The following is a 54697-nucleotide window of genomic DNA, read 5'->3' as shown; positions in this document are numbered from 1 at the left end:
CCGATACAGGATGAAGAGTGAGTAGTCGATGCCGACGGCCAGCCCCAGCATCACGCCCAGGATCGGCGTGACGGATGCCATCTGCACCAGACCCGAGAACGACAACGTGGCCATCGCGCCGATCGCGACCCCGACCAGTGCGGTGATGATCGGGAACGAAGCCGCCAGGAGGGATCCGAGCACGACGATCAGAACGATCGCGGCGATCGCGACGCCGATCGCCTCGCCCACGCCGAGGATCTCCGGGACCCCCTGCGAGATCTCGGTGTTGAAGGCGACCTCGACCCCGTCGACGGGTGCGGCGGTGAAGTGCTCGACCACGGCGTCCTTGGACGCCTGCGAGAGCTCGAGACGGGGTTCGCTGAACGAGACGTTCACGATGGCCGTGGATCCGTCCGCCGCGACCAGGCGGATGGCATTCGCGAAGCCGAGCAGCTCCGACCCGTCATCGAGTTGCGTCTGTTGGGCGTCGATCTGGGCGAGGCCGTCGCTGAGCTGAGTCTGCTGCTGCTCGAGGCCGGACCGCTGCTGGTCGATCTGCTGCTGCTGCGCCTCGAGGGCCGTCAGCTGGGCCTGCTTCTGCGCGGCCGGAAGCGGCGCGGATTCGATCTGCGCCTTCGCCTCGTCGAGCTTCTGCTGTCCCGCCTCGAGCTGAGCCCTTCCGGCGTCGAGCTGTTGCTGACCGGACTCCGCCTGCGCTCGGGCCTGGTCGATCTGCTGCCTGCCGTCGACGACCTGTTGCCGCTGCGCGTCGAGCTGCTGCTGGGCGGTGAAGGGGTCGGTGACACGGGCCACGTCGGGGAGGTCGCCCGCCGAGGTCACCAGCGCCGAGATCGCAGTCTTCTGCTCGTCGGTGAGGGGCGAGCCGTCATCGGTACGGAAGACCACGGCGCCCGAGGCGCCCGCGAAATCGGGAAGCTCCCCCTGCAGTTCGGAGATCACCTCTCCGGATGCCGTTCCCGGAATGTCGAAGCTCGAGCTGAGGCCTCTGAATCCGACGAGGAAGCCGCCCACGACGATCCCCAGGATGACCAGCCACGCGACGATCACCGTCCACGCGCGACGAGCCGCGAATGTTCCGAGGCGGTGCAGCAGTTCAGCCATGCGGGGTGTTCCTCTCGTGCGGTGCGCGCGAGGGAGCACCGTCGGCTCCGACAAGTCCGGGCAAAGATAACACGCACCGTCTCGTCTCGCTTTGCCCCGCGATCGTCCAGAATGTGTGACATGACTCTTCCGCGCAGTGGACCCGTGCGCAGCGAGGCGGCGCGTCTGGCGATCCTCGACGCCGCGGTGGCGCTCTTCCTCGAACGCGGATACGACCACCTCACGGTCGAGGGGATCGCCCGACGCGCGGGCGTCGGCAAGCAGACGATCTACCGCTGGTGGGCGAGCAAGGGCGACGTCATCGCGGAGGCGATTCTCGAGGGCCGCCTGCTCGGCGGCCGGCGCGAGCTCCCCGACACCGGCGACCCGCGAACCGATCTCGCTGCGTGGCTCACCGACCTGTTCACTCTGCGGGCGAGCGCGGACGGCGAGGGAATGCTTCGTTCTCTCGTCGCTGCGGCCGCCGGCAGCGCCGAAACCGGCCGGCGGCTCCGCGCGGAGATCCTCGCTGCCCCTCTCGTCGAGAGCCTCTCGCAGGCCATGGGTGGCGTCTCGGGCCCGCGGCTCGACGCCGCCGCCGACGCCCTGGTGGGGGCGGTCATCCTGCGCGCCCTCAGCCGCGAGCAGTTCGACGCCGCCGACATGCTGGCCCTCGTCGACGCCGTCGTGGGCGGCGCTCCCCTGCGCTGAGGCGCACCGCCGTCGAACGCCGAGGTCTGGCATCCACCCCCGGATAGCACAGCGGGCGGATCGTCGTCCAGTCCCGGACCGCGGAGCCGGATGCCGTAGAATCGAGCTCAGCAAGGGGAGTACTCCCACCGCGACGTTCTCGTCAATACGGATCACGCCATCGTGAGCCCGGGACGTCGGCCCATCTCGCCGGGTGGAGGAGACCTTGGTGTCTTGTCGTACACCTATTTCCCTTGGAGGCCGCCATGGGCGTCACCCCTCTGATCTGGATCATCACGATCGCGATCACCATCGCCTTCTTCGTGTTCGAGTTCTTCGCGCACGTCCGAAAGCCCCACGAGCCCTCGATCGCCGAATCCGCCCGCTGGTCGGCGTTCTACATCGGCCTCGCGCTCCTGTTCGGCGTCGGCATCGGAGTGTTCTCCGGTTGGACGTTCGGTGGGGAGTACTTCGCCGGTTATCTGACCGAGAAGGCGCTGTCGATCGACAACCTCTTCGTGTTCCTGATCATCATGACCGGGTTCGCCGTGCCGAAGATCTACCAGCAGAAGGTGCTGATGATCGGCATCGTGATCGCTCTGATCATGCGCGGTGCCTTCATCGCCGTGGGCGCCGCCCTCATCGAGAACTTCTCCTGGATCTTCTACATCTTCGGCGCACTGCTGCTGTTCCTCGCCTATCGTCAGGCGTTCGCGCACGGTGAGAGCGACCCCGCGAACGGCAGATTCATGACCTTCGTCCGCCGCGTCCTGCCGGTAAGCGAGGAGTACAACGACGACAAGCTGACCGTGCGCAAGAACGGCAAGCGATTCGTCACCCCGATGCTGCTCGTGATCATCGCCATCGGCTTCATCGACCTCGTCTTCGCCGTCGACTCGATCCCCGCGATCTACGGCCTGACGAACGAGGCGTACATCGTCTTCACCGCCAACGCGTTCGCGCTGATGGGTCTGCGCCAGCTCTACTTCCTCATCGGCGGCCTGCTGGAGCGACTGGTCTACCTCGCGCAGGGCCTCGCGGTCATTCTGGCGTTCATCGGCGTCAAGCTCGTCTTCCACGCTCTGCACGTGAACGAGCTGCCGTTCATCAACGGCGGCGAACCGCTGCTGTGGGTGCCCGAAATCCCCATCTGGTTCTCGTTGCTGTTCATCGCGGCGACGGTGGCAGTGGCGACCTTCCTCAGCCTGCGCAAGACCCGCAACGACGACAAGAAGAAGGAGCGCGAGACCTTCGAGGGCGAGAAGGTCATCCACGCTCCCGAAGACTGACCTCGTCACGGAGGGCCCGCGGCGGGCACCGCGGGCCCTTCGTCGTGTCTGCCGCATCTGCGTGGCGAACGCAACCCCGGCGAGCGCGCGATTCCCCCGCCCTACCGTGGCCGACATGACGCGATTCGGCTACACCCTCATGACCGAGCAGAGCGGCCCCAAGGCCCTCGTCGACTACGCCGTCGGTGCCGAGCGCGCCGGCTACGACTTCCTCGTCTCGAGCGACCACTACTCCCCGTGGCTCACCAGCCAGGGCCACGCGCCCTACGCCTGGACGGTGCTCGGAGCGGTCGCACAGGCCACCACCGACGTCGAGCTGATGACGTACGTGACCTGCCCGACCGTTCGCTATCACCCCGCCGTGGTGGCCCAGAAGGCGGCGACCCTTCAGCTCTTGTCCGACGGTCGTTTCACTCTGGGCCTGGGATCCGGCGAGAACTTGAACGAGCACGTCGTGGGTGAGGGGTGGCCCGCCGTCCACGCGCGTCAGGACATGCTCGTCGAGGCGATCGAGATCATCCGCGCGCTGCACACGGGCGACCTCGTCACCTACGACGGCGAGTATTTCCGCGTCGACTCCGCACGCGTGTGGGATGCCCCCGACGGTGGCGTCCCCATCGGTGTGGCCGTGTCGGGCGAGCACTCGATCGAACGCTTCGCCCCGCTCGGCGACCACCTGATCACCACGGAACCCGACGGCGATCTGATCGACGGATGGGATGCGCACCACGAGGGCCCGTCGCGGAAGATCGGCCAGATCCCCATCAGCTGGGATCCGGACAAGGATGCCGCGGTCGCCCGCGCCCACGATCAGTTCCGGTGGTTCGCCGGGGGCTGGGCGGTGAACGCCGACCTGCCCACTCCGGCCGGCTTCGCGGGCGCGTCGCAGTTCGTGCGACCCGAGGATGTCGCGGAGTCGATCGCCTGCGGCCCGGACCTCGACGAGCTCGCCGAGAGCGTCCGCCCCTTCATCGACGCGGGGTTCACCGACATCGCGATCGTCCAGGTGGGCGACGAGCAGCAGCAGCGCTTCGTCGACGAGATCGCGGCCCCGCTTCTCGAAAAGCTCCGCGCGCTGTGACGGGTCGGGGTGCGCACTGCGCGCACCCCGGCATCACGCGCGTCCGACGTATCCCGCCTCGGCGACCCAACGCTCGAGCTTCCAGACGGGGAAGCGGAAGATCCGGGCGACCGTGACCACGTCGTAGTCCGCCTCGGCGACGGCCGCGACCGCGAATTCCCGGAGGGAGCGGAACTCCCGACCTGCGAGAACCCCCTCGCGCAGATCGGAGAAGGTCCGCGGTTCGCGGGCGACACCGGCATCCTGAGCGACGAGGACGTAGCGCGAAGTGGGCGGGGGCGCGTCGCTCTCGGCCACGAGAGGAGCCGAAGGCGCCACGCCGATCTCCGTTCGGACGATGGTGGCGGTGGACGCGGGCGAGACGACGGTCTTCGCAGCCGGGGCGCTCCCCCTCCACGGCGCCGGAGGAAGAGCGCCTCCCCACGACTTCTCCGTCGGTTCGATCGGGGGCGACGCGGGCGCTGGGTCGACTCGCGGCGGCGTGACGGCGGTCGTCTGCGGCGCCGGGATGCCTCTCACCCACGGGGCGGCGGGGAGCTCCCCTCCCCAGATCACCTCACTGGGCACGACATGGGGGCTCGACGCGGGCGCGGGCGCGGCCGACGTCATCCACGGCGCCGGAGGGAGGTCCCCGCCCCAGGTCACCTCGCTCGGCACGACGTACGGGCTCTCGGGTTCTCGATCCCTCCGGTCCCGAGCCGTCTCGCCGAACAGCTCCGACAGATCGATCTCGAAGGCTTCCGCGAGAGCGACGAGGGTCGCCAGCGAGGCCGTCGTACGTCCAGATTCGATCGCGCGAACACGCGACTCCGAGATCCCGGCTTCATACGACAGAGCCGTGACGGACAGGTCGCGCTCGCGCCGCAGACGACGGACTCGGTCAGCGAGGGTGTTCAAGACGGCGTCGAGGCGGTCGTCGACGGACATCGAGGTCACCTTCCGACCTCAGTGCACTGCACCGGTACCGCGCCCCGCGCGGGAGATGGCCCTGAAGGACGCCGGTCTCGAGTCGGAGAACCCGCCTCGACCGCGCCGTGTGATCGTGCCGACACCGTTCTCCCCCTCAGGCACCAAGCCGTCGACTCATGTCCGGGGGAGACACTGAACACTATCGCGTCCGACGAGCGCCGTGTGAACGCCGCGCGCACCCCCTCGTGTGCGCCCGCGCGGCGCCCGTTCCGCCGGCGCCGACCCACCGGACTGACCGCCGACGAGTCGTCGGTCATCAGCCCGGTTCGTCTTCACGCGCCGTCGCGTAGGTCGCGGAAGAACGTGTCGACGTGGGCGCGCAGCGCCTCGACCCGTCGATCGCGAGCGGCCGCGGCGTCATGCCCGAGGTAGGCGGGCGGATCGAGCCGCCGAACATTCCGCGAGCACTCGAACCGCGCGCACACGAGGGTTCCGACGGTGTTGCCCGCGCGCCCGGCCTTCCCGGCGCGGCGGGCGGCGAAGAACACGACGTCGTTCGGCAACGTCACATCGGAGCACCACGAGCATTGCGGGCGCGTGCGCGTCGGTTGCTCTGCTTGTCGCAATTGAAGACCGACGGGGCTCCCATCGATGTCGGCGACCACGAATCCGAGGAGCGGGGTCTTGGCGTCACGCCAGCCGAAGTAGTCGAGGCGGTCCCACGGAGCCGCGTCGAGGTCGGTGGGGATGACGATGGAGCTGCGCTCACGCGTGGAGACGTTGACGAAGCTGAAGCGGAGATCGGAGGCAGAGAAGGCGTGCATGGAGAGACCCGTCGGTGAACCGCCTCGCGCGGAGCGAAGCGGCGACGAACGCGCGGGAAATCGCGCGGCGATGGGCCCGCCTCGAGAGGACGGGCGAGGTGGGCGCGTGCGGCGAAGCCGAGCGCCCGCGCCGGTCACCCGGCGAGGAAGGCGGCGTGCACGGCGCCTGTGCCGTCGGCGCTCCGTGCGCCGACGACCCCCTCACGCCCGGAGGGCATCGACGAGATGACGGGGGACATGGACCCCACGATACGCCTCTCAGCCTCGGAAGGCGGCCGAGCCGAGGGTGCGCTCGACGGTCATCTCCAGGACGACCCGATCGGGGTTGACCCGCGGCTGCCGGTAGCGGGCGGCGTACAACTCGACCGCGTGGCTCACGGCATCCGGATCATCGCTCACCCGCGCCGCACCCTCGAAACTGATCCACTTCGCCCCGTCGACCGAGCAGATGGAAGCCCGACCACTGCGCTCCGCGTTGACGAACTTCTGCGTACCCCGCGATCCGATGACGCGGACGACACCGTCCTCGTAGGTGAACCCGACCGGGACGGAATGCACCCGCCCCGACCGCCCGATGGTCGACAGGGTGGCCAGGTGGTATTCGCGGAGGAACTCGAAGGCGTCGTCGGTCAGCACGATTCCAGGGTGCCACGTCCGACGAGATCCGTGACCGTCTTCGTCGCAGCGTCCCACCGGCGGATGCCGACCGCTCGCGCTGCGAGATCCTCGCCGCCCCGTTCCTCGAGGACGCCGAGCGCGTCGCCCAGGCGCTCCAGGGGCACCCGCCGGGCGAGTGTCACGTGCGCCGTCCACGCGCCGGGAACCGAGTGGTCGACGTCGGCCCCCGGCCCGGCGAGCTCGTGGACTCGCGCGTGCAGCGAGAGGAGCTCCTCCGTCGGGACCACGGAGCGCGCGATGACCCGGTTGCGTCCCCTTCCGAACAGGACGGGGGCCCCGAGGCGGAGCGCGAGCGGAAGAGCCGCCTCCAGGGGCGCGGCATCGAACGGCGCCAGGTCCGGTCGGACGAGGAGGGTCACGTGGGGGCGGTTGCTCTCGCCACGGTGACGGGCCTGACTGGGCAGGTCGGCGCTGACGAGGGCGTCCCACTCTGCGCGGACGGCGGAGTCGGTCTCGTCGTCGAAGACCAGCTCCAGGCTGACCACATCCGTCATCGTCGCGTCACCGGGTGGACCACCACGCGGCCGCCACCAGGACGGGCTGGAAGAACAACCGCCCGAAACGCTTCTGGTCGGTGTCCAGCCCGAACGCCGAACGACCCTTGCGCCACTGGTCGATGTTGCCGGGGAAGATCGCCACGAAGAAGGCGGCGAGCGCGGCTCCGATCCGACGCCGCTCCTTCGGGAGGACGAGGAGTGACAGCCCGAAGGCCGCCTCCACCACGCCGGATGCCACGACCACCGCGTCGCGATCGAGCGGACCGTTCTCGACCAGCACGTCGGGCACCTGGGCCTGGAAGTCGCGGCGGGCGAAGGTCAGGTGCGAGACACCGGCGAAGAGCATTGCCAGGGCGAGAGCCCAGCGCACGACAGATTTCATGGAGACACCGTACGACGGTCCTCGGTTGCCGCGGGCAGGCTTGACGCCATGTTCCGGCGCTCCCGCGCCCCCTCCCCGATCGCTACGGCACACGTCCCGATTGCGCAACCCCAGGCCGCCGACGGCGCGCGGCGGTTGACTGGCATCACGGACAAAGGAGGTGCACCGTGACCATGACCGATACCGCGACCCGCGACAGTCGAGAACAGGATCTCGACGCCCTCCTCGTGCGCGCAGCCTCGGGCGACTGCGACGCCTTCGTCGAGTTCTACGACGCCACCTCACCCCGCATCTATGCGGTGCTGCTCTCCCTCACGGGGGTCGCGGCGCGCGCCGACGCGCTCCTCGAGGGCATCTACGTCGAGGCGTGGGAACGCATGCGCGGGCGTTCGGCTCCCCCGTGTCCCGGCATGGAGTGGATGTCGGCTATCGCTCACCGCCACGCCACGGCGCCGCGGTGAGCCTCAGCGGGCGTCCGCGACGAGTGCAGCGGTGCTGTCGCCGAGATCGAGCGTGAGACCGCTCGATGAATTCGCCGCGTTCGCCAGGCTCTGCAGCAGGGCGGGGTCGAGCACCTCGGGCTCCGCAGACCCGAACACGAACCGCAGGGGAATCGACGGCTGAATCCAGAGGGTGCTCCGCCCGGCGGGTTCATCCGATGGATGCCGCCATGAGACGGTGAAACTCTCGCCGCGACGCAACTTGGTCGCGATGACGACCTTGACGTGCGCGAGGACGCGATCGGGGATGCGGATCGGGCTCGGAGAGGATCCGTAGAACAGTGAGCCCATCGGCGTCTCCTTCCGGGTGATTCCGGTCCCCTGATCATACGAGATCCGCCCGGCTGAGCACATGAACCGAAAGGGAAGTCTCAGCGTGATCTCCCTTGTCGGACTCGAGCCGGAATGCATCGGTCGGCTGGAATCTCGGCGACCTAACTACAATGCCTACACGGGGGCTCTACCCCGAGGAGACTCATGACGCTCGAGACGCAGGACGATCACGCGATGACGGCGGCGCGCGCGGTCGAAAGGCTCCGCCTCGCGGAAGCCCGGCTCGCTCGGCGGCGGCAGACGGATTGCGGTCCCAGCGAGAACGCCCGCGCGGCAATGCGTCTGATCCTGGAACGCGCCGACGCCCGAGTCACCGTCACCCCGACGGAGATCGCCCAGGCGCTCGGAATCTCCACCGCCTCGGTCACGGGGATGCTGGACCGCCTGCGCGCGGGCGGGTTGATCGATTTCGTCGCAAACCCCTCGGACCGCCGGAGCAAGTTCGTCGTCCCCTTCGATCGCGGCGCCGATCCGGATGCCATCGACCCGGTGACCGCGCGCATCCGCGAATTCGCCCTGGGCCTTCCGGACGACACCGCGGATCAACTCGCCGTGTTCCTGGACCGTGTGCGCGAGGTCGTCGACGCCGAGTGCGCCTGAGGGAGCTCAGCCCACCGAGGCGGAAACCGCGTCGGGGTCGGGCTCGGCCGTGATGCTCAGTCCCTGCGGGGAACTCGCCTCGTCCATGAGAGCTTCAACCCACCGACGATTGAGCTGCGGCGCCCGACTGCCGTAGAAGTGGAAGACCAGCGGGATCGACGGTGAGATCCAGAGCGTGCGGGTCCCGCTGCCGTCCCCCATCGGGAACTGGAACATGAAGGGTTCGCCGCGGCGCAGCTTGTTCATGAAGACCACTCGGAGGTGGGACAGGGTTCGGTCCTCGATGTCGAAAGAATGCCCGAGGGTGTTGTAAACCAGTTTGCCCACGGCTTCAGTCTATAACGCTTCACCCCCTTAACTACCTCGGCCCTGGCCCCGCTCACCTCGACTAGAGTCCTGAACGTGGCGAGATCACCCCGGCCGAGGCGGCCCCGACGGCGGGTCCCGCGCGCGCTCATCGTCGCCGGCGCGATCGTCGCCGTCGTCGCTCTCATCGTCGGAATCGGCGTCGTCGGGAGCCTGGTCACGAACCTCTTCCAGACGCTGTGGGCGAAGCCGCCGGCGGTCGGCACCCGGATCGTCGCGCCGGACGAGTCGAAGGCCGCGCAGGCCGCACGCTCGGGAGAGGGCGACACCGACCAGGTCGCGGCCGCGCAGTGGCTCTCCACGCAGCCCACCACGTACTGGCTGACGCCCGAGCTCGATCCCATCGATGAGGTGTGGGACCGAATCGCTCACCTCGCGGCAGAGGCGCGAGACCAGAAGGCATCCATCTCGGTCGCGGTGTACGGACTCCCGGACCGCGATTGCGGCAATCATTCCGCGGGGGGCCTCGACCCCACGTCGTACGCGCAGTGGACCAAGCGCATCGGCGACGCCCTCCGCAACGCCTCCGACATCCAGAAGATCGTCGTGCTCGAGCCGGACTCCATCGCCCTGTCCTCCTCGTGCGGGTCGGTGAGCGATCGCGCGGGCTACCTACAGCAGGCGGTTCAGAACATCCGTGGAACGAACACCTGGATCTACGTCGACGGCGGCCACTCCGCGTGGCATCCCGCCGCCGAGATGGCGAGCCTGATCCAGGCGATGGGAGTCCTCCCCGACGTCCGAGGCGTGGCCCTGAACGTCTCGAACTACCAGGACACCGCCGCGGAGTTCGCCTACGCCCACGAGCTGTCCGACCTTCTCGGCGGAACTCACGCGGTCGTCGACACCTCGCGCAACGGCGCGGGCCCCGCCGGGTCGGAGTGGTGCAACCCCTCGGGCCGCCTGGTCGGCAGCCCCGGCGGCTCCTACGGCGATGGAGTGGTCGACACCAACCTGTGGATCAAGCCGGCCGGTGAGAGCGACGGCGAGTGCAACGGGGGTCCCGTCGCCGGCGCATGGTGGCCGGCCGCAGCGGCGGAATTGACCCGCGAACAGCGCTGACCCAGGGGTCGACCGCGACCGTGCCGGGAAGTGTGTCAAAATTGCGCTCGTCGCGCTGCGACACCGCGACTCGGGGGAGAACGCGGGCACGGTCCCGTGCGAAGCCGGAAGAGTGGGTGACATGAGCGACAGCACCGAGATGCTGAAGACAGCCGTAATCGTGGAAGACGATCCCGATATCCGCCACCTGCTGGTCGAGGTGCTCGAATCAGCGGGCTTCTCCACCGTGTCCGTCGGCAACGGGATCGACGGGGTGCGCGCGGTCATCGCCTATCAACCGCTCATCACCACGCTGGACGTGAACATGCCCGGCATCGACGGTTTCGAAGCCGCGCGCCGGATCCGCCAGCAGAGTGACACCTACATCATCATGCTCACCGGTCTCGAAGAAGAGGCCGACGTGGTCCTCGGTCTCGGCGCCGGCGCCGACGAATACGTCGTCAAGCCCTTCCGCCCGCGCGAGCTGCGCGCGCGCATCGAGGCGCTGCTGCGTCGTCCCCGGGGCGGAGAGTCCTCCGTCTCGTCGGCACCGCGCCAGGACAGCGTCGGCCCGTCCTTCCCGGCAGGCCGCTCCGAGGCCCCCAGCGTGCAGCCCGCCGCCACCGGTCCCACGGCGGCCGTCATCGTCCCGTCGTCGCAGGGACCGGAGCCTCGACAGGCCGCTCCGGGCGGAGAGGTCGTCCCGCGGTCGGCACCGGGAGAGCTCACTCCGACCGGCGGCGCCTGGGTCGCGCACCGCGACCTGCTCCTCGACCCCGACAGCCGGCTCGTCCGGGTCGGTGGGGAAGAGCTGGAGCTCACGCGGACCGAGTTCGACCTTCTCGCGACCCTCATGGAATCGAAGCGACGCGTCCGCAGCAAGGCCGATCTCACCCTCGTTCTCCGCGGGGAGTCCTACGTCACGAGCTACTTCGTCGGCGAGGCGGACAAACGCGCCATCGAGGCGCACATGACGAACCTGCGTCGCAAGCTCGGCGACAACCCCGCGAACCCGCGCTACATCGAGACCGTTCGCGGAGTGGGCTACCGGCTCACCTCGGAGCTGCTCGCGACGCCCTGACGCTCCGCGCATACAACGGATGCCTCGACCCTCCCCAGGGCCGAGGCATCCGTTTTCTCTGATGCGTTCGGGCGTATCAGACCGGGTGTCCGTCAGACCTTGAACCCGTGGTGGCGACGGACGAGCTTGGAGAACATGAGGAGCGTCTGAAGGACGGTCACGACGCCGACGATCGGCCAGCCGATCCACAGGATCGACGACTGCACCATCGGACCGACCATCACCCAGATCACGGCGAGCGCGATCGCGACGGCGACCAGCACGACCATCGGGGTCCAGTGGCCGAGACCGCCACCGCGTTCGGCCTTGGCCTGCATGGCCCAGTTGTCGACCTTCTTGCGCGAGAGGAATCGGGTCCAGGAGCGCACGAAGTGGCTGATGCGGATCCACATGAAGATCTCGGCGGGGAAGAACAGGACGGCGAAGAGCACGTCCGTGCGATCGACGTTCTTCATCGTGCGGGCGATGCGCAGGTTCAGCAGCATCGCGATCACCGGCGGGATGAGCCACAGCGGCGAGAACACGAAGGCACCGATCGAGAGCGAACCCGCCAGCAACGTGAGGAAGGCCACGCGGACGAACAGGTTCGTGAGCATGCCGAAGTTCTCGAACCAGCGCAGGCGCAGGTTGGGGTGGAAGGGCTGGCCCTTCGTATCGCCGCGCTGGCCCGGCCACATCAGCTCGATGGCACCGTAGGTCCACTTCACCTGCTGGGCGTCGTAGCCGGAGAGGGTGGTCATGCCGCCCACGTCGGCGCGGGCGTACGGGCTGATCTTGGTGAGGTAGCCTGCGCTCTTGATCTGCAGGGACAGCAGCGAGTCCTCGACCTCGGAGTCCTTCACCCAGGGGGTGGACTGGTGGTTCTGCTTCATCGCGTCGCGCAGGGCGTTCGTGGAGAAGATCGAGAATTGCCCACCGAGCACGGCCATGTTGCGGCCGCGGAGCATGTTCTGCAGGTTGAACGCCGCGAACTGCGTGCGCTGACCCGCGGTGAGGAACCGCGCGACGAGACCCTTGATGGGCTTGTCGTCGATCGTGTAGATCGCCGAGATGCCACCGATGCGCGAGTCCGAGATCGCCTCGGTCTCGAGGTACTCGACGGCCTTGGAGTCGGCGATGGTGTCACCGTCGACGCCGAGGAGGTAGTCGTACCCCTCGACGAGCGAGTAGCCGTAGTTGAGCGCGCCGACCTTCTTGTCGGGGTTCTTCCCGATGTCGTGCACGAAGACCTCGGTGAACTGCTCGCCGAGTTCGGTGTGCAGCTCGTGCGGTCCGCTGAACTCCGACGCGATCTTCACCGTGGCATCCGAGGTGTTGTTCACGACAACGTGGATGACGTCGGGCACACGGGTCTGAGCGAGGAGGGCCTCGATCACGTCCGCGATCGACTCCTCCTCGTTGTAGGCCGGGATGACGCAGCCGATGGTGGACCGGTGCACGGAGGTGTTCTCCAGCACGGCCGCGAAGTCGTCGGCGAAACCGTGCTCACCCGCGGCCTCGAGCGCACCCTGGTGCATGTCGAAGTCCCTCGTGTGGGGGGTGAAGCTGCGCGCATCAGTCATGGCGGTGTCTTCCTGTCGGTTCTCGCGGCGTATCGGCCGAGTCCTACTCTGATAGGTTCGCCGCAAGACGACCGCTGTACACGACCACCGTCGCCGCAAGATTTGCTCAAGATTGCGGCGGCACCCGAAGGAGACGTCCGTCCGTGATCGTCCTCGCCCTGCTGGCATCCATCGCCGCCGCGGGAGTCGCCCTCACGATGCTCTTCCTGGCCCACGGTCGACCCGACGACGATCGGGGCGGAGAACGCGCCGACATGGTCCGGTACTTCGGTATGTCTGCGATCGCCGCCCTCGTGTGCGGGGCGATGAACGTCATGGAGACCGCGTGGGACTCGGTCGCCGCCGCAGCCGCCGGGAACGCGACCAACATCGTGGCGGTCGGACTGCTGTGGGCCGGCGCACGTCGATTGAACGGTCGACGTGCGATCGGCGCCGTGAGCACGGGTGCCGGCGGCATCCTCCTCTTCGGCCTGACCTTCCTCGTCCCCCTGGACGACGCGACTCTCCTCAAGACGGCCGGTCTCGTCGTGTTCTCAGCGCTGTGCGCGCTGGAATGCGCGCGCCCACCGGTCGGGCAGCTGGGCGGGGCCCGGCTCCTGTCCTGGACGTTGAGCCTCTACGCCGCCTACAACCTCGCCCGCCTCACCGTCGCCGCCGCCTTCGGCATGGGGCCGCTGCTCCGGCCCGGCCCGGTATCGGCTGAGACCACGGCGGCCGTGAGCGCGGTCGCGATCGCCCTGGTCTCCGTGGGCGCCGTCTGGGTCGGTCGCCAGCTCGACGACGACCCCGCGCCCGGAACGCGGGCCTTCGCGCGGGGAGCCCTCCGCCGTGAGACCGGTCGCCTGCTCTCGGAGCACGCCATCATCCGCGCGACCCTCGTCCGCGTCCCCGAGATCGACCTGATCCGCGCCGCCCACAGCGGCGAGCGGGGAGAGACGATGCTGCGCACCGTGGCCGACGCCGCGCTGGATGCGGTGCCCGGTGCCGTCACCGGGATGCCGGCGCGCGACACGGTGTTCGTCGTCGCCCCCGCAGCGACGGACGCAGCCGGGGTCGAGGAGTCGCTGCGCAACGCCTTCGCGCGCCGGATGCCGTCGATCGATTACGACGACGTCCCCGATCTCGCCTTCGAGCACCATCTGCTCAGAGACGTCGACGACCTCTCGTGGCTCATGGAGAGCCGGCGGTCGCGACCGCGTCGGACGCAGTCCGGAAGCGACTGAGTCCGACGCGCAGGGTCAGCCCTGGTTCGTCGTCTGTCCCCAGCCGGGCGCGCGTCCGTTCGTGCTCGATGTGCCCGTGCTCTGCCCGTTCGTGGACTGTCCCTCGTCGGCGAAGATCGCGATCGGGAGGTACTGGTAGACGGTCTGCTGGCTGAACGAGGTGTCGGTGTTGGCCGTTCCCTCGACGGCGACGTTCAGCGCGAACTCCAAGGTGATGCCGTAGGTGTCCGTCGGCAGCTGCCGGATCGAGGTGGTCGGCACGAGAAGACCACCCTGGAAGCTGTTCAGAAGCAGTCCCCGGTCGGAGCGCAGGGTGTCGGAGGGAACCAGGGTCCGCGGGTCGGCGCTGAACTGGAAGGGACTCGACACCTGGCCGCTGGTCTGCGCGGTCTGCGAAGTGATCGAGATGGACGAGACGTAGACACGACGCTTCTGGGCGAGGACGGCCTTCTCGTCCACGCGGTTGTCGACGATGTTGACCGCGAACCCGAGCTGCTTCTCGTTGGTCGCGGTCCACTCCATCGTCCGCTTGGGGTCGACCGCCCAGACGTCGAGGCGCAGCTCGAGGCCGTCCGCGACTTCCGACGTCAGACGCACGGACCCGTCGTAGGTGAACTGCGAGTCGAAGGGCTTCGTGCCCGCCGACGACTGCGGCACGGGCGTGGGGACGACCACGGACGCGTTGCTTCCGACCTGCCCGGGGAATTGTCCGATGGCGTCGGCGATCTGGCTGCAGCCGGACAGCATCGTCGGGGCGACGAGGGCGAGGGCGACGGCGGTTGCGGCTACGCGTGCACGACGGCGAGAGGGCATGCTCACAGGTATCTCCTGAGGAACGAGCGCGAAACGCGCGAGAGGTCGATGATCGACCATCACGCTGCAGGATGCAGGCCTCAGGGGGAGTCTGACCGGGCGACGCGATCGGGATCACGCGCGGCGAGCAGAGACAGGATGGCGCGCAGAAGACTACACCACTCTCTATACACTCGGAGAATGGCATCCTTGAGGAGCGTCCCCCCGGCGGTTCCTCCGGAGGGCATTCCCGACGACGACACGACGAATCCGGGTAGTCGCACGCGTTCAGTGTGGCTCCTGCAGTTGGTGCTGGGCGCGAGTGTGGTCATCACGGTGCTGCTGGTCCAGGCTCTCGAGCCCTCCCTCTTCTCGCTGTGGCCGTTCTCGTCCGGTGTGGGCGTCATCATCGCGCTCACGGCGATCGCCATCGTGGTGCCCTGGCAGAAGCTGCCTCGGTCGGCGGTCGCCGCGATCCCGTTCGGCGACATCATCGGCATCGGTCTGCTGAGCTTCGGAACCGACCTCCGCTTCGGTTACTTCTGGGTCTTCCCCATCATCTGGATCGCCACCCACTTCACCCTGGTCTACCTGATCTCGGCGATCAGCGCGGTCGGCGTCATCATCGTCGTGGATGCCACGGTGAATGCGTCCGGCCCGGTGACGGCGCTCCGACTGATCGTCGTCCTCCTGTCGCTCGCCTTCATCGCCATCACGTCGTTCCTCTCGGCCCGGCAGACGAGGGCGTTCAAGCAGCTGCTGCGACGGCAGGCCAGCCGTCTGCAGGGAACTCTCCAGCGCGTGTCCGGTCAGGAACGGCGCGTCTCGCAGATGCTGAACGGGCTCGACACCGGCATCGCGCGCCTGTCAGTGGACGGCGAGGTGCTCGCCCTGAACGACACCTACGTCGCCCTCTACGGGGTCGAGCGCGACGAACCGCAGCGCCCCGGGTCGGCTGTCGAATACGCGACGCTGAGGGGCGAGCCCCTGCCCGAGGCGGAGCGACCCTTCGCGCGCGCGTCGCGGGGCGAGCAGTTCGACGACGAGCGTGTGTGGCTGTTCGATCCGCACGGGGAGTGGCACGCCCTGTCCGCCTCGACCCGACGACTCATCTCCTCAGACGAGCCCGAGAGCACGCTGCTCATCGTCCACGACATCACCGCACTGATCGAGTCGGAGCGCGCCCGTGAACGCCTCGCCGCCACGGTGTCCCACGAGCTGCGCAACCCGCTGACGGCGATCATCGGACACGCGGATCTCGCCCTCGACGATCCGAACCTGTCTCCCAAGGTCAGGGAGCAGCTCGAGGTGATCGCTGGCGCCGGCGAGCGGATGCAGAAGCTCATCTCCGAGATCCTCGCGACGTCTCGAGGCGTGTTCCGCGAGACCTCCTCCCCCGTCGCCGCCGACGCGAGTCGGATCATCGCGTCGTCGCTGGCGTCGTTCCGCCCCGCGGCCGCAGCGCGTCGGGTGAGCGTCGTGGACGACCTGCCGGAATCGGCCGAGGTCGGAGGAGACGCCTTCCGTCTCCGCCAGGCGTTCGACAACATCCTGAGCAATGCCATCAAGTACACCCCGGCGGGGGGAACGATCCGCATCTCGGGCGAGGTCTCGGAGGAGGACGTGATCCTGCACTTCGCGGACACGGGAATCGGCATCCACCCCGATGACCTCGAGCGCGTCTTCGATCCGTATTTCCGCGCGCAGTCCGTCCGCGAGAGCCCCACACCCGGGACCGGGCTCGGAATGGGCATCATCCGCAGCATCGTCGAGGATGAGGGCGGTTCGCTCTTCCTCGAGAGCGAGCTGGGCGCAGGCACGACGGTCACGGTGATCCTGCCCGCCCGCGCCGAAGCCGGGGCCGCCTGATGCCGTCGGACGTCCTGTCCAATCTCGGTTTGGCGCAGGCGACGGTCGCGACCCTCGGGACCGTGATGATCATCGGGTTGGGCTTCTTGCACCGCCCCTCCCGATCCGCGCTGCTGTGGTCGCTGGCGTTCGTGTTGGCGATGTCGAGCACCTGGGTCTCGGTCACCGGGGCGATCCTCGAGGACGAGACCGTCCGTCGCGCCGGCCTCGGTGTCATGCTGGGGGCCCCCGCCCTCATCTGGTCGGGCTTTCGTGCGCGTCGCGGGGCGCGCGCCCTTCCCTGGGTCGGGGCCGCCCAGGCCGTGGCGACGGCGCTCGTGTTCGTCCTCGTCACCGATGTCAGCGCCTACGGTCTGGTGTTCCGCTCGGCGTTCGTCGGCTCCTCGGTCTTCGCGGGTCTCACCGTGTGGGAGTTGCGTCTCGCCGCCGACCGCCTCGAACGCTTGGCGCTCCCCCTGACGATCGTCTCGGCCGCCTTCGTGGCGCTGGGGGTCGGGACGCTCATCTCGGGGCTCGCCGCGCCCACGACGCTGGGCGATCTCGAGCTGCCGCGAGTCCTCAACGGGCTGGGGATGCTGATCTTCCTCGTGTGCGCCACGGTCTCACTGCTGTATTTCACCTCGGTCTCCCCGAGTGGCCGACGCGCGGCATCGAGCTGGCCGCACTTCGTCGTCACCGCCACCGACCGCCTGTCTCGCGCGGAGCGCGCGCACGAGGAATCGTGGGCCGTCTTGAGCGTCCGTCTCGACGACCCCGCCCAGCTGCGCAGTGCTGCGGGCGAGAGCGGTTGGCTCAGCCTGGTCGCGCAGTTCGAGGCGATCGTGGCCGATACCTTTCCCGCCGAGGCGGACTTGGGCCGAGAGATCCGCGGCCGCGTGGTGGTCGTCGTCTCCCGTCCGGACTCGGTACTCCGCGAGCACGTGCGCTCCGTCCTGCGCCGGGTCACCGAACTCGACGTCTCCGCCTTCATCGACATCCAGCTCTCCGCGAGCGTCGGATGGGTTCCGGCGGCGACCGGCGGTTACGATCTGACCTCCCTCATCGCCGCAGCGGACGCGGCGGCCGAGGAGGCGACGCGCCACGGCGGCGACCGGTGGGAGCGCGTCAGAGCCTGATCAGCCGCCGGTGCCGGCGTCTCCGCCACCCGCGATCGCCACGGTCAGCGAATCGCTGGCCGTCTGCTTCGCGAACTCGTTCGACGTGGGGGTGGTCTGAACCAAGAACTCGAAGGTGAACTGAAGGGTGACAAATGTCACCTCCGCCGGAACCTCTCCGACGTTGAACGTCTGCGAGTAGCTGTACGGCGAGAGGACCAGGTAACCCGGAGCATCCGTCTGGTCGCTCTGGGGCGAGAGCGCCGCGAACGACTGCGACGCGTTGCCCGGTACCGCCGTCATCGTTGCCCGCTGCAGGTACACCTTCTGCCCGTCGTTGGGCGTCACCGTCGTCTCCATCGAGAGGTTGACGGGCTTGAGAGCGGTCGCCGTCCAGCGGTCCATCGAGAGCGTGGACCAGTAGTTCACCGTGGCGGCGACAGATCCTGCCGTGAGCGAACGTTGCGTGGACCCGCTCGACAGGTCGTTGCGGACGGGCTGCGGGGCCGTCGTCATCGTGGCCGTGGGCGACGCGGACGCGGGCGCTTGACCGCCACCCTGAGCCCACGGAGGAGCTCCGCACCCGGTGAGACCGAGGACGGCCGTCACCGCCACGGCCGTGCCGAAAACCGCTCTGCGGCGACGCGCTGCGAGACGCATGAATCCTCCCCCGGACCTTTCCCCCCAGTGTAGGTGGCGTGGAGGCGGGTACCGCCGACCACAGGTGCTGGCCTCGGTGGCGCCGGGGGCGCGGGATTCATCGCCGTACCGGTTCACGACGCCGCGAAGCTGTGGCCCTGCGTCACCTCTGCGGTGATGAGGATGGGCAGGTGGTCGCTGAGTCCCTGGGGCAGCGTCTTGATGTGCGCGATGTCGAACCCGATCGACGTTGCGAAGTCGTAGTGGCCCCGGAAGAAGCGGTAGCGGGTGTAGGTGCGGGCATCGCTGAGGGTGAGTTCGTACCCCTGGTCTCGTACTTTCTGGCCCAGGTTCTCTTTGAACACCGGGTAGTTGTAGTCGCCCACCATCAGCGCGGGCAGACCGGGGCCGAGGTTCTGCAACTCGGCCAGGGCGGTGCGGATCTGGTGGCGGCGTAGGGAGTTGAGCGCGGTCAGCGGCGCCGCGTGGAACGATGCGACGATGACGTCGCGCCCGCCGTCGATGTCGCGCAACCGGACGCCCAGCATGCGCTCCTCCGCGGGCTTGAGGACGTAGTCGTGCAGGGACTTCTTCAGCCCGATGGCACGGACCTCTTCGGCGCGGAAGGTGTTCTCGCGGTAGTAGACGGCGAGACCCAGGCGGTTGCGCTGAGTCGCCTCCGCGAGCCGGAGACCGCCGATGTGCTCGGGGATGTCGGTGGAGTCGCACTCCTGCAGGCAGAGCACGTCGACCTCGTGCGTGTCGACGAGGGCGACGAGCTCACCGGCGGCGCGGTGCTTGTTGAGGTTGTACGAGATGACCTTCATGGCCCACACAGCATACGACCGGCGTCGAAGAGCGGGGCGAGGGTTGCGCTCACCCCGTCCGAGGCGGATTCAGGATGCCGCGTCGTCGGCGTCTCGACGGTTGCGCGTCTGCTCGGCCCGCGCGGCAAGCAGGTCATCGGCGGGGTAGCCGACCTCGGCAAGCACGAGACCGCGGGCTGCCAGCACCTTGGTCTCCGGAATGCGCAGGCGCGCGTCCCGGATGGCGACGACATCGTCGACTCCGATCCGCCCCTCCCCCACGGCGACGCACGCGCCGACGAGGGCGCGCACCATGCTGTGGCAGAAGGCGTCCGCGCGCACGTTGGCGACCAGCACACCGTCGTCACCGCGCCGCCAGTCGTACTCGAGCAGGGTCCGGATCGTCGTGGCCTCCTCGCGCGCTTTGCAGTACGCGGCGAAGTCGTGAAGTCCGATCAAGCGCCCCGCAGCGGCATCCATCGCCTCGACGTCGAGCGTGCTTCGCAGTGTGGTCGTCCGCAGCCGGTCGAGGGGGTCGTAGCCGGTCGTCGCGTCGGCCAGACGGTAGCTGTAGCGGCGCCAGACGGCCGAGAATCGTGCGTCGAACCCTTCGGGGGCGATCGAGGTGCGACGCACCGTCACGTCGGGATACGCACCGAGGACTCCCCGCACGCGGCCGGCGAGGGCGGCGACGGCATCCCCCTCGTCGTTGTCACGCCTGCGGCGGGGCAGACGGGCCGCCTGCTCCTCGTCGAGGTCGAGATGCGCGACCTGTCCGCTCGCGTGCACACCTGCATCGGTTCGCCCGGCCACGATCAGTCGCGGTGAGCCCCCGACGATGCGCTCGAGCGCGGTCTCGAGATCGCCCTGCACCGTGCGCAGCCCGGGCTGGCGGGCCCAGCCGCGGAAATGCGAGCCGTCGTAGGCGATGTCGAGACGGATGCGCACGCCTCCAGCCTACGAGCGCCGAGGGGCGCTCGCGAACGCGAGCGGGCGACAACCGTGCGCGAACGACGAAGCCCCCACCCTGATCGGGTGGGGGCTTCGTACGAGCGGGAAGGCTCAGGCCTTGGCGTCGTCCTGGACGGCGTCGTCGGCGGCGGCCTCGGCGGCAGCGCCCTCCTCGGGCGACTCGGCGCCGGCCTCGGCGGCCTCGTCGTTCGAGGTCTCCTCAGCAGAGGTCTCGTCGGCGGTGGGCTCCTCGGCGGCGGCCGGGGCGGCAGCGGCGGCGGGGGCCGCAGCGGCCTTGTTCGACGCCTTCTTCGCGACGGGCTCGAGCACGAGCTCGATCACGGCCATGGGGGCGTTGTCGCCCTTGCGGTTGCCGACCTTGGTGATGCGGGTGTAGCCGCCGTCACGCTCGGCCACCAGGGGCGCGATCTCGGTGAAGAGGGTGTGCACGACCTCTTTGTCGCCGATGACGCTCAGCACGCGACGACGCGCGTGGAGGTCGCCACGCTTGGCGAAGGTGATGAGGCGCTCAGCGAGCGGGCGGAGGCGCTTGGCCTTCGTCTCGGTCGTCTTGATCGACTTGTGCGTGTAGAGGGCTGCCGCGAGGTTCGCGAGAAGCAGACGCTCGTGGGCCGGGCCGCCTCCGAGGCGGGGACCCTTCGTGGGCTTGGGCATGTCTTATTACTCCAGGAGAAGGTTCGGTCGGGTCCGACGGGGTCAGACGGTTTCTTCGTCGTAGCCGCTGTAGAACTGAGCGCCGTCGAAACCGGGCACCGAGTCCTTGAGCGACAGGCCGAGGGAGGTGAGCTTGTCGCGCACCTCGTCGACCGACTTCTGACCGAAGTTGCGGATGTTCATCAGCTGCGTCTCGGAAAGGGCGACCAGCTCCGAAACGGTGTTGATTCCCTCGCGCTTGAGGCAGTTGTACGAGCGGACCGACAGATCGAGGTCTTCGATCGGCATCGACAGCTCGTTCGAGAGGACGGTCTCGACCGGCGCGGGGCCGATCTCGATTCCCTCGGCCTCGACGTTCAGCTCGCGGGCGAGGCCGAAGAGCTCGACGAGGGTACGACCGGCGGAGGCCACGGCATCGCGCGGGGCGATGGAGGCCTTCGACTCGACGTCCAGCACCAGCTTGTCGAAGTCGGTGCGCTCACCCGCACGGGTGGCGTCGACGCGGTAGCTGACCTTGAGCACGGGCGAGTAGATCGAGTCGATCGGGATCTGACCGGCCTCGGCGTACTCGTTGCGGTTCTGGGTCGCCGAGACGTAGCCGCGGCCACGCTCGATGGTCAGTTCGAGCTCGAACTTGGCGGTGTCGTTGAGCGTCGCGATGACCAACTCGGGGTTGTGCACCTCGACACCCGCGGGAGCGGAGATGTCGGCGGCGGTGACCTCACCGGCGCCGGTCTTGCGCAGGTACGCCGTGATGGGCTCGTCGCGCTCGCTCGAGACGACCAGCTGCTTGATGTTCAGGATGATCTCGGTGACGTCTTCCTTCACGCCCGGGATGGTGCTGAACTCGTGCAGGACGCCGTCGATGCGGATGCTCGTGACGGCCGCGCCGGGGATCGACGACAGGAGGCTGCGACGCAGCGCGTTGCCGATCGTGTAACCGAAGCCGGGCTCCAGCGGCTCGATGACGAAACGGCTGCGGAACTCCCCGATCTTCTCCTCGGTCAGAGTGGGACGCTGTGCGATGAGCACTATGTGTTCCTTTCGATCACGTGCCCGCTATATGACACGTGTAATGGGGTGAGGTGTTGAGTTGTACTCGCGGGATGCCGCGTGACCTCGACGGTCGCTCGGGGCATCCAGAAGTCTGAATCGCGCGGGAGCGCGGCGTTCCCGGGGAGTGACGAGCACTCCCCGGGAACGAAACGCATCAGACGCGGCGACGCTTGGGCGGACGGCAGCCGTTGTGGGCCTGCGGCGTCACGTCCTGGATCGAACCGACCTCGAGGCCGGCCGCGGTGAGCGAACGGATCGCGGTCTCACGACCCGAACCCGGACCCTTCACGAAGACGTCGACCTTCTTGACGCCGTGCTCCTGCGCCTGGCGAGCGGCCGACTCCGCGGCCATGCCGGCGGCGTAGGGCGTCGACTTGCGCGAGCCCTTGAACCCGACACCGCCGGACGAAGCCCAGCTGATGACGGCACCCGAGGGGTCGGTGATCGAAACGATGGTGTTGTTGAACGTCGACTTGATGTGGGCCTGACCCACGGCGATGTTCTTCTTTTCCTTGCGGCGCGGCTTGCGCGCGGCGGACTTGGCCTGTGCCATGTGCGTTCTCCTGAATCCTGACGCTCAGCCCGCGGCTTAGCGCGCCTTCTTCTTGCCGGCGACGGTGCGCTTGGGACCCTTGCGGGTACGCGCGTTCGTCTTCGTGCGCTGACCGCGCACCGGGAGGCCGCGGCGGTGGCGCAGGCCCTCGTAGGAACCGATCTCGACCTTGCGGCGGATGTCGGCGGCGACCTCGCGACGGAGGTCACCCTCCACCTTGTAGGTGCCTTCGATGTGGTCGCGCAGAGCGACCAGCTGGTCGTCGGTGAGGTCCTTGACGCGGATGTCCTGGCTGATGTCCGTTGCGTTCAGGATCTCGACGGAGCGGGTGCGACCCACGCCGTAGATGTAAGTAAGTGCGATCACCACGCGCTTGTCGCGCGGGATGTCGACGCCGGCGAGACGTGCCATGCGGCTCTCCTCAGAGTGTCGTGGAGGTGTGGAGCAGGATCGGTGCTCGGGCCTCCGACCCGAGGTGTCCCCCATCCGCCTTCGCGGACGAGATCTGATCCTGCCGTTGTGTATTCAGTTGGAAAAGGTGTCGAGCTGGAAGCTCAGCCCTGGCGCTGCTTGTGGCGCGGGTTGCTCTTGCAGATCACCATCACGCGCCCGTGACGACGGATCACCTTGCAGTGGTCGCAGATGGGCTTGACGGAGGGGTTGACCTTCATGATGTTCCTGATTTCGCTGTCTTCGAGACCGCGGAAGCGGCTCGTTACTTCTCGGCCGGACTCAGCGGTAGCGGTAGACGATACGACCACGGGTGAGGTCGTAGGGGCTCAGTTCGACGACGACGCGGTCCTCCGGGATGATGCGTATGTAGTTCTGCCGCATCTTGCCCGAGATGGTCGCGAGCACTTTGTGCCCGTTCGTCAGCTCGACACGGAACATCGCGTTGGGCAGTGCTTCGGACACCGTGCCCTCGATCTCGATGACACCGTCTTTCTTCGCCATAAACTCGCTCACGCTCAGTTGCAGACCGGCCGGTCTGCGGTGGATGGGGATTCGGTGCTTCGACACGCCAATGAAGGCGCAACGCACCAAAGATCAAGCATACGTGGTATCGCCTGACCCGGCAACTCGCCGGGAGTGTCGTCAGCCGTTGAGGCGGGCGACGATGTCCTTCTGCGGGTCGCCCGACAGGTCGGTCTGGTTCTGCAGGACGGTGCCGTTGACGGCGATCGTCGGCGTGGCCACACTCGTGGCGTTCGGCTGCAACGGGGTCTTCTGCGTCATCGCCGTCACGAACTTGGTGTACGTGCCCGACGTGATGCAAGAGGACACGGCATCCGATGCTCCCGCTGACGTCGCGATCGAGGCGAGGGTCGCGTCATCGAGGCCCGCGGTGTTCTCCTTGGGTTGCTGCGCGTAGAGCGCCTTCACGAACGCCGGGATGTTCGCGGAGTTGTCCACCGCGACGCAGTACGCGGCGTTGGCCGCACGCGTCGAGTACTGGGTACCCTGCGAGAGACGGTCGAGGATGGCGATCGGGTGGATCTTGAGCGTGATCGTGCTGTCGTCGACGAGCTGTTGCAGGGTCGGGCCGTACGCCTGCTCGAACGAGTTGCACACGGGGCACATGAAGTCGATGTAGGTGTCGACGGTCTTCTCACCTGATCCGACGGAGATCGCACCGGTCTCGGTGTCGACCGCGGAGGCCTGCGGCAGCGTGCCGGGCGAGGTGGCCTGGCTGTTGGCGAACCACACCACTCCCCCGACGATCAGGACCACGACCAGAGCGGCGGCGGTCACCCCGATCGCGAACCAGTTGGTGGTCTTCCGCGCGGCGGCCATCATCATCAGTCGATCTCCTTCGGCACCACACCGAACGGCGCCAGTTTCTCGGCACCGCCGTCATGCGCGGTGAGGACCCAGATGCCTCCATCATGCACGGCGACACTATGTTCCCAATGGGAGCCGGCCGTGCCGTCGACGGTAGAGACGGTCCACCCGTCGTCCTCGGTGAACGTCTCCTGGTCGCCGACGACGACCATGGGCTCGATCGCGACGGCCAGGCCGGGGCGCACCTCGGGTCCGCGGTCCGGAACCGCGTAGTTGAAGATGCTCGGCGACTCGTGCATCTTGCGGCCGATGCCGTGACCCACGTAATCCCGCAGGATGCCGTAGCCCCCCGCGGGCGCGTGCTCCTGGATGTACTGCTCGATGGCCGCGCCGACCTCGGAGAGGTGGCTGGCGCGGCTGAGCGCCGCGATCCCCGCCCACAGCGACCCCTCGGTCACCTCGGACAGTCGCCGACGCGGTGCCACGAGTTCTTCGGGCGCCTCTCCCGGCACGATCATCGTGAAGGCGGAATCGCCGTTCCATCCGCGGAACTCCGCCCCCGCGTCGATCGAGAGGATGTCACCCGCCTGCAGAGGACGATCGTTCGGGATGCCGTGGACCACCTCTTCGTTCACGGAGGCGCAGATGGTGTGCCGATAGCCGCGCACCATCTGGAAGTTGGACACCGCTCCGCGCGCCGTGATCAGCGCGGACGCCGCCGCATCGAGCTCGAGCGTCGTGACGCCCGGCGCGATCAGTGCGCGGACGGCATCCAGTGCATCGGCGGTGATGAGTCCGGGTTCGACCATCGACCGCAGCTGCGCGGGCTTCTTGTAGATCGAGGAGCGCAACCCCACGTCAGGCGGCCGGGGTCGCGGCGATGCCGCGCGCTTCGAGAGCAGCGAAGATCCGGGCCGTGACCTCGTCGAGGCTGCCCACCCCGTCGATCTCGTCGACGATGCCGCGCGTGCCGTAGACATCGAGAATGGGAGCCGTCTCGCGCTCGTAGATCCCCAGACGGGTGGCGATCGCCTCTTCGGTGTCGTCGGCGCGGCCCTGCTCGGCGGCGCGGGCGGTGAGACGCGACAGCGACTCCTCTCGGGGCACCACGAGCGCGATCACGGCATCGAGGGACTCGCCGCGGCCCTCGAGGAACTCGTCGAGGTGCATGACCTGCGCGAGGTTGCGGGGGTACCCGTCGAGCAGGAATCCCCCGGCGGCGTCGTCCTGCGCGAGACGGTCGCGCACGACGGCGCTGGTCAGCTCGTCGGGAACGAGGTCGCCCCCATCGATGATGGACTTCACCTGTAGGCCGAGCTCCGTGCCGTCCTTGACGTTGGCGCGGAATACGTCACCCGTGGAGACGACCGGGATGCCGAGGGCGTCGCCGACGCGGACGCCCTGGGTTCCCTTGCCCGAACCCTGCGGCCCGACGATCAGAAGGCGAGCGGTCATCGCAGCAGCCCTTCGTAGTGGCGCTGCTGAAGCTGCGCGTCGATCTGCTTCACCGTCTCGAGGCCGACACCCACGATGATGAGGATCGAGGCTCCGCCGAAGGGGAAGTTCTGGTTGGCGCCTACCGTGGCCAGCGCCACCAGAGGCAGTAGCGCGATCAGACCGAGGTAGATCGAGCCCGGCAGCGTGATGCGGGTGAGCACGTAGTCGAGGTACTCGGCGGTGGGGCGACCGGCGCGGATGCCCGGGATGAACCCGCCGTACTTCTTCATGTTGTCGGCGACGTCGACCGGGTTGAACGTGATCGCCACGTAGAAGTACGCGAAGCCGATGATCAGGAGGAAGTACACGAGCATGTACAGCGGGTGGTCGCCACGCGTCAGGTACTGGGAGATCCAGGTCACCCACGGGGCCGGCTCCTGGCCCGCCTGCGGCTGGTTGAACTGGGCGATGAGCGCCGGGATGTACAGCAGCGACGAGGCGAAGATGACCGGCACGACACCGGCCATGTTGACCTTGATCGGGATGTACGTGTTCGTGCCGCCGTAGGTGCGGCGTCCGACCATGCGTTTGGCGTACTGCACCGGGATTCGACGCTGCGACTGCTCGACGAACACCACGAGGGCGACGATCACGATGCTGACGGCGAGCACGAGGAGGAAGACCTCGACGCCGCGGGCGTTGAGGATCGAGATCATCGCGCCGGGGAACGTGGCGGCGATCGAGGTGAAGATGAGGATCGACATGCCGTTGCCGACGCCGCGCTCGGTGACGAGCTCGGCGAACCACATGACCAGGCCGGTGCCGGCGGTCATCGTGATGATCATGAGCAGCTGCGCCCACCAGATGTCATTGGTGAGGAGCTGCTGGCACTCGGGCACACCGGCGGAGCCGAAGAGCTGGCCCGAGCGCGCCACCGTGACGAGCGTCGTCGACTGCAGAAGAGCGAGCGCGATCGTGAGGTAGCGGGTGTACTGCGTGAGCTTGGCCTGACCCGCCTGACCCTCTTTATAGAGGGTCTCGAAGTGCGGGATGACCACGCGCAGCAGCTGCACGATGATGGTCGCCGTGATGTACGGCATCACCCCGAGGGCGAAGATCGACAGCTGCAGCAGAGCGCCACCGGAGAACAGGTTGACCAGGGAGAGCAGACCCTCGGTACCGCCCGACTGGTTCAGACACTGCTGAACGTTCGGGAAGTCGACGAAGGGCGTCGGCACGTGGGCACCCAGCCGGTAGATGGCGATGATGCCCAGCGTGAAGGCGATCTTCCGCCTCAGGTCGGGCGTGCGGAAAACCCGCGCGATGGCGCTGAACAAGGGAGATTCCTCCAGAACGATCTCGGCACGCGACGGGGCGCACACCAAATCAGACTAACCCAGAAGGGGCCGACGGCCGTAAGGCCGCCGGCCCCTCCAGGGTCGGGCGTCAGTTGACGGAGCCGCCAGCGGCGACGATCTTCTGCTCAGCGGAGCCGGAGACCTTGTCGACCGAAACGGTCAGCGCGACCGAGATGTCGCCGGTGCCGAGCACCTTGACCTTCTCGTTCTTGCGGACGGCGCCCTTGGCCACCAGGTCGGCGACGGTCACGTCGCCACCCTGCGGGTAGAGCTCGCCGAGCTTGTCCAGGTTCACGACCTGGTACTCGACGCGGAACGGGTTCTTGAAGCCGCGGAGCTTCGGGGTGCGCATGTGCAGCGGCATCTGCCCACCCTCGAAGCCGACCTTGACCTGGTAACGGGCCTTGGTTCCCTTGGTACCGCGACCCGACGTCTTACCCTTCGAGCCCTCACCGCGACCCACACGGGTCTTGGCGGTGCGGGCGCCCGGGACGGGACGCAGGTGGTGGACCTTGAGCACGCCGGGGCGCGCCGCGGGGGCTTCCTTCTTCTCGGCCGTCTTACGAGCCGATGCCTTCTTCGGGGCGTCGACCGTGGCGGTCTCGTCCTTCTTGGCAGCCATTAGTCGATCTCCTCAACCTTGACGAGGTGGGCGACGGTCTTGACGTAACCGCGCGTCTGCGCGTCGTCGGGACGGACGACCGAGTCGCCGATCCGCTTGAGACCGAGCGAACGCAGCGTGTCACGCTGGTTCTGCTTCTCGCTCACCTTGGACTTGATCTGCGTGACCTTCAGACGCTCGGCCATCAGGCACCTACCTTCTGAGCGGCGGCCTCGGCGCGCACGAGGCGGGCCGGGGCGACCTGGTCGAACTCCAGGCCACGGCGGGCGGCCACGGCGCGGGGCTCCTCGAGCGACTTCAGCGCCTCGACGGTCGCGTGCACGATGTTGATCGTGTTCGACGAGCCGAGCGACTTCGAGAGGACATCGTGGATGCCGGCGCACTCGAGGACGGCGCGGACGGGACCACCGGCGATAACACCGGTACCGGCAGCGGCGGGGCGCAGGAGCACCACACCGGCAGCGGCCTCACCCTGGACGGGGTGGGGAATGGTCGAGCCCGAGCGGGGGACGCGGAAGAAGTTGCGCTTGGCCTCTTCGACACCCTTCGAGATGGCGAGGGGGACTTCGCGGGCCTTGCCGTAACCGACACCCACGACGCCGTTGCCATCGCCCACGACGACGAGCGCCGTGAAGCTGAAGCGACGGCCACCCTTGACCACCTTCGACACGCGGTTGATCGTCACGACGCGCTCGAGGAACTGGCTCTCGTTGCGGTCGCGCGAACCACGGTCGCGCTGGTTGGTGTTGCGCTCGCGACCACCGCGACGCGGCTCGCGCTCACGCTCGGCGGGGGCCTGAGCCGCAGCCGCACCCTCAGCCGGTGCAGTCTGCTCGGTCACTTCGGTCTCCTTGTTGTCACTCACAGGTTCAGCCCTCCTTCGCGAGCTCCGTCGGCGATCGCGGCGACACGACCGGCGTAACGGTTACCGCCGCGGTCGAACACGACGTCGGACACGCCAGCGGCCTTCGCACGCTCGGCGACGAGCTCGCCGACCTTGCGGGCCTTGGCGGTCTTGTCACCGTCGAAGCCGCGCAGGTCGGTCTCGAGGGTGGAGGCGGAGGCCACGGTGTGGCCCTTGCTGTCGTCCACGACCTGGACGAAGACGTGGCGGGCGGAACGCGTCACCACGAGGCGGGGGCGCAGCTCGGTACCGACGATCTTCTTGCGAAGACGAAGGTGGCGACGCGAGCGAGCGACGGACTTTGTCTTGACAGCCATGGCTACTTACCACTCTTTCCGGCCTTGCGGCGCACGACCTCGCCCGCGTACCGCACACCCTTGCCCTTGTAGGGCTCGGGCTTGCGGATCTTGCGGATGTTGGCGGCGGCCTCGCCGACGGCCTGCTTGTCGATGCCGCTCACGGTGACCTTGTTGTTGCCTTCGACCGTGAGGGTGATGCCGGCGGGCGGGTCGATGAGGACGGGGTGCGAGAAGCCGAGGGCGAACTCGATCGAGCTCCCCTTCTGCGCCACGCGGTAACCCGTACCGACGACCTCGAGGCCCTTGGTGTAGCCCTCGGTGACACCGATGATGTTGTTGTTGATGAGAGTGCGGGTCAGGCCGTGGAGCGACCGCGACTCGCGCTCGTCGTCGGGACGCGTGACGAGAACCTGGTTCTCTTCGACCGCGACCTCGAGGGGCTGGGCAACGGTGAGCGCGAGCTCGCCCTTGGGGCCCTTGACGGAGACCTCCCGGCCGTTCACCGAAACGGTGACACCGGCGGGGATGTCGATGGGAAGACGTCCAATACGCGACATGTCAGATCACCACACGTAGGCGAGAACTTCTCCGCCCACGCCCTTCTGCTCGGCCTGACGGTCGGTGAGGAGACCGGAGGAGGTGGACAGGATGGCGACGCCGAGGCCACCGAGAACCGTGGGGACCTCGGTCGACTTCGCGTACACGCGGAGGCCGGGCTTCGACACGCGCTTGATGCCGGCGATCGACCGCTCGCGGTTCGGGCCGTACTTCAGCGTCATGTTGAGGGTCTGGCCGACGCGAGCGTCTTCGACGCTCCAGTCGGCGATGTAACCCTCCTGCTTGAGGATGGCGGCGATGTTCGTCTTGAGCTTGGAGCTCGGCATCGACACGGAGTCGTGGTGCGCCGAGTTCGCGTTGCGCAGACGGGTCAGCATGTCTGCGACCGGGTCTGTCATCGTCATGTGTTGCTTCTTTCGATCATGAGGTTTCGACTGCCGTTACGCGACAGTCGACCTTCTATGAGGGGCCCCCGGAAACCCGGGGGCCCGAGGTGTCAGGCCTGCGCGTCGGCCGACTGGAAGGGGAAGCCGAGCTGGCGGAGCAGCGAGCGACCCTCGTCGTCGGTCTTGGCGGTGGTGACGATGGTGATGTCGAAACCACGCACGCGGTCGATGCGGTCCTGATCGATCTCGTGGAACACGGACTGCTCCTGGAGACCGAAGGTGTAGTTGCCGTTGCCGTCGAACTGCTTGGCCGACAGCCCGCGGAAGTCGCGGATGCGGGGCAGGGCGAGGTTGACGAGGCGGTCCACGAACTCCCACGCACGGTCGCCACGGAGGGTGACGTGCGCACCGATGGCCTGGCCCTCGCGCAGCTTGAACTGCGCGATGGACTTGCGGGCCTTGGTGACGATGGGCTTCTGACCGGTGATCTTGGTGAGGTCGTCGACCGCACCATCGATCACCTTGCTGTCACGAGCCGCCTCACCGACACCGGTGTTCACGACGACCTTGACCAGACCGGGGATCTGCATGACGTTCTCGTAGCCGAACTCGTCCTGCAGCGCCTTCTTGATCTCGGCGTTGTACTTCTGCTTCAGGCGGGGCTGGATCTTGCCAGCCGCCGCGGCAGTCGAGGTGCTCATGTTCAGAGGTCCTTGCCTGACTTCTTCGCGAAGCGCACGCGGACGGTGCGCTTGACGCCGTCCTTCACCTGCTCCTCGACCCGGCGACCGACACGGGTCGGCTTCTTGGTCGAGGGGTCGACGATCGCGACGTTGGAGATGTGGATCGGAGCTTCGAAGGTCTCGATGCCGCCGGTCTTGGTGCCGCGCTGGGACTGACCCACGCGGTTGTGCTTGGTGACGTAGTTCACGCCCTCGACGATGACGCGGTTCTGCTCGACGAGGACCTCGAGGACCTTGCCCTGCTTACCGCGGTCGCCGCCGCGCTCGGGCTTGGCGCCCGAGATGACCTGAACCAGGTCGCCCTTTTTGATTTTCGCCATGATCAGATGACCTCCGGGGCGAGCGAGACGATCTTCATGAACTTCTTGTCGCGAAGCTCACGGCCGACCGGTCCGAAGATACGGGTGCCGCGGGGCTCCCCGTCGTTCTTCAGGATCACGGCGGCGTTCTCGTCGAACTTGATGTACGAGCCGTCGGGACGGCGGGTCTGCTTGACGACACGGACGACGACGGCCTTAACCACGTCGCCCTTCTTGACGTTTCCACCGGGGATCGCGTCCTTGACCGTGGCGACGATGACGTCACCGAGGCCGGCGTAGCGACGGTTGGAGCCGCCGAGCACCCGAATGGTGAGCAGCTCCTTGGCGCCGGTGTTGTCGGCGACCTTCAGCCGGGATTCGTTCTGAATCACTTTTTACTCCTTGGATTCCAAGTAAGCCGCGAGGCTTACTTGGCCTTCTCGAGGATCTCGACCAGGCGCCAGCGCTTGGTGGCGCTCAGCGGACGGGTCTCGTTGATGACGACGAGGTCGCCGATGCCCGCCGAGTTGGACTCGTCGTGCGCCTTGACCTTCGAGGTGCGGCGGATGACCTTGCCGTAAAGCGGGTGCTTCACACGGTCCTCGACCTCGACGACGATGGTCTTGTCCATCTTGTCGCTGACGACGTAGCCACGACGCGCCTTGCGGTAACCGCGGGCGTTCTCGTCGCGAACGTCGTTCTCGGAGTGCTCGTGACCGGCGACCTGCGCCTCGGCCTTCTTCGCGGTAGCCATTACTCCGCCTCTTCCTTCGCGGCGTCGTCAGCGGAGTCCGCCTTCTTCGCCTTGCTCTTCTTCGCCTTCGTCGCCTCGACCGGGGCCGGGGTGGCGCGGATGCCGAGCTCGCGCTCACGGATCACGGTGTACAGACGCGCGATGTCGCGCTTGACTGCACGGATGCGACCGTGGCTCTCGAGCTGGCCGGTGGCCGACTGGAAGCGCAGGTTGAACAGCTCTTCCTTGGCCTTACGCAGCTCCTCGACGAGGCGCTGGTCTTCGAACGTGTCGAGCTCGCTCGGGGCGAGCTGCTTGGTGCCGATCGCCATTACGCGTCGCCCTCCTCGCGCTTGATGATGCGTGCCTTCAGGGGCAGCTTGTGAATTGCTCGGGTCAGAGCTTCGCGAGCGAGCTGCTCGTCGACGCCCGCGACCTCGAAGAGGACGCGGCCCGGCTTGACGTTCGCAACCCACCACTCGGGGGAACCCTTACCCGAACCCATGCGGGTTTCGGCGGGCTTCTTCGTGAGGGGGCGGTCGGGGTAGATGTTGATCCACACCTTTCCACCGCGCTTGATGTGACGCGTCATGGCGATACGAGCGGACTCGATCTGACGGTTGGTCACGTAAGCGGGGGTCAGCGCCTGGATCCCGAACTCACCGAACGACACCTGGGTGCCACCGGTGGCCTGGCCCGAACGGCCGGGGTGGTGCTGCTTGCGGTACTTGACCTTGCGGGGGATGAGCATTACGCCGACGCTCCTTCTGCCACGGGGGCCTCGTTACGAGGGCCACGACGACGGTCGCCGCCGCGGTCGTCACGACCGCGGGACTTGGGCGCGTTGGCCTGCTCGCGGGCGAGCTCCTTGTTGGTGAGGTCGCCCTTGTAGATCCAGACCTTCACGCCGATGCGGCCGAAGGTGGTCTTGGCCTCGTAGAAGCCGTAGTCGATGTTCGCGCGCAGGGTGTGCAGGGGCACACGGCCTTCGCGGTAGAACTCCGAGCGGCTCATCTCGGCGCCGCCGAGGCGGCCCGACACCTGGATGCGGACACCCTTGGCGCCGGCACGCTGCGCGCCCTGGAGGCCCTTGCGCATCGCGCGACGGAACGCCACGCGAGCGGTGAGCTGCTCCGCGACACCCTGAGCGACCAGCTGAGCGTCGGCCTCGGGGTTCTTGACCTCGAGGATGTTCAGCTGGATCTGCTTTCCGGTGAGCTTCTCGAGGTCGGCACGGATGCGCTCGGCCTCGGCGCCGCGGCGACCGATCACGATGCCCGGACGGGCGGTGTGGATGTCGACGCGGACACGGTCACGCGTGCGCTCGATCTCGATGTTGCTGACACCGGCGCGGTCGAGCGAGGTGGTCAGCAGGCGACGGATCTTGATGTCCTCGGCGAGGTAGTCGGCGTAACGCTGACCGGCCTTCGTCGAGTCCGAGAACCACCGCGACACGTGGTCGGTCGTGATGCCGAGGCGGAAGCCGTACGGGTTGACTTTCTGTCCCATTACTTGCTCGCCTTCTTGTTGGCGCGAGCCGGGGCCGCTTCAGCGGTCTCGGGCGTCGCGAGCACGACCGTGATGTGGCTCGTGCGCTTCTTGATCTGGAAGGCGCGACCCTGAGCGCGGGGCTGGAAACGCTTGAGCGTCGTGCCCTCGTCGACGTACGCGTTCTTCACGTACAGGTCGGCGTCATCCAGGTACTCGTTCGTCTTGTCGGCCGTGACGCGAGCGTTCGCGATGGCCGAGGCGACGAGCTTGTAGATCGGCTCGCTCGCGCCCTGCGGCGCGAACTTCAGGATCGCGAGGGCCTCTTCGGCCTGCTTGCCCTTGATGAGGGCGACGACGCGACGAGCCTTCTGAGGGGTCACGCGGATGTGTCGCACACGTGCGATGGACTCCACCATTTCTCTCTCCTCCTCGGTCGCCTTAGCGGCGACGGCCCTTCTTGTCGTCCTTCACGTGGCCGCGGAAGGTGCGGGTGGGCGAGAACTCGCCCAGCTTGTGGCCGACCATGGTCTCGGTCACGAACACGGGGATGTGCTTGCGACCGTCGTGCACGGCGATGGTGTGTCCCAGCATGGCGGGGATGATCATCGAACGGCGCGACCAGGTCTTGATGACGTTCTTCGAACCGGCTTCGTTCTGCGAGACGACCTTGCGAAGCAGGTGCTCGTCGACGAAGGGGCCCTTCTTAAGGCTGCGAGGCATCTTCCTCTACTCCTACTTGCGCTTCTTGCCGGCGGTGCGACGGCGGACGATGAGCTTGTCGCTCTCCTTGTTCGCGTGGCGGGTGCGGCCCTCGGCCTTACCCCACGGCGACACAGGGTGACGACCACCGGAGGTCTTACCCTCACCACCACCGTGCGGGTGGTCGACCGGGTTCATGGCGACACCACGCACGGTCGGGCGGACGCCCTTCCAGCGCATGCGGCCGGCCTTGCCCCAGTTGATGTTCGACTGCTCGGCGTTGCCGACCTCGCCGATCGTCGCGCGGCAGCGGACGTCGACGTTGCGGATCTCGCCGGAGGGCAGACGCAACTGCGCGTAGGGGCCGTCCTTCGCGACCAGACGCACGGAGGCGCCGGCCGAACGGGCCATCTTCGCGCCGCCACCGGGACGGAGCTCGATCGCGTGGATCACGGTACCGGTGGGGATGTTGCGCAGCGGCAGGTTGTTGCCGGGCTTGATGTCAGCACCGGCACCCGACTCGACGACGTCGCCCTGCGACAGCTTCGCCGGAGCGAGGATGTAGCGCTTCTCACCGTCGGCGTAGTGCAGCAGCGCGATGCGCGCGGTGCGGTTGGGGTCGTACTCGATGTGAGCGACCTTGGCGTCGATGCCGTCCTTGTCGTTACGACGGAAGTCGATCAGACGGTACTGACGCTTGTGTCCACCACCGATGTGGCGGGTGGTGATGCGGCCCTGGTTGTTGCGGCCACCGGTCTTCGACAGCGGGCGCAGCAGCGACTTCTCAGGCGTCGATCGGGTGATCTCGGCGAAGTCGGCCACCGACGAGCCGCGGCGACCGGGGGTCGTGGGCTTGTACTTGCGAATAGCCATTGTTCTTGTCCTCTATCCCGACCGTCAGCCGACAGACGTGAAGATGTCGATGGTGCCCGACTTGAGCGACACGATGGCGCGCTTGGTGTCCTTGCGCTTGCCGATGCCGAAGCGGGTGCGACGGGCCTTGCCGACGCGGTTGATCGTGTTGACCGAGGCCACCTTGACGCCGAAGATCTTCTCGATGGCGAGCTTGATCTCGGTCTTCGACGAACGGGGGTCCACCAGGAAGGTGTACTTGCCCTCGTCGATGAGCGAGTAGCTCTTCTCCGAGACGACCGGCTTCAGGATGATGTCGCGCGGGTCCTTGTTGACGGTGGTCATGCCGAGACCTCCTCGGTGGCTGCGGACTTCGACGCGACGAACGCGTCGTAGGCGGCCTTGGTGAAGACGATGTCGTCGGAGACGATCACGTCGTAGGTGTTCAGCTGGCCGACGGTCAGCACGTGGACGTACGCGAGGTTGCGGACGCTCTTGATCGTCAGCTCGTCGTCGCGGTCGATGACCACGAGGACGTTCTTGACGGCACCGAAGGCCTTCAGCGCGGCGGCAGCGGCCTTGGTCGAGGGGGCACCCTCGATGGCGAAGCTGTCGACGATGTGCAGACGCTGCCCACGAGCACGGTCGCTGAGCGCACCCAAGAGGGCGGCCGCGATCATCTTCTTGGGGGTGCGCTGGCTGTAGTCGCGGGGCTTGGGGCCGTGGACGATGCCACCACCGGTCATGTGCGGCGCGCGGATCGAGCCCTGGCGGGCGTTACCCGTGCCCTTCTGCTTGAAGGGCTTGCGACCGGCGCCGGAGACCTCGCCACGACGCTTGGTCGAGTGCGTGCCCTGGCGAGCCGCGGCGCGCTGCGCCACGACGACCTGGTGGATCAGCGGGATATTCGTCTTGACGTCGAAGAGCGCGGCGGGCAGCTCGACAGAGCCGGCCTTCTTGCCGTCGGCCTTCACGACGTCGAGCGCGAGAGTCGAGTCAGCCATGATCAGGCACCCTTCACTGCGTTGCGGACGTAGACGATGCGGCCACGAGCACCGGGGACGGCGCCCTTGACGAGCATGAGTCCCTTCTCGGCGTCGACGGCGTGCACCGTGAGGTTGAGGACGGTCACGCGCTCGCCACCCATACGGCCGGCCATGCGCATGCCCTTGAAGACGCGGCTCGGGGTCGACGAGGCGCCGATCGAGCCGGGCTTGCGGTGGTTGCGGTGCGCACCGTGCGATGCGGAGACGCCCTTGAAGTTGTGACGCTTCATGACACCGGCGGTGCCCTTGCCCTTGCTGGTGCCGACGACGTCGACCAGCTGGCCGGCCTCGAACAGACCGTCGACGGTGAGCTCCTGGCCCAGCGCGTAGTCTGCGGCGTCAGCCGTGCGCACCTCGGTGAGGTGGCGGCGAGGGGTGACGCCCGCGGCGTCGAAGTGAGCCGTGAGCGGCTTGTTCACCTTGCGGGGGTCGATCTGGCCGTAGCCGATCTGAACGGCGTTGTAGCCGTCCTTCTCGAGCGAGCGCAGCTGGGTCACGACGTTCGGCGCGACCTCGATGACGGTGACGGGAACGAGCTTGCCGTTCTCGTCCCACACCTGGGTCATGCCGAGCTTGGTGCCGAGGAGGCCCTTGGAGATCTTGGAGTTGATGTCAGCCATGTCGAACCTCAGAGCTTGATCTCGATGTTGACATCGGCAGGAAGGTCGAGGCGCATCAGCGAGTCGACGGCCTTGGGCGTCGGGTCGATGATGTCGATGAGGCGCTTGTGGGTGCGCATCTCGAAGTGCTCGCGGCTGTCCTTGTACTTGTGGGGCGACCGGATGACGCACACGACGTTCTTCTCGGTCGGAAGGGGAACCGGGCCCACCACGGTGGCACCGGCACGGGTCACGGTGTCGACGATCTTGCGCGCCGACGAGTCAAGCCCGGCGTGGTCGTACGACTTCAGGCGAATGCGGATCTTCTGTCCCGCCATTGTCTGCTCTCTCTCTTTCTCGCGTCTTACCCGACCTGGGGCATTGGACGCACGGTGGCGCTGTCGCGCCCTGGCACTTCCCCTCGCTTTCGCGAGAGATGCTGCACCGCTGTTCAGCTGTGAAACCGGATGCCATGGCATCCGGCCCGCCCCTCGCACGCACGCGTGCGAATCTCACGAGGAGATGAAGGGGGTTCGGTGTGGCGTTCTGCTGCCCGCGGCCCAGGACCCTGCGCTGACGCGCCGCCTGTGCACTGCCGAGACAGTGATCCTGGCGCACGCCGAGCGCGCACCGGAATGTGGAACTGGACTAGTCTACGTACCGCTCGGGCGAGTCGCAAACCCGGGCGTGTCGCGCCCGGCCGATGCTCAGCAAACCGCAGTCCGAACGACAGCGGCGCCGCCCCGACGCTCGGGGACGGCGCCGCTCCAGGCTGCGTTCGTCAGGCGTTGCCGATGTGCTTGTCGACGTTCGCTCGGGTCTCGTCGACCTTCGCGTGGTGTTCCGCGGGAACGACCTTCTTGATGGCGTCGGCCGCTCCGTCGAGCACCTTGTCGCTGACCTCTTCGGCCTTCTCGCTCTTCAGAGCCTCTTCGATCTTGTCGCGGTTCTCGTCCAGGAGCTTCTTGCCCTTGGCGATGATGTCGTCCACTCCCATGCGCATCTCCTTCGCAGACACGGCCGGCGATTCCGCCGACTCTCGCCTCATTGTGGTCACGGACCGGCGTGGAACGGAACCCCCGGCTTCGGAGATCGCACTCAAGGGAGAATCCCCCGCGGGAACGACAAAGGCCGGGCCCGAAGGCCCGGCCTGTGCCGAGTGAAGTCTGGAAGGACTTACTTGAGGATCTTGGTGACGGTACCGGCACCGACGGTGCGGCCACCCTCACGGATCGCGTAGCCGAGGCCCTCTTCCATGGCGATCGGCTGGATGAGCTCGACCGACATCTCCGTGGTGTCACCGGGCATGACCATTTCGGTGCCCTCGGGCAGCGTGATGACGCCGGTCACGTCGGTGGTGCGGAAGTAGAACTGCGGGCGGTAGTTCGTGAAGAACGGGTTGTGGCGGCCGCCCTCTTCCTTGGACAGGATGTACGCCGTGCCCTCGAAGTTGGTGTGCGGGGTGACCGAACCGGGCTTCACGACGACCTGGCCGCGCTCGACGTCGTCACGCTTGGTGCCGCGCAGGAGCAGACCACAGTTCTCGCCGGCCCAGGCCTCGTCGAGCTGCTTGTGGAACATCTCGATACCCGTGACCGTGGTCTTCTGCGTCGGGCGGATGCCGACGATCTCGACCTCGGAGTTGATCGCGAGGGTACCGCGCTCGGCGCGACCCGTGACGACCGTTCCACGACCGGTGATGGTGAAGACGTCCTCGATGGGCATGAGGAACGGCTTGTCCTTGTCGCGCACCGGGTCGGGGATCGACTCGTCGACGGCTTCCATGAGCTCGACGATCGCGTTGACCCACTGCTCGTCGCCCTCGAGAGCCTTGAGGCCCGAGACGCGGACGACGGGGGCGTTGTCGCCGTCGAAGTCCTGCGACGACAGCAGCTCGCGAACCTCGAGCTCGACGAGCTCCAGGATCTCCTCGTCGTCGACCATGTCGCTCTTGTTCAGCGCGACCAGCAGGTAGGGAACGCCGACCTGCTTGGCGAGCAGAACGTGCTCACGGGTCTGAGCCATCGGGCCGTCGGTGGCGGCGACCACGAGGATCGCGCCGTCCATCTGAGCGGCACCGGTGATCATGTTCTTGATGTAGTCGGCGTGACCGGGCGCGTCGACGTGAGCGTAGTGACGCTTCGGGGTCTCGTACTCGACGTGCGAGATGTTGATCGTGATACCGCGCTGACGCTCTTCCGGCGCCGAGTCGATCGACGCGAAGTCGCGCTGAACGTTGGTGGCCGACGGGAACTTGTCGGCGAGCACCTTCGAGATGGCAGCGGTGAGCGTGGTCTTGCCGTGGTCGACGTGACCGATCGTTCCGATGTTCACGTGCGGCTTGGTCCGCTCGAACTTGGCCTTAGCCACTGGGTCCTCCTCAGGACGTTGGTTGCGAGGTCTCGGGCACTGGATTGCGACCGGTTCTTCGCGGGGATGGTTCTCAGATTACTAGAGAGTCGGTATTCAGTTTGAGCGGATGCCGGGAACCTGAGCAGAACCCGGGGTTCCCGGCATCCGTGAGAGCGGTTTTACTCGCCCTTGTTCTTCTGGATGATCTCGTCGGCGACGGCCTTCGGGACATCGGCGTAGCTGTCGAACTCCATCGAGTAGACGGCGCGACCCGAGGTCTTCGAGCGCAGGTCACCGATGTAGCCGAACATCTCGGACAGCGGCACGTTGGCCCGGACGACCTTGACGCCGGCGGCGTCTTCCATCGACTGGATCTGGCCACGACGCGAGTTCAGGTCACCGATGACGTCGCCCATGTACTCCTCGGGAGTACGGACCTCGACGGCCATGATCGGCTCGAGGATGGTGGGGTTCGCCTTGCGGACGGCCTCCTTGAAGCCCATGGAGCCGGCGATCTTGAACGCCATCTCCGAGGAGTCGACGTCGTGCGAGGCACCGTCGAGGAGGATCGCCTTGACACCCACCATGGGGTAGCCGGCGAGCACGCCGACGTTCATGGCGTCCTGGAAGCCCTGGTCGGTCGGCGAGATGTACTCACGCGGGATACGACCACCGGTGACCTTGTTCTCGAACTCGTAGGTCTTGTCGGCCGTGACCTCGAGGGGCTCGATCGCGAACTGGATCTTCGCGAACTGACCCGATCCACCGGTCTGCTTCTTGTGCGTGTAGTCGTGACGCTCGACCGACTTGCGGATGGTCTCGCGGTACGCGACCTGCGGCTTTCCGACGTTGGCCTCGACCTTGAACTCGCGCTTCATGCGGTCGACCAGGATGTCGAGGTGCAGCTCGCCCATGCCCTTGATGACGGTCTGACCGGTCTCGGAGTTCTGCTCGACGCGGAACGTCGGGTCTTCCTCCGCGAGCTTCTGGATGGCGACACCCAGCTTCTCCTGGTCGGCCTTGGTCTTGGGCTCGATGGCGACCTCGATGACCGGCTCCGGGAACGTCATCGACTCGAGGACGACCTGGTTGGCCGGGTCGCACAGGGTGTCACCGGTGGTGGTGTCCTTGAGGCCGATGACCGCGTAGATGTGACCGGCGGTGACCGAGTCGACCGGCATCTCCTTGTTGGCGTGCATCTGGAAGATCTTCCCGATGCGCTCCTTCTTGCCCTTGGTCGCGTTGACGACCTGGGCGCCGGAGTCGAGGTGACCCGAGTACACGCGGATGTAGGTGAGGCGACCGAAGAACGGGTGCGTCACGATCTTGAACGCGAGAGCCGCGAAGGGCTCCTCGCGGTCGGCGTGGCGCTCGATGACGATCTCTTCGTCCTTGGGGTCGTGGGCCTCGATGGCCGGCACGTCCAGGGGCGAGGGGAGATAGTCGACGACCGCGTCGAGCATGGGCTGCACGCCGCGGTTCTTGAACGCCGAACCGCAGAGCACGGGGTAGAGCTCCGAGTTGATCGTCATCTTGCGGATGGCGCCCTTGATCTCGGCGACCGTGAGCTCCTCGCCACCGAAGAACTTCTCGAGGAGGGCGTCGTCGGACTCGGCGACGGTCTCGAGGAGCTGCTGGCGGTACTCGGCGGCCTTGTCGGCGAGGTCGGCCGGGATCTCCTGGATCTCGTACTTGGCGCCCATGGTCACGTCACCCTTGGCGTCGCCGGGCCACACCAGAGCGCGCATCTCGACGAGGTCGATGACGCCGACGAAGTCGTTCTCGGCACCGATCGGGAGCTGGATGACCAGCGGCTTGGCCTTCAGGCGGTTGACGATGGTGTCGACCGTGAAGTAGAAGTCGGCGCCCAGCTTGTCCATCTTGTTGACGAAGCAGATGCGGGGGACGTCGTACTTGTCGGCCTGACGCCACACGGTCTCGGACTGGGGCTCGACGCCCTCCTTGCCGTCGAAGACGGCGACGGCGCCATCGAGCACGCGCAGCGAGCGCTCGACCTCGACCGTGAAGTCGACGTGACCGGGGGTGTCGATGATGTTGATCTGGTTCTTGTCCCAGAAGCAGGTCACAGCAGCGGAGGTGATCGTGATGCCACGCTCCTGCTCCTGCTCCATCCAGTCGGTGGTCGCCGCACCATCGTGCGTCTCACCGATCTTGTGGTTGACGCCCGTGTAGAACAGGATGCGCTCGGTCGTCGTGGTCTTGCCGGCATCGATGTGGGCCATGATGCCGATGTTGCGGACCTTGTGAAGGTCGGTGAGCACGTCTTGTGCCACGGGTGTCTTCCTTACCTGTTGGGAGGTTGATGCCGGGCCCATCGGAGGGTCCGCGACCGGGGTGCGGTCACGGACCCTCCGCGGGTTTTACCAGCGGTAGTGCGCGAAGGCGCGGTTCGACTCGGCCATCTTGTGGGTGTCTTCGCGGCGCTTGACCGCGGCACCGAGGCCGTTCGAGGCGTCGAGGATCTCGTTCTGCAGACGCTCGGTCATCGTCTTCTCACGACGACCCTTCGCGTAGCTCACGAGCCAGCGCAGCGCGAGGGTGTTCGCACGGTGCGGCTTGACCTCGACGGGAACCTGGTAGGTCGAGCCACCGACGCGGCGGCTCTTGACCTCGAGGGTGGGACGGACGTTGTCGAGCGCCTTCTTGAGCGTGGCGACGGCGTCCTGGCTGTTCTTCGCCTCGACACCCTTGAGGGCGTCGTAGACGATCGACTCGGCGATGGACTTCTTGCCGTCGACGAGGATCTTGTTGACCAGCTGGGTGACGACGGGAGCGCCGTACACCGGGTCGTTGACGACGGGACGCTTCGGGGCAGGACCCTTACGAGGCATGTTTCTCAGCCCTTCTTCGCGCCGTAGCGGCTGCGAGCCTGCTTACGGTTCTTGACAGCCTGGGTGTCGAGTGCACCGCGGACGATCTTGTAACGGACACCGGGGAGGTCCTTGACGCGACCGCCGCGAACCAGCACGAGCGAGTGCTCCTGCAGGTTGTGGCCCTCGCCGGGGATGTAGGCGGTGACCTCGGTGCCGTTGCGCAGCTTCACGCGGGCGACCTTGCGCATGGCCGAGTTCGGCTTCTTGGGGGTCGTGGTGTACACACGGGTGCACACGCCGGCCTGCTGGGGGTTCGACTTCAGCGCGGGAGCCTTGGTCTTCGAGACCTTCGGCGAGCGGCCCTTGCGAACCAACTGCTGAATGGTTGGCACGTTCTCTCCTTGATTGGCTGGACGTTCCCTCGCGGTGGCGCCCAGGGTGCTGCACGGTGACAGCGTCGTGTCTCCCCCGTCATGTCGCTCATCTTGCGATTCGTGACGTGTCGGGCTCACGTGTGATCCACCGCGCGGCAGAATGATCTAGCGCGATTCGTGGTGGATATGCCGTGGGGGCGACCTGTTCGCAGGCCGATCCCTGAGATGGTGCGAGCGTTGATCCGAACGACTCACCCGAAGGCATGACGCACGGCGCGCGTGAACGCACACCCGGTCAATGATACGCGTTCCCCGGGACGTGGGCAAACGAGTACGGGTCCGGTCACTGGGAGTATCCCGGATGCCGGGCCCCTCAGCCTGTCAGCAGCAGGACGGCCCCGACGATCGAGGCGACGAGCACCACTGCGACGACCGCGACGAGGACGATGACGCGGCCGGCGCCCCGGTTCGCGCGCGGACGGACCGTCCCGACGTCCGGGGCCGACGGCGCCCGGACGGCGGCGACACGCTCCACGCGCGCGGGCGCCTCGCGTCGCGGTCCGTACGACTCCGTGGCGAGAGCGGCGGGAACACGGGCATCGCGAACGGCTCCCTCGACCACCGGTTCCGTCCGCTCCCCTGCCGCTTCGCGACGACGACGGCGCGAGCCCGAGGCGGTCTCGTCGTCGACGTCCGCGGCGGGACGCGCGCGCGTGGCCTCGTCGAGCGGATCCGGGTCGGAGCTCCGGCGACGGGTGAGCTCGTCGGGGACGACACCCTCCGCCTCCGGCGCTGATCCGCTCCGCGTCGCCTCGTCGGGAACGGCGACGTCGAGCGGGGGACGCGTGGTGGCGCGCCGCGGAGCCGTGGTGCCCACCTCGTCGTCGGCGGAACCGGCCCGGCCGGGAAGTGCGGGTCGCGTCGGGGGCGTAGCGATGGTCGCGTCGTCGATGGCCTCACGACGCGAGACGACCGTCGCGTCGTCGGGAAGATCCACCCGCGATCGCGACATCTCACCCGCCGGCACCTCCGCGCGCGACACGATGGTCGCGTCGTCCGCAAGCTCCACCCGCGAAGCCGAGGGCTCCTCCACCGGCGCCTCACGACGCGACACGACCGTCACCTCGTCCGCAAGCTCCCCCCGCGAAGCCGAGGACTCCTCCCCCGGCGTCCGCCGCGAGACGTACGTCTCGTCCTCGGGGGCGTCGGCCGCCGACAGAACCGTGTCGTCGTCCGGGGTGTCCCGACGGGACAGGACCGTCTCGTCGGCGAGCTCGTCGTCCTCCGCCGGCGGCGGGGTCGGCCACGATCGGAGTCGCCCTGCCCAGAGCGTGACCTCGTCGGGGTCGTCCGGGCGGTCGTACGGGCCGCTCACGCGTCGCTCCGCGAGAGGCGCACCTCCGCGTCACCGAGGAAGAAGCGCTCACCGGCTTCGATCTCCTCGCCCGGAGGGGCCTCGACCTCGGTACCCATGAGCGTGGCGAAGAGGACGCCGTTGGTGGAGTGCAGATCGGTGACGTACCAGGTGTCGCCGCGGAGCTCGAGACGCGCGTGGGTCTTGGAGACCGTCCGCGTCTCGTCCGAGATCGGCACGAGCTGCGCATCCGGATAGGCGGAGTCGGGGCCGGGACGGCGACCCAGGATCACCACCGCGGAGGTGAGATCGACGGGCGTGCCACTCGGCGGCACGAGAGCCCACGGGATCCGCTTGCGACGCGTGACGACGGTCCGATCGAGGGCGTCGAAGTCGTCCTCCGCCGACACCGCCGGAACCTCGGGCTGCGTGTAGAGCGCCGACACCGACGTGCGCGCGGAGCGGGGGGAGCCGGCATCCGGAGCCTCAGCCACCGCGGAGACCGCCTCGGACAACTCGGGGAACTCGTCGAGGGCCGCGGCCACCGAGGGGCGAGGAGCGGGGACCGCGTCGGGTGCGGGGCGGGTGAGGGGCACGTCTGCGATGGGCGCGGATGCGGCACCCTGCGAGGAACGACGCGGCGGGTTGGCCCACGGAGCGACGGGGTCGGACTCTTCCTCCACCTCGTCGGTCGGAGCGGGCGAGGGCGTCGGTGCGACCACGGGCGGCGCCCAGGTGGGGACGGCTGCCGGCGGTTCGGCGACGTGGGAGCGCGGGGCCTCGGGCGCTGCGGACGGAACCGGCGGGGCGGCGGGGGCGGCTGCGGGACGGTCGTCCTCGGCAGGGGAGCCGTCGCGCAAGGCGTCGAGCACCTCGAAGACGGACGTCGCGGGCGCGGCGTCGCGGGCCTGCCCGACCCGCTCATCCTCTGCGCGAGGGCGCTCCGCCGCGGGTGCGGGGACGTGAGCCGGCGGGGCCCAGTCGTTCGCCGAGGGAACCGCGTCGGTGAGCGACGGCGAGGGAGCGGCGAAGGGGAGGGTGACAGGGGCGGACACCGGCGCGGGCGGCGCGGAGGGAGCCGCGGCATTCGGGGCGGGAGCCGAGGGGCCCTGTTCCGGGGTCCATCCGCCGATGAGGGGGACGTACGGACCGTCGAAGTCCTTGCCGCGACGAACGGGAGCGGAGTTCTCGTCGGGGCGGCTCGTACGGCGCTCCCCCGTGCCACCGCGCGGATCCGAAGCCCAGGATGCTCGCCCAGATGACGGGGAACAACGCCCCCACGACGGTGAGGCCCGCTCCCGCTCCGAACCCCGTGTTGATGCGATGCACCGCCACGATGAAAACCGCGATGAAGGCGATCCCTCCGAAGATGGGCACGAGGTTCAAAAGAATCAGCCACGGCGAGAACCCGCCGAGCTTGAGCACGGTGGCCACGTTCAGGAACGGCACCCACGCCTTCCAGGCGGGTTCTCCGACCTTGCGGAAAAGAGCCGCGAGGGCGAGCGCGAGCCAGACGTACAGGACGACGACGAGGGCGAAAGACGTCGCCCCGAGCACCACCATGGTCGAATCGTTCATGTCGTGTCGCGTTCCACCAGGGCGGTGGAACGCTTCCCCCTCTCGTCGCGGTGCGGCGACCCCCGCCGCGAAGGGCGTGGAGCGAGGAACCGCAGGAACGATCTCAACGATACGGCCGCACGCAGGCGCCGCCAGAAGCCCCGCTCACGGGTGAGAGTACGGCGTTCCTCGTCGACGATGCGCCAGAACGCCTCCACCTCGTCAGAATCCACCTGCTCGGACGAGAACACGGCCCGGTCGGCACCCTCGGCGAGAAGCGTTCCGGAGGGGGTGGCGAAGGCCTCCGCCACCTCGCGACGCGTCGGCGCGCGCGGAACGGTGCGACCCGCATCGACGCCCGCGTCGACGTACTCGTCCCAGCCTCCGGCGATGGCCGTCCGCGGATCCGCGTCGCGGCGGCGCCCACGACGGCGCACCGCCTTAGCGATGACGACCGCGAGGAACGGGCCGAAGAGCACGAGCAGGACGAGCAGCGAGATCCCCGCGATGCGCAGGCTCGCCCACAGCCAGGCGAGGTCGACCCCGTCGTCGGTGCGCGGGTCGTCGTTCTGGGCGTTGTCCTCCTGGACCGGCTCGGGAGGCACGACCTCCTGAACGGTGTCGGGCCGCACCTCCGTGACGTTCTCGGGATCCTGCTGCTGAGTGACCTCGAGGCTCGGCGACTGCTCCCACTGCGGGGTGACATCGATGGGAGCCCATCGGCCGTCGGATCCCTGCACCTCGGTCCACGCGGTGAGATCGCGCGCTCGACACTCCCCCGCCTCGCAGGTGGAGAGCTTCGCGTCCGTGGACACCAACCGCGTGCCCACGACCACCCGAGCCGGGAAGCCGAGCTCGTGGGCGATGAGCGCCGTGGCGACGGCGAACTGCTCGTCATCGCCGACGGCGGCGACGAAGTTGCCCGAGGCGGCGGCTCGCGGGTCGTCTTCCCGCTCGAGCAGACGCTCGAACATGCGGTCGATACGGGCCAGGGAGTGCCCGGACGCGCTGGGCTGGAGCTGGTATCCCTGCAGACCGGCCGCCCACTTCGGCGTCGGCCCACCCTCCGGGGCGAGGCTGTGGCTGAGGTAGCCCCGCTGACGGAGCATCTGGACCAGGCTCTGCAGGGCCGCGCCGTCGTTGCCGCTGGCGTGTTCCTGGACCCAGCGACGGAGGTTGTCTCCCCCGGCGACGCCGTCTCCCGCGCCCGGCGGGGTCATCGTGGCGAGGTCGTCGGTGACGGGCTCGACGGCCTCGAGGCGGTAGCGATCCCCCTCGACGAGCCCGCCGTCAGCGGTCTGCACGCCCGCCTCGGCGTCGGAGCTGTAGTAGAACCGGTCGGCGAGAAGGCCGCGGCGGTCCCCCTCGAACGTGGCCGACGCGAGACGGCCGGCGGTCGGCATCCAAATGCCTCCGAGATCGACGATCTCGACCTCCGCCTCGACGGGCCTGCCCTCCCCCGCATCGCGCGTCGACGGAAGGCGCACGAACCCGGCACCCTCGTTGCCGGAAGCCCGGAAGATCTCGCCGTCGTAGGCGTCGAGGGTCGCGATGCGGATGCGCTCGGGCTCCGCCCCCGTCCCGCCGACGCGGAACAGCACCTGGTCCGAGCGCGCGTCGGAGAACATCGAGCGGTACTCCGACAGGGGACTCACGGCCTCGGCGATCAGTCGCTCCGGACCGGCGGCCGATCGGAGGACCTGGCGATCCGCGTCCCGCGCAGCCGCGGGGACCACGGCGACCGTGACGGCCACCGCGACCACCAGCATCCCCGCGCCGAGGCCCAGCCGTCGGCGATCCGCACGCGAGCGTCCGGGGCCCACGGGAACGGCCGAGACGTCGCTCGCTCGGCGGAGGGCTCGCCCGCGCTCATCCTGCGCCCTCCACGCCAACCACAGCACCGAGACCAGCAGGGCGCTGAGACCCACGAACGTCTCCACCGGCGCCGGCAGGTCGAACGAGCCGATCGACAGGGGCGCGCTGGTCGAGGTGCGCCCGAAGAAGAGGCCGAACCCGGTCATGCCCAGACCGCCCACCACCGCGAACGGCGCCCAGCGATCGCCGCGGGTGGCGAGAGCGAAGGTGAGGGCGGTCCCGACGACGAAGATCACGAGCGCGGGGATCAACAGGTTGCGGTAGGCCCCCACCGGAAGGTCGACGGTGACGAGGTCCTTCCAGGCGACGATGACGCCGGCGAACGACTCGCCCAGGCCGCGCAGGACGTCGAGGGGAGAGGTGAGCCGCGAAGGAACGGCCAGCGGAACCGCGAGCACCGTGAACGCCCCCAGCAGGCCGACGGCGAGGATCCACCCGCTCCACCGGCGCCAGGACACGACCCCCACTACGGCTCCGGCGACGATGACCGACACCGCCACCAGCAGCAGGAAGGAGCCCGACGCGTAAACGGGCCACGCGGCGACGGTGGCCAGCGCGACAGACAGCACCGTGTAGACGGCAGCGGCCGCGTAGCGCGGCAGGTTCGTCTCGCGCCGGCGCATCCCCGCGCGCGTGCTCCGACGCCCGCTCACGAGGTCGCCCCCCTCACCAGCAGACCCGAGAGGTCGTCGAGAGTGCCGATGGTCAGCACCGTCAGGCCCGCGATGTTCTGCATCCGCGGGTGCGCGCGCTCGTCGCAGATCACGGCGGCGACGGCCGTGTCGGCCGGGAACGCGAGGGCCGCCTGGCGCAGGCGGGTGAGCGGCACCGTGGCGCCCACGACCACGAAGGCGATCGAGAGGCGTTCGTTCGCCTCGGATGCCAATCGGCAGACGTCCTCGACCGGCATGGTGTTCTCGTGCCGCTCGATCGCGCTGAAACCGTCGAGCATCGTGCGCGGGGCCACGACGGGGATGTGGCGGATCGCGCGCAGGCGCCCCTTCACGACACGCGGGATCTCGGACCCGGTGACGATGTCGATGTCACGCGCGTCGCGCACGGCCCGAAGGCCCAGGGAGGCCGCGGCCGAGACGGCGAGCTCGTACTCGTCGGCGTCGGTGTACTCCTGCGTCGCCGCACCGAGCACGACCGCCATCCTCGAGCGGCGCGACTCTTCGTACTGGCGCACCATGAGCCGGCCCGTCTTCGCGGTGGACTTCCAGTGAACCTGCCGACGGGAGTCCCCGGGGACGTACTCGCGGATCGCGTGGAACGACATGTCCGCATCGACCAGTCGGCGCGTGGCGTTGCCCTCGAGGTCGCGCACGAGACCCGCGCTCGTGGAGGGAAGACCCACCGTGCGCGGGTGCACGAACAGGTCGTGCACGTCGTCGAAGGCGTGCTCCCGACGGAGCAGCCCCACGGGGTCGCTGCGCACGGTCGTGACAGGCCCGACCCGGACGACTCCGCGCGGGAGCGGGGGGATCTCGAGCGGTTCGGTGGAGCTCTGCCCGGGGCGGAGGAAGGGCACCCCGAACTCCACGAGGCCCCGACCGACGGGGATGTCGAGGCGGCCGGGCAGCGCGGGACGCGCGCTCTCGTTGCGCACCACGATCTGTCCCGTCACACCGTTGCCGGCGGTCACGCGCTCGTGCTCGAGCGCCAGGTCGACCTCGTAGGCCCGAGCGCCGAACAGGAACGGCACGCTCATGACCAGCAGGATCAGCGCCGCGCTGCCCGCGACCATCCACTCGACCCACCCGAACAGCACGCCCAGCAGCAGGCCGACCGTCGCGGCGACCACGACCACCGCCCCGGCGGGACGCACGGTCCGGCCAGCCCATCGCACCGCGGCGGCGACGGCCTCGGTCGTGATCCGCCACCACTCCGCGACCTGGACCACCGCGCGCACGATCCGACGCTGTCGACGGACCGAGGTCGACGTGACCGAAGTGCGCGAGCCGGTCACCATGGTGCCCGCCGAGGTCCGCGTGAGACGCGACTCGGTCAGATTCAGATCGGGCACGGCTCACCCCCCGATCGGGGTGCGGACGCCACGGGACGCGCCACCGTCAGGCGCTCTCGCGCTGCGAGGGCGGCTGGGTGTCGAGGAGCACCTGGCCGACGACGGCCTCTTGGGTGACCCCGTCGAACTCGGCTTCGGGGTGCAGGATGAGCCGGTGCGCCAGCACCGCGACGGCCAGGGCCTTGACGTCGTCGGGGGTGGCGTAGGTCCGCCCCTGCGACGCGGCACGGGCGCGCGTGGCGCGCGTGAGGGCGAGGGCCCCGCGGATGCTCACGCCGAGGCGGACCTCGTCGGCCGTGCGGGTGGCATCCACGAGACGCGCGATGTAGTCCAGCACGAGCGCGTCGACGTAGACGGATGCCGCGAGGTCGGCCATTCCGACCAGGGCCTGTGGCGTGATGATCGCGCGCAGCTCGGCCGTGGCGACGGGCGCACCGTCGAGGATGCGAACGGTCGCCGCGTGGTCGGGGTACCCGAGCGAGGTGCGCAGCAGGAACCGGTCGAGCTGGGCCTCGGGGAGACGGTAGGTTCCCGCCTGCTCGACGGGGTTCTGGGTCGCCAGAACGAGGAAGGGCACGCCCACCTCTCGAGAGACGCCGTCGATGGTGACCTTGCCCTCTTCCATGACCTCGAGCAGCGCCGACTGGGTCTTGGGGCTCGCGCGGTTGATCTCGTCGGCCAGGACGATGTTCGCGAAGATCGGGCCGGTGTGGAACTCGAAGGTCCCCGTCTTCTGGTCGTAGACCGTGATGCCCGTGATGTCACCGGGGAGGAGATCGGGGGTGAACTGGATGCGCGTGTTCGTGCCCTGGACCGACGACGCGACCGCCCGCGCGAGCGAGGTCTTGCCGGTGCCGGGGACGTCCTCGAGGAGGACGTGGCCGTCGCTGAGCATGGCGGTGAGCACCAGCTCGACCACGTGCCGCTTGCCGAGGACGGCGCGCTCGACGTTGTCGGCGATCTGCGAGAAGGTCTGGGAGAACCAGGTGGCCTGCTCCTGGGTGATCGTCATGTCGAAATCCTTCGGTGGGCGAGAGCGGGAATGGGGATGCCGGGAGGGCTCAGGACGAGGGGTTCGGGGCGGGCGTGCCGGGCTTGCACTCGCCGCCGAAGTCCGTGGAGGCGGCGTCGAGGTTCCACCCCTGAGCGGACCAATCGACGGTGACGCGGATGTTCTCGACACGAGTGGCGCCGACAGGGACGCTCGTCGCCGGAGCGCCCTCGGCGACAGTCAGCCGCTTTCCGTCCTTGTCGAAATAGCGGGCGCTGTCGTAGTTGAAGGTGACCTTCGCCTTGTCGTTGCTCGATGAGCCGCTCGCGCTGAGGGTCTTACCGCCCTCGCAGCTCGCCACCTTCCAGGACGCCTGGACCTGGTAGGGCGCGCTACCGTTCGCCGCCGGCACAGGCGCGTAGGCGGACTGCGTTCCCCACACCTGGTGCTGGAAGTAGACCTGGATCTGCGGATCGCGGTCGAAGACCGTGGTACCGGGGCCCCAGTTGACGAATTTCTTGTCGTTGAAGCGCGGCGGCGGATCGCCGTCGTTGATGCGATCGATGTACCAGCGCGCTTCGTTGCCGTCGATCGTCGCCTTCGAGCCGACCCGGAAGGTATACCCCTTCGGCGCCGCCTTGCTCTGCTCGGCGTTCACCTGCTGGTCCAGGCTCACCGAGCCGTACGACCGGCCGTTGAACCACGACTCCGCGCACATCATGAACGTGTACGTCTCGCCGTCGCCGAGGGCCGTGAACTTCTGCGAGTCCCCGCCGCTGCGGGGAATGCAGGGCAGCCCCTTCTGCACGATGTTGAACCGCACCTCGGAATCCGTGCCGTTCTGCTGCGCGGTCGCGCGGGCGTCGACGGTCGAGGTGCCGTTCCCGTTCGAGGTCGAGGTCAGCGTGAGGGTCGGATTGGTCGGTGCCCCGACGCCGTGCGCGATAGCGCTCAGCTGATTGCCCGCCGAGGCGCCACCCAGACCCGGCGGCACGGTGAAGCGCGAGATCGGGGTGACGGTGACCTGCGTCGACGAGTTGGAACCCACGCGGAAGCGGGCGACCTGCACGACCTCCTGGTTGCGGCCGACGCTCACCTGGATCTTGTCGCCCGCGGCGCTCGCGATCTCGAGGGTCCCCGTCTCGGCGCTGTCGACGCCCTTGATGACGAGGTCGGCGAGGTTTCCCTCTCCCCCGGTCTGCGTCGGCGTGAAGTCCATGCCCTGCGGTGCGTTCGGCGGGCGGTACGCCCACCCGGTCGTGCGCACGGCCGTCTTGGACTCGCCGACGCTGTTCACCGCGGTCACGACGTACTCGCGCTGTTCGCCGTTGGGAGCAGCGATCGGCGGACAGGTGCCGTCCGCGCCGCACTGGCCGACGACCGCGCCGTTGGACCGCACGGTGAAGCCCGAGATCGCGGGGTAGGCGCGTCGCGCCTCGCCCGGGTCCACGCGGAGGGTGAGCGAGCCGTCGGCGTAAGCGGTCTGTCGCACGCTCCCCGGCGGGCGCGGGAACCCGAGCAGGTCGAGCACCACGCGGGCGTCGCGCGTCGACGCCGTCGTGCGCCCCTGCGCGTCGCGGAGCGTGACGCTCGCGCTGCAGGTGGCGCCGGGGGCGTCATCGCTCCACGAGGCGACGATGCCCGAGGCCGAGGCGACGCCGAAGCTCACGCCGGCGCAGGCAGCCGTCGGGCGCACGTCGACGACCTCGAGGGGCGTGCGCGGCAGCGGGTTGACCTCGCCGCTCGTGCCGACGACACCGATCGTGCAGCTCGAGCCCGAGGCCTGCGAGCACTGCTGCGACGTGGTGCCTCCTTGCGGAAGGGTCGAGGGAGCAGCACCCACGCGCAGCACCAAGCGGGCCGGGGCGACCGCGTTGTGGCTCGTCACCGAGATGATCGCGGCGTTCTCGGTGCCGGGAACGGAGCGGTCGTTGCCGGTGACGGTCACGATCGACCCGTCGAGCGACACGCCGAAGGCGGATCCGCCGTAGTCCAGGGCGTAGCGGATGCCGTCCCAGTCCTCGCGACCCAGCTGCCAGCTCGTCATGTTGCGCAGATCGAAGGTGGCCGTCTCGCCGGGCCCGACCGTCAGGGCTCCCGGCTTGAGCTCGGGCTGAGGGTCGCGCGCGACGATGCCGATGGGCACCGACACCACCGTCCACTCCTCGGTGCCCGCGATGCGCACCGGCACCTGGCAGGCATCGGTGTACGGGGAGCCGGCGCCGGCGTCGTAGCGGACGACCGTCCCCGTAACGGAGCACCGTCCTTCGGCGCGCACCCCGGTCGCCGAGACATCGGTGCCGACCTCGAGCGTCGCCCGGCGCGGGAGCGCGACGAGCCCTGCCATGTCGAACTCGACCGAGGCGAGCTCGTCGACGCGCTGAGCGGCGCCCGGGCGCAGGGAGAGACTGAGGTCGTCGTCACCGGGGATGCGCAGGAACGCATAGGTGGTCACGTCGGAGTCGCCGACGCGGCCGGTGATGGCGAACGGGATCACGCGTCGCGTCGCGGGCAGGGTGCCCGAGATCTGGCGACCGTTCAACGTGACGTCTGCGGGCGTGCCCCACAGCGAGACGTCGAGGTCGCTGACGTCACCGCCGGACCACGTTGCTTTGCCCGCGAGCACATCGACGCCGGAGGTGAAATCGTCGCGGTTCTCGACCGTCAGTACGGTGTCGGTGACGACGGGGTAGTCCGGCACGTTCTCTCGGACGACTTTGACCACGATGAGACCGCGGCCGGTGTTCCCCGAGTCGGAGGCGACGTCGTAGAGGAACGACATCGTTCCCGGCTGTTCGCCCGCCTCGATGACGACGCCGGTGTCGGACACCGCGTCGATGTATCCCTTGAGGCGGGCGTACTCAGGGTTGTCGCTCTCGTCGACGAGCTTCTCGGGCAGGTCGGGACGGACGCCGGTGAGCGTGAGCCGCCCCTGCGTGGGGTCGATGTCGTTCGCCAACGGGCTCACGCGGATCGTACGGTCAGCGCCGGCCTGCACCTGCACGTAGTCGGTGAAAGTGATGGGGCTGGGGTTGGCCTGCGCGTCGAGCACCCCGATGCGGACGGTCCCCTCGCCCGTCGCTCCCGAGGAGTCCGAGACGCGGTACCGGAAGGACACCTGACCACGGTCACCGGGGACCGAGGAGTACAGGATGCTGGACCCGTCCGGCGAGATCGAGGCGGTGCCGCGGTTGGGCTGCGCGACGATCCGGTCGAGCGTGACGGCGTCACCGTCGGGGTCGACACCGAAACCCTTGAAGTCGATCGAGGCGGTGCCGCCGCTGAGGACGCGGCCCTCGAGGGTGTCGGGCAGGGGGGCGCGGTTCGCCTCTCCGCCCAGGACCGTGACGTGCACGGTCGCTTCGTCCCAGAGAGCCGGAGTACCGGTCGTGTAGACGCGGTACGTCACTTCGTACGAACCCGGCGTCGTCGGGGCGAGGTAGCGCAGCACTCCCCCGGAGGTGAAGGCGAGGGCATCGCTGGCCGGCTGGGTCTGCACGCTCGAGGGGTCGAGCGTCGGGCGTCCGCCCGCCGGTGAGATGTCGTTGTCGAGGACGGGGATGTCGATCTGCGCGCCCACGCGCACCGTGACGTTGTCGTCGACCGCGATCGGGGCGATCTCGGGAGCCGGCGGGAGCAGGTAGACCGTCGCCTCACCCGTCACCCGCGAGCCCTCGTCGTCCGTTCCGTCGCTGACGGTGTACGCGACGGTGCCGAGCAGCCCCGCGGACCCGTCGGCGGTGCTGCCCGAGACGCGCAGGTCGTTCTGGCCCACGGTGTCGACGGTGAGCGAGGCGCCCTCCTGAGCCGTCCCGGCCACGTCGCTCAGCAGGAGCACGCGACCGGTGGGATTCGACACCGCGCTGAAGACATCGAGCGTGGCGTCCTCCTGAGGTCGGACGAACGCGACGACCGGGGAGGTCGCCAGCTGCGCCGGCGCGTCAGCGGGGAGCAGGGTGATGCGCGCGGTCCCCGTCGCGTCGCGACCCCCGCCGTTGACGGTGAAGTCGACGCGGTAGACGCCGGGCTGATTCGCCGAGAAGTCGAACGTGGTGCTGCCGCCGACCACCGTCGCGGTGGCGGTGGCGTCGTCGAGGACCCGGACCGAGGTGAGGCTGACGTTGCCGGCGGTCCCGGTCACATGGGGGCCTACATCGACCGCGACCGACGACCCGACCGTGTCGATCTTCGCGAAGGACTGGACGGCCAACGTGGGATCGGGAGCCACGCGGATGACGAGGGGCTTCGTCGTCACGGCCCCCTCGGTGTCGGCCACGGTGACGTCGAGCTGGATGTTCTGCTCTCCGCCCGAGCCGTCGTCGGCGTGCTGGTAGACCACGTCTCCCGCGGGGGTCGCGGCGACCGTGCCCACGCCGCCGGGGTTGTCCACCGAGAGCAGCAGCAGCGGGTCGCCGTCGGGGTCCACCCAGCCGGGCAGGACGGGGACCGTGATGGTGCCGCCGCGAGCGACCTCGGGGGTCGGCCACGGCTGCAGGCACTTGTCGACGCCGCACCACACGGGTGCCGCGTTCGACGAGGGCGCCGAGACCGAGAGGGTCACCGAGGCGGGGGCGGAGTTCAAGCCGTCGGCCGCGGTGCCGTCGGTGACCGCGTACGAGAAGGTGGCGCTGCCGGTCGCTCCCGGTGCGACGCGCACGGCGAGACGCTGACCGGCGTCGGTCACCGTGAGGGTTCCGAACCCCGGATCGAGTCCCGTGACGCTCTCGGCGATGATGCTGAGGACGTCCTCGTTGGGGTCGTGGTCGTTCAAGAGCACGGGGAGCGTCGTGAGACGACCGGGCCGCACGCCGAACGAATCGGGTTCGGCGATCGGCGGCTTCGGGTCGAGGACGACGCTCAGCTTCTCGTCGCTCTGCACGGCGGTCTGCTCGGTGCGGTCGTCGAGCGACCAGTTCTGGCTGGACGCGACGAGGGCCCCGTCGGGCACCGTC

General features: G+C 68.3%; 65 protein-coding genes (2 of these 65 running past the window's edge). 10 read left to right on the top strand and 55 right to left on the bottom strand.

Going from position 1 to position 54697, the window contains the following annotated elements:
• On the bottom strand, nucleotides 1-1104 hold the 5' portion of the coding sequence (locus OVA26_RS05080) for an MMPL family transporter (protein WP_268103273.1). It extends 1503 nt beyond the left edge of the window; only the first 1104 of its 2607 coding nucleotides appear in the window; the start codon lies at nucleotides 1102-1104; the stop codon falls past the left edge of the window.
• Nucleotides 1105-1224: 120 nt separating this feature from the next.
• Between OVA26_RS05080 and OVA26_RS05075 the strand changes: the two genes are divergently transcribed.
• From OVA26_RS05075 to OVA26_RS05065, 3 genes are all read left to right on the top strand, one after another.
• Nucleotides 1225-1794 carry a TetR/AcrR family transcriptional regulator gene (locus OVA26_RS05075; RefSeq protein ID WP_268103272.1) on the top strand — a complete coding sequence of 190 codons (570 nt, stop codon included), beginning with the start codon at nucleotides 1225-1227 and terminating at the stop codon, nucleotides 1792-1794.
• Nucleotides 1795-2039: 245 nt separating this feature from the next.
• Nucleotides 2040-3062 (top strand): TerC family protein, encoded by a 1023-nt coding sequence (locus tag OVA26_RS05070; RefSeq protein ID WP_268103271.1) that lies wholly within the window; start codon nucleotides 2040-2042, stop codon nucleotides 3060-3062.
• A gap of 115 nt (nucleotides 3063-3177) precedes the next feature.
• A complete protein-coding gene (locus OVA26_RS05065) occupies nucleotides 3178-4143 on the top strand; it encodes an LLM class F420-dependent oxidoreductase (RefSeq protein ID WP_268103270.1) in 966 nt (321 codons plus the stop codon).
• A 33-nt stretch (nucleotides 4144-4176) separates the two neighbouring features.
• Here OVA26_RS05065 and OVA26_RS05060 read toward each other — a convergent pair whose 3' ends face one another.
• The 5 genes from OVA26_RS05060 to OVA26_RS05040 all read right to left on the bottom strand — a co-directional run bounded on the left by OVA26_RS05060 (nucleotide 4177) and on the right by OVA26_RS05040 (nucleotide 7433).
• Entirely contained in the window at nucleotides 4177-5070 is an 894-nt protein-coding gene (locus OVA26_RS05060) for a helix-turn-helix domain-containing protein (protein WP_268103269.1), read from the bottom strand.
• A gap of 314 nt (nucleotides 5071-5384) precedes the next feature.
• Entirely contained in the window at nucleotides 5385-5876 is a 492-nt protein-coding gene (locus tag OVA26_RS05055) for an FBP domain-containing protein (protein ID WP_268103268.1), read from the bottom strand.
• Between the two features lie 258 nt (nucleotides 5877-6134).
• Nucleotides 6135-6512, bottom strand: a complete 378-nt coding sequence (locus OVA26_RS05050) for a PPOX class F420-dependent oxidoreductase (protein WP_268103267.1) — start codon at nucleotides 6510-6512, stop codon at nucleotides 6135-6137.
• Complete coding sequence (locus OVA26_RS05045) at nucleotides 6506-7048, bottom strand: 2'-5' RNA ligase family protein (RefSeq protein WP_268103265.1); 543 nt, start codon at nucleotides 7046-7048, stop codon at nucleotides 6506-6508. The genes OVA26_RS05050 and OVA26_RS05045 overlap by 7 nt, the downstream gene beginning before the upstream one ends.
• A 7-nt stretch (nucleotides 7049-7055) precedes the next feature.
• Entirely contained in the window at nucleotides 7056-7433 is a 378-nt protein-coding gene (locus OVA26_RS05040) for a DoxX family protein (RefSeq protein ID WP_144782804.1), read from the bottom strand.
• Between the two features lie 167 nt (nucleotides 7434-7600).
• Here OVA26_RS05040 and OVA26_RS05035 point away from each other — a divergent pair, with 167 nt between their 5' ends.
• Complete coding sequence (locus tag OVA26_RS05035; protein WP_268103264.1) at nucleotides 7601-7894, top strand: hypothetical protein; 294 nt, start codon at nucleotides 7601-7603, stop codon at nucleotides 7892-7894.
• Nucleotides 7895-7897: 3 nt separating this feature from the next.
• Here OVA26_RS05035 and OVA26_RS05030 read toward each other — a convergent pair whose 3' ends face one another.
• Nucleotides 7898-8224, bottom strand: a complete 327-nt coding sequence (locus tag OVA26_RS05030) for a DUF7882 family protein (RefSeq protein WP_074696441.1) — start codon at nucleotides 8222-8224, stop codon at nucleotides 7898-7900.
• 186 nt (nucleotides 8225-8410) lie between these two features.
• Between OVA26_RS05030 and OVA26_RS05025 the strand changes: the two genes are divergently transcribed.
• Entirely contained in the window at nucleotides 8411-8866 is a 456-nt protein-coding gene (locus tag OVA26_RS05025; protein ID WP_268103263.1) for a MarR family winged helix-turn-helix transcriptional regulator, read from the top strand.
• A 6-nt stretch (nucleotides 8867-8872) separates the two neighbouring features.
• On the opposite strand, the gene OVA26_RS05020 is transcribed toward OVA26_RS05025, so the two are convergent.
• Nucleotides 8873-9193 carry a DUF7882 family protein gene (locus OVA26_RS05020; protein ID WP_056228297.1) on the bottom strand — a complete coding sequence of 107 codons (321 nt, stop codon included), beginning with the start codon at nucleotides 9191-9193 and terminating at the stop codon, nucleotides 8873-8875.
• Nucleotides 9194-9268: 75 nt separating this feature from the next.
• On the opposite strand from OVA26_RS05020, the gene OVA26_RS05015 reads away from it, so the two are divergent.
• Together OVA26_RS05015 and OVA26_RS05010 are read left to right on the top strand one after the other, a co-directional pair.
• Nucleotides 9269-10294: a glycoside hydrolase family 6 protein gene (locus tag OVA26_RS05015; protein ID WP_268103262.1), complete on the top strand. Its 1026-nt coding sequence runs from the start codon at nucleotides 9269-9271 to the stop codon at nucleotides 10292-10294.
• A gap of 121 nt (nucleotides 10295-10415) precedes the next feature.
• Nucleotides 10416-11354 (top strand): response regulator transcription factor, encoded by a 939-nt coding sequence (locus OVA26_RS05010; RefSeq protein WP_268103261.1) that lies wholly within the window; start codon nucleotides 10416-10418, stop codon nucleotides 11352-11354.
• A 92-nt stretch (nucleotides 11355-11446) separates the two neighbouring features.
• Here the strand turns inward: OVA26_RS05010 and OVA26_RS05005 are convergent, their stop codons facing one another.
• Nucleotides 11447-12916 carry a glycosyltransferase family 2 protein gene (locus OVA26_RS05005; protein WP_056226312.1) on the bottom strand — a complete coding sequence of 490 codons (1470 nt, stop codon included), beginning with the start codon at nucleotides 12914-12916 and terminating at the stop codon, nucleotides 11447-11449.
• Nucleotides 12917-13059: 143 nt separating this feature from the next.
• On the opposite strand from OVA26_RS05005, the gene OVA26_RS05000 reads away from it, so the two are divergent.
• Nucleotides 13060-14139 (top strand): hypothetical protein, encoded by a 1080-nt coding sequence (locus tag OVA26_RS05000; RefSeq protein WP_268103260.1) that lies wholly within the window; start codon nucleotides 13060-13062, stop codon nucleotides 14137-14139.
• Nucleotides 14140-14154: 15 nt separating this feature from the next.
• On the opposite strand, the gene OVA26_RS04995 is transcribed toward OVA26_RS05000, so the two are convergent.
• The gene (locus OVA26_RS04995) at nucleotides 14155-14952 is read right to left on the bottom strand and encodes a fructose 1,6-bisphosphatase (RefSeq protein ID WP_268104871.1); all 798 of its coding nucleotides are present in this window, start codon (nucleotides 14950-14952) and stop codon (nucleotides 14155-14157) included.
• Nucleotides 14953-15132: 180 nt separating this feature from the next.
• Here OVA26_RS04995 and OVA26_RS04990 point away from each other — a divergent pair, with 180 nt between their 5' ends.
• Together OVA26_RS04990 and OVA26_RS04985 are read left to right on the top strand one after the other, a co-directional pair.
• Complete coding sequence (locus tag OVA26_RS04990; protein WP_268103259.1) at nucleotides 15133-16800, top strand: sensor histidine kinase; 1668 nt, start codon at nucleotides 15133-15135, stop codon at nucleotides 16798-16800.
• Nucleotides 16800-17915, top strand: a complete 1116-nt coding sequence (locus tag OVA26_RS04985) for a hypothetical protein (RefSeq protein WP_268103258.1) — start codon at nucleotides 16800-16802, stop codon at nucleotides 17913-17915. The genes OVA26_RS04990 and OVA26_RS04985 overlap by 1 nt, the downstream gene beginning before the upstream one ends.
• On the opposite strand, the gene OVA26_RS04980 is transcribed toward OVA26_RS04985, so the two are convergent.
• The 45 genes from OVA26_RS04980 to OVA26_RS04760 form a co-directional block, all read right to left on the bottom strand.
• A complete protein-coding gene (locus OVA26_RS04980; RefSeq protein ID WP_268103257.1) occupies nucleotides 17916-18554 on the bottom strand; it encodes a hypothetical protein in 639 nt (212 codons plus the stop codon). It abuts the gene before it with no gap.
• Between the two features lie 113 nt (nucleotides 18555-18667).
• Entirely contained in the window at nucleotides 18668-19360 is a 693-nt protein-coding gene (locus OVA26_RS04975; protein WP_074696433.1) for an endonuclease/exonuclease/phosphatase family protein, read from the bottom strand.
• 69 nt (nucleotides 19361-19429) lie between these two features.
• Entirely contained in the window at nucleotides 19430-20287 is an 858-nt protein-coding gene (gene truA, locus OVA26_RS04970; protein WP_268103256.1) for a tRNA pseudouridine(38-40) synthase TruA, read from the bottom strand.
• A 114-nt stretch (nucleotides 20288-20401) separates the two neighbouring features.
• Nucleotides 20402-20965, bottom strand: coding sequence for a 50S ribosomal protein L17 (gene rplQ / locus OVA26_RS04965; protein ID WP_268103255.1), 564 nt, complete (start codon nucleotides 20963-20965; stop codon nucleotides 20402-20404).
• A 42-nt stretch (nucleotides 20966-21007) separates the two neighbouring features.
• Nucleotides 21008-21997 (bottom strand): DNA-directed RNA polymerase subunit alpha, encoded by a 990-nt coding sequence (locus OVA26_RS04960; RefSeq protein WP_056226291.1) that lies wholly within the window; start codon nucleotides 21995-21997, stop codon nucleotides 21008-21010.
• A 178-nt stretch (nucleotides 21998-22175) separates the two neighbouring features.
• A complete protein-coding gene (gene rpsK, locus OVA26_RS04955) occupies nucleotides 22176-22574 on the bottom strand; it encodes a 30S ribosomal protein S11 (protein WP_013583990.1) in 399 nt (132 codons plus the stop codon).
• 36 nt (nucleotides 22575-22610) lie between these two features.
• Complete coding sequence (rpsM, locus tag OVA26_RS04950; RefSeq protein WP_056226287.1) at nucleotides 22611-22985, bottom strand: 30S ribosomal protein S13; 375 nt, start codon at nucleotides 22983-22985, stop codon at nucleotides 22611-22613.
• A 143-nt stretch (nucleotides 22986-23128) separates the two neighbouring features.
• Entirely contained in the window at nucleotides 23129-23245 is a 117-nt protein-coding gene (rpmJ, locus tag OVA26_RS04945; protein WP_005050492.1) for a 50S ribosomal protein L36, read from the bottom strand.
• 61 nt (nucleotides 23246-23306) lie between these two features.
• Nucleotides 23307-23528 carry a translation initiation factor IF-1 gene (gene infA / locus OVA26_RS04940; RefSeq protein ID WP_013583992.1) on the bottom strand — a complete coding sequence of 74 codons (222 nt, stop codon included), beginning with the start codon at nucleotides 23526-23528 and terminating at the stop codon, nucleotides 23307-23309.
• 141 nt (nucleotides 23529-23669) lie between these two features.
• Nucleotides 23670-24374 carry a DsbA family protein gene (locus OVA26_RS04935; RefSeq protein ID WP_056226285.1) on the bottom strand — a complete coding sequence of 235 codons (705 nt, stop codon included), beginning with the start codon at nucleotides 24372-24374 and terminating at the stop codon, nucleotides 23670-23672.
• A complete protein-coding gene (map, locus tag OVA26_RS04930; protein WP_268103253.1) occupies nucleotides 24374-25213 on the bottom strand; it encodes a type I methionyl aminopeptidase in 840 nt (279 codons plus the stop codon). The genes OVA26_RS04935 and map overlap by 1 nt, the downstream gene beginning before the upstream one ends.
• A gap of 1 nt (nucleotide 25214) precedes the next feature.
• Entirely contained in the window at nucleotides 25215-25811 is a 597-nt protein-coding gene (locus OVA26_RS04925) for an adenylate kinase (RefSeq protein ID WP_268103252.1), read from the bottom strand.
• A complete protein-coding gene (secY, locus tag OVA26_RS04920) occupies nucleotides 25808-27130 on the bottom strand; it encodes a preprotein translocase subunit SecY (RefSeq protein ID WP_056226277.1) in 1323 nt (440 codons plus the stop codon). Before secY ends, OVA26_RS04925 begins: the two co-directional genes overlap by 4 nt.
• A 109-nt stretch (nucleotides 27131-27239) precedes the next feature.
• Nucleotides 27240-27773, bottom strand: coding sequence for a 50S ribosomal protein L15 (gene rplO / locus OVA26_RS04915; RefSeq protein WP_074696429.1), 534 nt, complete (start codon nucleotides 27771-27773; stop codon nucleotides 27240-27242).
• The gene (gene rpmD / locus OVA26_RS04910; protein ID WP_013583998.1) at nucleotides 27773-27958 is read right to left on the bottom strand and encodes a 50S ribosomal protein L30; all 186 of its coding nucleotides are present in this window, start codon (nucleotides 27956-27958) and stop codon (nucleotides 27773-27775) included. Before rpmD ends, rplO begins: the two co-directional genes overlap by 1 nt.
• Entirely contained in the window at nucleotides 27958-28638 is a 681-nt protein-coding gene (rpsE, locus tag OVA26_RS04905; protein ID WP_056226274.1) for a 30S ribosomal protein S5, read from the bottom strand. The genes rpmD and rpsE overlap by 1 nt, the downstream gene beginning before the upstream one ends.
• Nucleotides 28635-28994, bottom strand: a complete 360-nt coding sequence (gene rplR / locus OVA26_RS04900; protein WP_056226271.1) for a 50S ribosomal protein L18 — start codon at nucleotides 28992-28994, stop codon at nucleotides 28635-28637. The genes rpsE and rplR overlap by 4 nt, the downstream gene beginning before the upstream one ends.
• A 2-nt stretch (nucleotides 28995-28996) precedes the next feature.
• Nucleotides 28997-29533 carry a 50S ribosomal protein L6 gene (rplF, locus tag OVA26_RS04895; protein ID WP_056226268.1) on the bottom strand — a complete coding sequence of 179 codons (537 nt, stop codon included), beginning with the start codon at nucleotides 29531-29533 and terminating at the stop codon, nucleotides 28997-28999.
• 6 nt (nucleotides 29534-29539) lie between these two features.
• Entirely contained in the window at nucleotides 29540-29938 is a 399-nt protein-coding gene (rpsH, locus tag OVA26_RS04890; protein WP_013584002.1) for a 30S ribosomal protein S8, read from the bottom strand.
• Nucleotides 29939-30030: 92 nt separating this feature from the next.
• A complete protein-coding gene (gene rplE / locus OVA26_RS04885) occupies nucleotides 30031-30621 on the bottom strand; it encodes a 50S ribosomal protein L5 (protein WP_056226265.1) in 591 nt (196 codons plus the stop codon).
• 2 nt (nucleotides 30622-30623) lie between these two features.
• Nucleotides 30624-30983 carry a 50S ribosomal protein L24 gene (gene rplX, locus OVA26_RS04880; protein ID WP_056226262.1) on the bottom strand — a complete coding sequence of 120 codons (360 nt, stop codon included), beginning with the start codon at nucleotides 30981-30983 and terminating at the stop codon, nucleotides 30624-30626.
• 2 nt (nucleotides 30984-30985) lie between these two features.
• A complete protein-coding gene (gene rplN / locus OVA26_RS04875) occupies nucleotides 30986-31354 on the bottom strand; it encodes a 50S ribosomal protein L14 (protein ID WP_013584005.1) in 369 nt (122 codons plus the stop codon).
• Between the two features lie 35 nt (nucleotides 31355-31389).
• On the bottom strand, nucleotides 31390-31716 hold the full coding sequence (rpsQ, locus tag OVA26_RS04870) for a 30S ribosomal protein S17 (RefSeq protein ID WP_056226259.1): 327 nt from the start codon (nucleotides 31714-31716) through the stop codon (nucleotides 31390-31392).
• On the bottom strand, nucleotides 31716-32027 hold the full coding sequence (gene rpmC / locus OVA26_RS04865; RefSeq protein WP_056226256.1) for a 50S ribosomal protein L29: 312 nt from the start codon (nucleotides 32025-32027) through the stop codon (nucleotides 31716-31718). Before rpmC ends, rpsQ begins: the two co-directional genes overlap by 1 nt.
• Entirely contained in the window at nucleotides 32027-32446 is a 420-nt protein-coding gene (gene rplP, locus OVA26_RS04860) for a 50S ribosomal protein L16 (RefSeq protein ID WP_056226254.1), read from the bottom strand. The genes rpmC and rplP overlap by 1 nt, the downstream gene beginning before the upstream one ends.
• Nucleotides 32446-33204, bottom strand: a complete 759-nt coding sequence (rpsC, locus tag OVA26_RS04855; RefSeq protein WP_013584009.1) for a 30S ribosomal protein S3 — start codon at nucleotides 33202-33204, stop codon at nucleotides 32446-32448. The genes rplP and rpsC overlap by 1 nt, the downstream gene beginning before the upstream one ends.
• Nucleotides 33204-33602, bottom strand: coding sequence for a 50S ribosomal protein L22 (rplV, locus tag OVA26_RS04850; protein WP_013584010.1), 399 nt, complete (start codon nucleotides 33600-33602; stop codon nucleotides 33204-33206). The genes rpsC and rplV overlap by 1 nt, the downstream gene beginning before the upstream one ends.
• A 22-nt stretch (nucleotides 33603-33624) precedes the next feature.
• Nucleotides 33625-33906, bottom strand: a complete 282-nt coding sequence (rpsS, locus tag OVA26_RS04845; RefSeq protein ID WP_013584011.1) for a 30S ribosomal protein S19 — start codon at nucleotides 33904-33906, stop codon at nucleotides 33625-33627.
• A 12-nt stretch (nucleotides 33907-33918) separates the two neighbouring features.
• A complete protein-coding gene (gene rplB / locus OVA26_RS04840; protein WP_013584012.1) occupies nucleotides 33919-34758 on the bottom strand; it encodes a 50S ribosomal protein L2 in 840 nt (279 codons plus the stop codon).
• A 24-nt stretch (nucleotides 34759-34782) separates the two neighbouring features.
• A complete protein-coding gene (rplW, locus tag OVA26_RS04835; RefSeq protein ID WP_056226248.1) occupies nucleotides 34783-35082 on the bottom strand; it encodes a 50S ribosomal protein L23 in 300 nt (99 codons plus the stop codon).
• Complete coding sequence (gene rplD / locus OVA26_RS04830) at nucleotides 35079-35741, bottom strand: 50S ribosomal protein L4 (RefSeq protein WP_056226247.1); 663 nt, start codon at nucleotides 35739-35741, stop codon at nucleotides 35079-35081. Before rplD ends, rplW begins: the two co-directional genes overlap by 4 nt.
• Before the next feature lie 2 nt (nucleotides 35742-35743).
• Entirely contained in the window at nucleotides 35744-36403 is a 660-nt protein-coding gene (rplC, locus tag OVA26_RS04825) for a 50S ribosomal protein L3 (RefSeq protein WP_056226244.1), read from the bottom strand.
• An 8-nt stretch (nucleotides 36404-36411) separates the two neighbouring features.
• Entirely contained in the window at nucleotides 36412-36720 is a 309-nt protein-coding gene (gene rpsJ, locus OVA26_RS04820; RefSeq protein WP_013584016.1) for a 30S ribosomal protein S10, read from the bottom strand.
• A gap of 443 nt (nucleotides 36721-37163) precedes the next feature.
• Complete coding sequence (locus OVA26_RS04815; RefSeq protein WP_056226241.1) at nucleotides 37164-37379, bottom strand: hypothetical protein; 216 nt, start codon at nucleotides 37377-37379, stop codon at nucleotides 37164-37166.
• Between the two features lie 179 nt (nucleotides 37380-37558).
• A complete protein-coding gene (gene tuf / locus OVA26_RS04810; protein WP_056226238.1) occupies nucleotides 37559-38752 on the bottom strand; it encodes an elongation factor Tu in 1194 nt (397 codons plus the stop codon).
• Nucleotides 38753-38913: 161 nt separating this feature from the next.
• Nucleotides 38914-41028 (bottom strand): elongation factor G, encoded by a 2115-nt coding sequence (gene fusA / locus OVA26_RS04805; protein ID WP_056226235.1) that lies wholly within the window; start codon nucleotides 41026-41028, stop codon nucleotides 38914-38916.
• An 87-nt stretch (nucleotides 41029-41115) separates the two neighbouring features.
• Nucleotides 41116-41586, bottom strand: a complete 471-nt coding sequence (rpsG, locus tag OVA26_RS04800; protein WP_013584050.1) for a 30S ribosomal protein S7 — start codon at nucleotides 41584-41586, stop codon at nucleotides 41116-41118.
• A 5-nt stretch (nucleotides 41587-41591) separates the two neighbouring features.
• Nucleotides 41592-41960 carry a 30S ribosomal protein S12 gene (gene rpsL / locus OVA26_RS04795; RefSeq protein ID WP_013584051.1) on the bottom strand — a complete coding sequence of 123 codons (369 nt, stop codon included), beginning with the start codon at nucleotides 41958-41960 and terminating at the stop codon, nucleotides 41592-41594.
• Nucleotides 41961-42315: 355 nt separating this feature from the next.
• The gene (locus OVA26_RS04790) at nucleotides 42316-43317 is read right to left on the bottom strand and encodes a hypothetical protein (RefSeq protein ID WP_268103250.1); all 1002 of its coding nucleotides are present in this window, start codon (nucleotides 43315-43317) and stop codon (nucleotides 42316-42318) included.
• Nucleotides 43314-44168: an FHA domain-containing protein gene (locus tag OVA26_RS04785; protein WP_268103249.1), complete on the bottom strand. Its 855-nt coding sequence runs from the start codon at nucleotides 44166-44168 to the stop codon at nucleotides 43314-43316. Before OVA26_RS04785 ends, OVA26_RS04790 begins: the two co-directional genes overlap by 4 nt.
• Nucleotides 44169-44217: 49 nt before the next feature.
• Nucleotides 44218-44874 carry a DUF5684 domain-containing protein gene (locus OVA26_RS04780; RefSeq protein WP_268103248.1) on the bottom strand — a complete coding sequence of 219 codons (657 nt, stop codon included), beginning with the start codon at nucleotides 44872-44874 and terminating at the stop codon, nucleotides 44218-44220.
• Nucleotides 44871-47381, bottom strand: coding sequence for a transglutaminase domain-containing protein (locus tag OVA26_RS04775; RefSeq protein WP_268103247.1), 2511 nt, complete (start codon nucleotides 47379-47381; stop codon nucleotides 44871-44873). The genes OVA26_RS04780 and OVA26_RS04775 overlap by 4 nt, the downstream gene beginning before the upstream one ends.
• Nucleotides 47378-48754, bottom strand: a complete 1377-nt coding sequence (locus tag OVA26_RS04770) for a DUF58 domain-containing protein (protein WP_326493352.1) — start codon at nucleotides 48752-48754, stop codon at nucleotides 47378-47380. The genes OVA26_RS04775 and OVA26_RS04770 overlap by 4 nt, the downstream gene beginning before the upstream one ends.
• A gap of 46 nt (nucleotides 48755-48800) precedes the next feature.
• Nucleotides 48801-49766 carry an AAA family ATPase gene (locus OVA26_RS04765; protein ID WP_056226224.1) on the bottom strand — a complete coding sequence of 322 codons (966 nt, stop codon included), beginning with the start codon at nucleotides 49764-49766 and terminating at the stop codon, nucleotides 48801-48803.
• Between the two features lie 49 nt (nucleotides 49767-49815).
• Nucleotides 49816-54697: the 3' portion of an Ig-like domain-containing protein gene (locus OVA26_RS04760; RefSeq protein ID WP_268103246.1), read on the bottom strand. The gene runs 1070 nt beyond the window's last position; 4882 of the gene's 5952 nt are visible here — the last part of the coding sequence; its start codon lies beyond the right edge, outside the window — the gene reads right to left on this strand; it ends in the stop codon at nucleotides 49816-49818.

This window comes from Microbacterium sp. SL62 (assembly GCF_026672635.1).
Taxonomy (GTDB): domain Bacteria; phylum Actinomycetota; class Actinomycetes; order Actinomycetales; family Microbacteriaceae; genus Microbacterium; species Microbacterium testaceum_A.
Note: the sequence above shows the minus strand (reverse complement) of the source record. Positions and strands in the feature narration are given on the sequence as shown.

Bases quoted from the DNA above. Each gene is read 5' to 3' on its own strand.
- OVA26_RS05075 (WP_268103272.1), top strand. From the start codon at position 1,225: ATGACTCTTCCGCGCAGTGGACCCGTGCGCAGCGAGGCGGCGCGTCTG.
- OVA26_RS05070 (WP_268103271.1), top strand. From the start codon at position 2,040: ATGGGCGTCACCCCTCTGATCTGGATCATCACGATCGCGATCACCATC.
- OVA26_RS05065 (WP_268103270.1), top strand. From the start codon at position 3,178: ATGACGCGATTCGGCTACACCCTCATGACCGAGCAGAGCGGCCCCAAG.
- OVA26_RS05060 (WP_268103269.1), bottom strand. From the start codon at position 5,070: ATGTCCGTCGACGACCGCCTCGACGCCGTCTTGAACACCCTCGCTGAC.
- OVA26_RS05055 (WP_268103268.1), bottom strand. From the start codon at position 5,876: ATGCACGCCTTCTCTGCCTCCGATCTCCGCTTCAGCTTCGTCAACGTC.
- OVA26_RS05045 (WP_268103265.1), bottom strand. From the start codon at position 7,048: ATGACGGATGTGGTCAGCCTGGAGCTGGTCTTCGACGACGAGACCGAC.
- OVA26_RS05040 (WP_144782804.1), bottom strand. From the start codon at position 7,433: ATGAAATCTGTCGTGCGCTGGGCTCTCGCCCTGGCAATGCTCTTCGCC.
- OVA26_RS05030 (WP_074696441.1), bottom strand. From the start codon at position 8,224: ATGGGCTCACTGTTCTACGGATCCTCTCCGAGCCCGATCCGCATCCCC.
- OVA26_RS05025 (WP_268103263.1), top strand. From the start codon at position 8,411: ATGACGCTCGAGACGCAGGACGATCACGCGATGACGGCGGCGCGCGCG.
- OVA26_RS05010 (WP_268103261.1), top strand. From the start codon at position 10,416: ATGAGCGACAGCACCGAGATGCTGAAGACAGCCGTAATCGTGGAAGAC.
- OVA26_RS05005 (WP_056226312.1), bottom strand. From the start codon at position 12,916: ATGACTGATGCGCGCAGCTTCACCCCCCACACGAGGGACTTCGACATG.
- OVA26_RS04995 (WP_268104871.1), bottom strand. From the start codon at position 14,952: ATGCCCTCTCGCCGTCGTGCACGCGTAGCCGCAACCGCCGTCGCCCTC.
- OVA26_RS04990 (WP_268103259.1), top strand. From the start codon at position 15,133: ATGGCATCCTTGAGGAGCGTCCCCCCGGCGGTTCCTCCGGAGGGCATT.
- OVA26_RS04985 (WP_268103258.1), top strand. From the start codon at position 16,800: ATGCCGTCGGACGTCCTGTCCAATCTCGGTTTGGCGCAGGCGACGGTC.
- OVA26_RS04980 (WP_268103257.1), bottom strand. From the start codon at position 18,554: ATGCGTCTCGCAGCGCGTCGCCGCAGAGCGGTTTTCGGCACGGCCGTG.
- OVA26_RS04975 (WP_074696433.1), bottom strand. From the start codon at position 19,360: ATGAAGGTCATCTCGTACAACCTCAACAAGCACCGCGCCGCCGGTGAG.
- rplQ (WP_268103255.1), bottom strand. From the start codon at position 20,965: ATGCCCAAGCCCACGAAGGGTCCCCGCCTCGGAGGCGGCCCGGCCCAC.
- rpsK (WP_013583990.1), bottom strand. From the start codon at position 22,574: ATGGCACAGGCCAAGTCCGCCGCGCGCAAGCCGCGCCGCAAGGAAAAG.
- rpsM (WP_056226287.1), bottom strand. From the start codon at position 22,985: ATGGCACGTCTCGCCGGCGTCGACATCCCGCGCGACAAGCGCGTGGTG.
- rpmJ (WP_005050492.1), bottom strand. From the start codon at position 23,245: ATGAAGGTCAACCCCTCCGTCAAGCCCATCTGCGACCACTGCAAGGTG.
- infA (WP_013583992.1), bottom strand. From the start codon at position 23,528: ATGGCGAAGAAAGACGGTGTCATCGAGATCGAGGGCACGGTGTCCGAA.
- OVA26_RS04935 (WP_056226285.1), bottom strand. From the start codon at position 24,374: ATGATGATGGCCGCCGCGCGGAAGACCACCAACTGGTTCGCGATCGGG.
- OVA26_RS04925 (WP_268103252.1), bottom strand. From the start codon at position 25,811: ATGACCGCTCGCCTTCTGATCGTCGGGCCGCAGGGTTCGGGCAAGGGA.
- rplO (WP_074696429.1), bottom strand. From the start codon at position 27,773: ATGGCTGCCAAGAAGGACGAGACCGCCACGGTCGACGCCCCGAAGAAG.
- rpmD (WP_013583998.1), bottom strand. From the start codon at position 27,958: ATGGCCGAGCGTCTGAAGGTCACGCAGATCAAGTCCAAGGTGAGCGAG.
- rplR (WP_056226271.1), bottom strand. From the start codon at position 28,994: ATGGCTGTCAAGACAAAGTCCGTCGCTCGCTCGCGTCGCCACCTTCGT.
- rplF (WP_056226268.1), bottom strand. From the start codon at position 29,533: ATGTCGCGTATTGGACGTCTTCCCATCGACATCCCCGCCGGTGTCACC.
- rpsH (WP_013584002.1), bottom strand. From the start codon at position 29,938: ATGACGATGACAGACCCGGTCGCAGACATGCTGACCCGTCTGCGCAAC.
- rplE (WP_056226265.1), bottom strand. From the start codon at position 30,621: ATGAGCACCTCGACTGCCGCGGCGGCTGGCAAGATCCAGCCCCGCCTG.
- rplX (WP_056226262.1), bottom strand. From the start codon at position 30,983: ATGGCGAAAATCAAAAAGGGCGACCTGGTTCAGGTCATCTCGGGCGCC.
- rpsQ (WP_056226259.1), bottom strand. From the start codon at position 31,716: ATGGCTACCGCGAAGAAGGCCGAGGCGCAGGTCGCCGGTCACGAGCAC.
- rpmC (WP_056226256.1), bottom strand. From the start codon at position 32,027: ATGGCGATCGGCACCAAGCAGCTCGCCCCGAGCGAGCTCGACACGTTC.
- rplP (WP_056226254.1), bottom strand. From the start codon at position 32,446: ATGCTCATCCCCCGCAAGGTCAAGTACCGCAAGCAGCACCACCCCGGC.
- rpsC (WP_013584009.1), bottom strand. From the start codon at position 33,204: ATGGGACAGAAAGTCAACCCGTACGGCTTCCGCCTCGGCATCACGACC.
- rplV (WP_013584010.1), bottom strand. From the start codon at position 33,602: ATGGTGGAGTCCATCGCACGTGTGCGACACATCCGCGTGACCCCTCAG.
- rpsS (WP_013584011.1), bottom strand. From the start codon at position 33,906: ATGCCTCGCAGCCTTAAGAAGGGCCCCTTCGTCGACGAGCACCTGCTT.
- rplB (WP_013584012.1), bottom strand. From the start codon at position 34,758: ATGGCTATTCGCAAGTACAAGCCCACGACCCCCGGTCGCCGCGGCTCG.
- rplW (WP_056226248.1), bottom strand. From the start codon at position 35,082: ATGACCACCGTCAACAAGGACCCGCGCGACATCATCCTGAAGCCGGTC.
- rplD (WP_056226247.1), bottom strand. From the start codon at position 35,741: ATGGCTGACTCGACTCTCGCGCTCGACGTCGTGAAGGCCGACGGCAAG.
- rplC (WP_056226244.1), bottom strand. From the start codon at position 36,403: ATGGCTGACATCAACTCCAAGATCTCCAAGGGCCTCCTCGGCACCAAG.
- rpsJ (WP_013584016.1), bottom strand. From the start codon at position 36,720: ATGGCGGGACAGAAGATCCGCATTCGCCTGAAGTCGTACGACCACGCC.
- OVA26_RS04815 (WP_056226241.1), bottom strand. From the start codon at position 37,379: ATGGGAGTGGACGACATCATCGCCAAGGGCAAGAAGCTCCTGGACGAG.
- rpsG (WP_013584050.1), bottom strand. From the start codon at position 41,586: ATGCCTCGTAAGGGTCCTGCCCCGAAGCGTCCCGTCGTCAACGACCCG.
- OVA26_RS04780 (WP_268103248.1), bottom strand. From the start codon at position 44,874: ATGAACGATTCGACCATGGTGGTGCTCGGGGCGACGTCTTTCGCCCTC.
- OVA26_RS04765 (WP_056226224.1), bottom strand. From the start codon at position 49,766: ATGACGATCACCCAGGAGCAGGCCACCTGGTTCTCCCAGACCTTCTCG.